Consider the following 56830-nt stretch of genomic DNA (forward strand, 5'->3'; position numbering starts at 1 on the left):
CGCCGAGGCGCTGCGCTGATCCAAGAAGACTTTGGCGCACCCCCTCTTTGGTGTAGCGATTGGGAAAGAGTGTGCTGGACCGTCCAACCTTGGTAACGACTTTAACGGCACCGGCCTTGGGGAATGCCCCAATCCGGCTTTCGCTCAGCCCGCCACCATAAACGTCCGCAGTGTCCCAAAAATTGATACCGGCATTGACCGCGGCATCAAGGATGGCTTTGGCGGTGTCGTCACCAACGGGACCGAAATCGCCCCCCAGCTGCCAGCAGCCGAGACCAATTTCACTCACCTCGTAGCCCGTCCGCCCCAAACGCCGTGTCTTCATGTCCTGCCCCTTATTTTGGGTCAGGCTATCGCCCACCCACAGAAGGGACAAGACAAAGACACGCGCTCAGTTCCCGCAAGAGCGGCCTCTTATTCGAAAAATTCTGGATATTCAGAAATCGTCTGGTCGAGCAGAGCTTCTGCACGACCCAAATGCGCGCGCATCGCTTCTTCGGATGCGGCCGCATCGCCACGCGCTACCGCGTCAACAATGGCCTTATGCTCGGCAATCGCGCGGTCCTTCGAGCTCAGATCGAGCGTCAAATAGCGCACACGGTCGAGCTGCATCTTGTGGTCGTCAACCATCTGCCAGGCGTATTCCACGCCCGCCATACGCGCCAAAGTACGGTGAAACAGCTCGTCGAGAAGGTGGAACTGCAGCGTGTCGTCCTTAGCCGCCGCGGCTTCCTGATCAACGATGATCGCATCAAGAATGGACTTGGCTTCGCCATTGCCTTCCGCCACGACGCGGCGAATGGTTTCGACCTCGATGCTTTCGCGAATGAAGCGGCTCTGACGCACACCATCGGGCGAAATCTTCTTCACCACGGTCGCCCGCTTAGGGCGGATCAGCAGCAAGCCCTGTTGGGACAGTCGGATAAAGGCTTCGCGCACGGGCTGGCGAGAGACGCCATACTTGGTGGCAATATCGCTTTCCGAAATGGCATCGCCGGGCTTGAGAACGAGCGTCACGATTTCATCGCGCAGGGCCTGCACAAGGCGCATGGCCATGGTCTGTTCACTGACGCTGTCTATTTCTACACCCATATCTCTGGCCATCCTTTTGCCAACTGGTATCCCAAATCCCCCCGGAAATGAAAAGCACCCCGCGCAGGTCGGAGTGCTGAGTTTTGAGCGCTGTTGCTCATTTCCATCTAAAGGGAAATGCCCGCGTCTCGTAACATCTGGTCGATGTCTATTCTTGCGCCGCTTTCCGCAATGGAGCGGTTTGCCGCAATGCCCGTCAGAATAGACCAAGCGCCAGCCGTGTGGTCAGACGCTCTGCCATACTTATCTTCCTCCATCCCATTGGGATTAAACAAGTATCCAAGCATGATCGGGTCCGCGCCGCCGTGACTGCCCTTGCCTGTCCAAACGTCAAGCTTTTTGGGGAGTTCCCCGGCAAGATGCAATTCAGTGGTCATTTGCTCCACCTCATCGCCTCCGCGCTCGCGGTGCCCACCGGCGAAAACACCATGCACTTCGATGTGCCGATGGGTTAGTTCGCCCTTCGTGCCGTGGAATTTCACCTCCAGCCCTTCCCAAGGGGAATAGGCCACAAGCGTATAATTGAGCGAGGTACCGTTCTGATACTGCGCTTGCACCTGCATAGTATCTTCAATGGTGATGTCGTCGGCAAAGACGCATTTATCGCGCCAGTAGCCGTCATCATCCTCGGCATCGAGATAGAGTTCCTTCAGCGGTTCATCGGCCTCAAGGTCCATCTTGAACGCACATTTGTCCGCCACCGGGCACGTGTGGCAACGCTCGCCATGATCGGCCAACCCGAGCTTTACAGCCATTTCCGGGGTGTAGAAATCACGCTTGCCGATGGCCGAAACGCTCTTAGGCGTCGACGCCGCCCACCAGTTCAGCAGGTCAAAGTGGTGCGTGCTCTTATGCACAAGCAGGCCACCCGACTTATCCTTATAGCGGTGCCAGCGCCGGAAATAATCGGCGCCATGCACCCGGTCGAGATACCAACGGAAGTCGATGGCGGTAATATCGCCAATCGTGCCACTCATCAAAATTTCTTTGAGCTGCGTCCGCGCTGGCGAGTAACGATAGTTAAAGGTCACCGTGACCTTCTTTCCCGTCTCCCGCTGCGCATCCAGAATCCGCTTCAGGCGCGCCATATCAATGGTCATTGGCTTTTCCGTCATCACATTGCGGCCAGCGCGCAGCGACCGCACGATGTACTCGTCATGCAGATAATCCGGCACGGTCACGACCACCGTATCTGGGTCCTGCTCGCCCAGCATGCGGTCGAAATCTTCTGCTAGATACGTGGCGATACCGTTGCCACCACGGTTGGGAACCTTGGACGCCGATAGCGCTAAACGGCTCTGGTTATTGTCGCACAGCGCCACGAGCTCCGCCGTATCAGCATGTGTTTCGGCAATCGCTTCGCGGAACATCTGGTGTCGGCCACCCGTGCCAACAATTGCATATTTCATCTGAGAACTGTCGATCTTGTAGGAGGGGCCTGAACCAATTGGTTCGCTCTTCCATACAAGATTGAACAAGACCATCGCGCTGTCAACGCCTTACCGCACCAACACTAAAGAAATTGAGGTACGGTTCATCAATTCCCCGCTTTTGCCGCGCATCTCTTGGCCACAATAACAAAAAGCGGGACCACCAGGCCCCGCTTCCCACAAACATAAGTTAACCGAAAGGTTACTTCGCGAACGGCACCGACGCCTTCAACACTTCACCTGAATCGTTGAACTCCACCTCGAAATCGACGGTGATCGTTTCCCCGATCAGATTGATTTTGGAGCCGATGCGCACATCGCTCCCGGCGCGGTCCTTCTGCTTTTCCTGTAGATCGAACGAAATCCGATCCCCGCTTTGGCGGCCGATGGCGAGGCCGGTAAAGCCAGCATTCGAGCTCATCGCGGCTTCATACTGCTTGCCCGCAGCGTTGTAGGCGATGGTACCGCTAATCGAAAGCGTCGCGTTCACCAGCGTGCAACGCCCGGTATAGTTGACTTTCAGCTGTACGCCCTGCGCCACCGACAAGCGGCAACGGAAGGGTTCATTTCTGCCACCTCCGGTCAGCGCCCCCTCGCCGCGCCAATCGCCGAGATAGCTCTGCAGCTTCTCTAATTCCGGCTGCGCCAGCGCAGGAGCCGTAAACGGCGTCAGCATGGTCAGCGCCACAAAGGAAGTCCGCAGCCAAGTCTTAAGCATGAATAGCCTCGTCAAAATCGATCTAAGCGTCGCAGTTAGCTCTTAATTATGTCTGCCAGCCGACGCAAATTCACGCCAGTGGGAAATTTTACGTGTGACTTGCTTTGTTACCGATTGCCAACCTCTCTCGTCTACAAGAGTTCCAAAAGTGTCACAGACACGATTCTGAGTTTATTAGGGGGAAGGCCCGGCATGTCCGAAGCCGCGATCATCAGCGCACAAAATGTTGACTACACTCTCGACGTCGCCGGACGTCCACTCAACATTCTGCGCAAGGTTTCCCTGCAAGTAAAACCGGCTGAAGTGGTCGCCATCGTCGGCCCATCGGGCTCGGGCAAGACCTCCATGCTGATGCTTCTGGCGGGCCTCGAAAAGGCCACCGGCGGCAGTGTCACCGTCAATGGCACCGACCTCGGCAAGCTCAACGAAGACGAGCTGGCCAAATTCCGCCGCAACACCGTCGGCATTGTCTTCCAGAGCTTCCACCTCATCCCTTCGCTGACCGCGCTCGACAATGTCGGCATGGCGCTCGAAATCGCCGATGAAAAGCTCACCATGGCGCAGGTGCGCGAGCAGGCCGCCAAGGCTCTCGCCGCCGTCGGCCTACAAGATCGGCTCGACCACCGTCCCTCGGCCATGTCGGGTGGCGAACAACAACGCGTTGGCCTTGCCCGCGCCACTGTCGCCAACCCGCCGCTTCTTCTCGCCGATGAGCCAACCGGCAATCTCGATCAAAAAACCGGCGCCGTTGTCGTCGATTTGATGTTCGATCTGGCCCGCAAGAACCGCACCGCCGTTGTCCTTATCACCCACGACCCTGCCCTCGCTGCCAAGGCTGACCGCGTCTACACCATGACCGCGGGTGAGCTTATCGAAACCACGGCAGCACGCTGATGGGACGGATTTGGCCGGCCATCCGTATTGGCCTTCTCGACATGCGCGGCGATCTGCGCCGCTTCCTGCTCCTCGTCGTCTGCCTTGCCGTCGGCACCGCACTGATCTCCGGCGTAAACTCTGTCGGCACCAGCATCAGCCACGCCATTGATGAAGGCGCTGCCGAGATCATGGGCGGCGACATCGAGTTGTCCCGCGCCGATCGTCCAGCAACGCCCGATGAAGTGGCGGAAATGGAAAAGCTCGGGCAGGTGGTCTACGTCGTCGACACCAATTTGCGCGCCGAGAGTTTTGACGGCGAAGCCTTCGCCGATGTCACCGCCGTCGATCACGGCTACCCCATGTTCGGCTCTATCGTCAGCCCGCACTTGCCTGCTGGCGAAGACATCAACGAGCTTCTCAAGCGCCAAGACAATGCCTATGGCGCCCTCATCGACCCAGTGCTTCTCGACCAACTCAATCTCGCCCCCGGCGATATTATGGGCATTGGCGGCACCCAGTTTTCGGTGCGCGGCACCCTCACCCGCATCCCCGATGCAGCGGTCCGCGGCTTCCGCTTGGGCATTCCCGTCCTCATCACTGTCGATGGTTTTAACCGCATCTCCGACCGCACCTCGCCCCTCCCGGGCCTTGGCTCGTGGTATCGCTATAAGGTCAAGCTGACCTCGGGCGACATCGACGCCGGTCTTGCCAGTGCCACCGAGCAGTTTTCCGATTTCGGCTGGACCGTTCGCTCTGCCCGCGATGGGTTGGGTCAAATGGTGCGCTACTATGATCTCTTCATGCGCTTCCTCGTCATCGTCGGCCTTGGCTCCCTCCTCATTGGTGGGGTCAGCGTCTGGACCGGCATGCGCTCATACATTTCCGAGCGCTCAAGCGTCATCGCTGTCATGCGCTCTATTGGTGCTGGCCGCTCGCGCGTATTCCTGCACTTTTTCTCTCAGGTCGCAGCGCTTGCCATTGTCGGGGTCCTGATCGGGCTCGTCGTCGGTGGCGGCATTGCTTGGTTGCTATTGCCCTCCATTTCTGGAGCGGTCGGCATATCGCTCACGCCAGCCATCTACCCCCAGCCTCTGCTGGTCGCTGCAGGCGCGGGCCTCGTCACAGCCTTCGCCTTTGCCTATCTGCCGCTGCAGCAAGCCCAGGCGATCCGCCCGGTGCTTCTGTTCCGCTCGAAGGGCCTTGATGCGCCTCCGGTCGATTGGAAAGCCTTGCTGCTCTCGCCCCAGGTCGTGCCACTGCTTCTCGCCATTCTCGCCTTTTTCTTCCTGGCGTGGCTGATGACCAATGACATTGCGCTCGTGCTCGCCTTTGGCGCGGCCAGCGCCATCGCGGCAATCCTCTTCCAGGGCTTTATTCGCCTAGTGCAATGGGGCCTCTCAAAGCTTCCAGAACGCGGGCCGCGCATCATTCGCCATGCCCTGCGGTCGATCTCTGCCGCCGGTCAAAATGCCGCCGCGGTCGCCGTCTCTGCGGGAATGGCGCTCGCCATGCTGATCGTCGTCCTCGTCATGCAGGCGAACCTACAGCGCGAGTTCTTGGGCGCATCGGCCTTCGATGCGCCAACACTTGTAGGCTCAGACCTCTTCCCCGACGAAATCGAAGATCTCGAAGCCCTAGCCGCAGAGCGCGGGATAGGCCGCTTCGTCGCCACGCCAATGCTGCGCGGCGCGCTCACCCAGATCAAGGGAACGCCCGCCGATCAGATCCGCACGCGCGGCCCTGAGGCCAGCTTCCTGCTGTCCGGCGAAGTCCCTCTCACCTATCGCGAGGAGATGCCGTCAAGCTCTCGCCTCGTCGCTGGCAATTGGTGGCCCGAAGACTATGCGGGTGAACCGCTCGTCAGTCTCCACCAAAGCCTGCGCAATGGTCTGGGCGTCGACATTGGCGACACGCTGACTTTCGAAATCTTTGGCGAGCCCGTCACGGCCACCATTGCCAACTTCCGTGACTACTCCTGGCAAGGTGGCATCGACTTCCTCGCCTCCTTCGCACCCGGCGTTTTGGAAGCCTATCCAACCACGCTCTTTGCCTCGGTCACGGCTAACCCCGGCCAAGAGGAAGCCATCACGCGCCTCCTCGCCGCTGAGCTTCCCGACATTCGCTTCATCTCCGTGGGCGATACGCTCAAGCAGGTGACAGACGCGCTCGGTCAGCTGTCCTTTGCCGCGACACTGGTCGGGGGTCTTGCCGTCGGCAATGGCCTGCTGGTTCTCGTCGGCTCGCTCTCCACGGGCCGTCGTCAGCGCGAAGCCGATACGGTCATCACCAAGGTTCTGGGCGCGACGCGCTTTGACCTTCTGGCCACCGCATTCATCCAATACTTCCTGCTGGCGCTCCTTGCGGCAATTCCAGCCGTGGTCTTGGGCTTGCTGGTTGGTCGCGTGGTTTCGGGCCTGATGCTGGAGGTAGAGTTCACCTATCGTCCCGACGTTATTGCCATCGTCATCGGCCTCGCCATTTCGATCACCGCGCTCTTGGGGGCGATGACAATATTGCGTGCCGCCACAGCGCGTCCCGCCCGCCTTCTCCGCGACCTTTAAACAGGTCGCGGGCCCTGCGGTAACATTGCGCGTCTGGGCGAGACGAATCGGACTAGTGATGTGCTAACAGTCACCTCACCTAAGCCGTCACAATGCGTTCGCCCGTTCCGCTGGAGTGCGAGCGCATTCCGCTGGAGAAGCAATGCAGGTCGCAATCGACATGGGACAGGCGCGGGGCCAAGGCTCCGCCGCAATGGATCTGGAAGAGCTGCTCGCCACCCGTTTACTGGTGCAGGGCAATTCTGGCTCGGGCAAATCGCATCTTTTGCGCCGTTTGCTCGAACAATCCGCCCCGTGGGTTCAACAATGCATCATTGATCCGGAAGGGGACTTCGTCACCCTTTCGGACAAATTCGGCCATTTGGTTGTTGATGCCACCCGGACCGAAGCCGAGCTGACCCGCATTGCCAACCGCGTGCGCCAGCACCGCGTCTCCGTCGTGCTCAATCTCGAAGGCCTCGACGCTGAGCAGCAAATGCGCGCTGCCGCTGCTTTCCTTGGCGGCATGTTCGATGCCGACCGTGACTATTGGTATCCTGTGCTCGTCGTTGTTGACGAAGCCCAGCTCTTTGCGCCCGCAGCCGCTGGCGAAGTCTCCGACGAAGCGCGCAAACTCTCCCTTGGCGCCATGACCAACCTTATGTGCCGTGGCCGTAAGCGCGGCCTCGCAGGCGTCATCGCCACCCAGCGTCTGGCTAAGCTGGCCAAGAACGTGGCTGCGGAAGCGTCCAACTTCCTCATGGGCCGTACCTTCCTCGACATCGACATGGCGCGCGCCGCCGACCTTTTGGGCATGGATCGCCGTCAGGCCGAGCAGTTCCGCGATCTTCAGCGCGGCCACTTCGTCGCCCTCGGCCCAGCCATTTCGCGCCGCCCGCTGCCGATCGTTATTGGCGCGGTCGAAACCTCGGCCCGTTCCACATCGCCTAAGCTGACCCCACTCCCAGATGCGCCGGTCGATGCAGCGGACCTGATCTTCACCCACGATCCAGACGAGATCACCCGTCCAATCGTGCGCCGTCCGCCTCCGCCACCACCGCCATCAACCAACGAATTGCTGGCGCAGGTCGCTGAAAAGCGCGCGAAGGCAAAGGCGGAAGCAGAAGCCGATCAACCACCACCAACGCTCTTCCCTGAAATCGATCAGGCCGAGCGAGATGAATTGATCAAGGCCGTCATGGAAGAACTGATGGGCGATCCGGATGCGGGTTTCCGCACCAATGCTCAACTCTATCAGGACTTTTTGGTTCGCTGCCGCATTCGTCGCGTTCCCGGCGAGCCTCCGGCCCTGCCGCAATTCAAGCGCATGCTCAACGTCGCTCGCGTTGCCCCCGAAGAAGATGTGGCCAAGTCCGAGGGCTGGCAGCAAGCTCTTGATCTCTCGGAAACCCTTACCGACGACGTACAGGGCGTTTTCCTCGTACTCGCACAAGCGGCTTTGACCAGCCAACCTTGCCCGTCCGACGCAACGCTCGCGCGCCTATACGGCACACACTCGGCCTCACGCGCGCGCCGTCTGCTCACATGGTTTGAAGAACGCGGATTAATCGTCTTGCGCACCGATTTCCGCAATCAGCGCATTGTCGCCTTCCCAGACCTCGGCGCGGAAACCCTACCCGGCGATCCCGCGGGCCCCGACGCCCTAGCCGACCACCGCCCGGCAGCCGAGTAACCTCAGCTCTTGCCGCCCTCAGGTGAGCCCACGAGAGCTCTATAACGACCACCAAAACGATCGCCCCTGCGCCACACCGCACGTCACCCTCGGGCTTGACCCGAGGGCTCTACAATTTCTGGTCTCTCATAAAGCGAAAGTCCTCAGGCAAGCTTCCGCAAAACAGCGTCCAAAATCACTGTTCATCGCCCCTCCCCCTATCAGGGGGAGGCCGGGTGGGGGTTAACTTACCCCCTGACCTCAGCTTCAAACGCAAAACTCGCGCTGTCCCCCGCTTCGAGCCAATACGTATACGGCCGATCCGCCAACTCGTCGCTCATCCCCTGCGCTGCCGCCGTCCCGTGCCAGGGCTCGAGGCAGATGAACCCAGCGCCGGGCTTGGTCCACAGCGCAAAATTCGGCAGATTGCTCCACGAGAACCGCAAGCTCGGACCTTCGTCAGGACCATAAACTAGAGCCTCTCCCGCCCCTTCCATGAACACCATCGCGTCGTCAACAAACTGGCTATGATCGAGCATCAATTCCCCGTCCACGAATGGAGACGGCAAAACCTCTTCGTTGAACACGCCGCCCGACAAGCGCTTCATCTCCGGCGCGTTCTGGTTCTCCAGACGGATCTTGTGCGCGCCACTTGCGCCCGGCAGCGGCCAGGCAAATGCGGGGTGGAAACCGACACCAAACGGCATGGGCTGATCACCAAGGTTGGCCACCGTGGCCGTCACAATCACCGAGCGCCCCACAAGGCGATGCTCAATATCGAGCTGGAAAGCGAACGGATACATTTGCAGCGTCGCATCTGACGCGCTCAGGCGATAGATGCACCGGCTTGCCTCTTCCAGCACCAGCTCGAACGCGCATCGCCGCGCGAAGCCGTGCTGTCCCATCTGGAAGCGCTCGCCGTTAATCTGCAGACTATCGTTGATCGCCTTGCCGACAATGGGAAACAGAATGGGCGAACGACCCGTCCAGAAATTGGCATCGCCTTGCCACATCCAGTTCCGCCCATCCCGGGTTTGCAGCGACTGCATCTCTGCCCCAAGCGCGGCCACATCGACGGTGAGCTCATCATTGGCGATACGGGTGAGCTGCATAGCGATCTCCGGCAGTTTGTGTCGGACCGGAACTTATCTCTCATGGTTCCGCCCCTGTAGACGCTTCGACCCAAATTCGTTCGATCCGACATAATAATCGGTAAAAATCCGGAGTACTTGCTCCAAAGCCACGGCACAGTTATCCCGTGGGCATGAATTGGCCCCATCTGCCCATCGACGCCATACTTCCGGCCCTCTCTGAGGCCCTTAAATGCCAGCAAGGTGCCATAGTTGTGGCCCAACCCGGCGCGGGTAAAACCACGCGCGTACCACTGGCCCTCCTCGACGCCGATTGGCGCAAAGATGGCAAGATCATCCTCCTCGAACCCCGCCGCCTCGCCGCTCGCGCTGCCGCCCGGCAAATGGCCAAGCTCTTGGGCGAAGACGTTGGCCAAACAGTGGGTTACCGCGTCCGCATGGAATCCAAGGTCTCTGCCAAGACCCGGATTGAAGTGGTCACCGAGGGTGTTTTCACCCGCATGATCTTGGACGATCCAGAACTGTCCGGCGTCGCTGCCGTGCTGTTCGACGAGTTCCACGAACGCAGCCTTGATGCCGACTTAGGCCTTGCCCTCGCCCTCGATGCCCGCGCCCTTCGCGATGATCTCAAAATCATCGTCATGTCCGCGACCATCGACAGCGCCCGCATTTCAGCTCTGCTTGACGATGCGCAAGTCCTTGATAGTCCTGGTCGAACCTTCCCGGTCGAAACATTTTACGCAGAGCCCGATCCGCTGCAACGGCTTGAAGATCAGGTCACCTCCGCCGTCCTCAAAGCCATGCGCGAGCATGAAGGCTCAGCCTTGGTGTTCTTGCCCGGGCAAGGTGAGATCACCCGCACCGCCGAGCGTCTCGCGCAGCGCCTTCCGGCCAATATCGATCTCGCGCCGCTCTATGGCCAGCTCACGCCTGCTGAACAAGATCGCGCCATCCAGCCCGCCCCCGAAGGCCGCCGCAAGATCGTTCTTGCCACCTCTATCGCCGAAACTTCCCTGACAATTGAAGGGATTAGGATTGTCGTCGACAGCGGCTTCCGCCGCGTTCCCGTCTACGAACCCTCGACCGGGCTGACGACACTAGCAACCAAACGCGCCTCTCGCGCTGGCGCTGACCAGCGCCGTGGCCGCGCTGGTCGTACCAGCCCCGGCGTTTGCATCCGTCTTTGGAACGAAGGCCAGACAGCAGCGCTCGAAGCCTTTGATACACCTGAGATTTTGGCGGCAGATCTGTCCAATCTGCTGCTCGACTTGGCCGCTTGGGGTGTTACCGATCCGAAGGCTTTGGCCTTCCTTGATCCGCCCCCTGCCCCCGCATGGGCGGAAGCCAAGGCGCTGCTCACGCGCCTTGAGGCTATCGACCAAACAGGACAATTGACGAGCGCAGGCAAAGCCCTAGCCAAACTTACTCTCCACCCTCGGCTTGCGCATATGATTGTCGCCGGAGCAGAAGCGGGCGACTCCAAAACTGCGGCCGAACTCGCCGTTCTCATTGGTGAGCGTGGCCTTGGTGGCGACGATACCGATCTCGCCCGCCGTCTCGAGCGCTTCCGCTCCGAACGCGGCAAACGTGCTGATGACGCGCGAGCGCTCGCTCAGCGCTGGGCCAAGCAGACTGGCAGTGCCCAATCCGGCGAGCCTCTAGCCGCTGGCTATCACTTAGCCAATGCCTTCCCTGACCGGGTAGCGCAGCCCGCTGGCGCGCGCGGACGCTTTCGGCTCGCCAATGGCCGCCAAGCCCAACTCGACGAAACCCATGCCCTTGCAGGGGCGCCCTTTCTCGTCGTCGCGGACATCACCGGCAGTGCCACCCAAGGCCGCATTCGCTCAGCCGCCGCGCTCAGCGCAGATGAGCTCGACCAACTCTTTGGCGCGCATATAAAATCTGAAACCACTCTGACCTTTGACACGCAAACCGGCTCCGTCCGCGCCCGCCGCCAGCGCCGCCTCGACGCCCTAAAACTTGCCGATGACACCGCGCCAGTCACTGACCATGAAGCCGCCGCGCAGCTTCTGGCCGAAGCGGCGCTGAAGCGCCCAGAAAACCTTCCCTGGTCCAAAGATCAAAAGGCCATCCGCGCCCGCGCAACCTATTTGCATCAAACACTTGGCGGCGACTGGCCAAACCTTTCCAACGAGGCCCTCGCCCAAGATCCGAGCTGGCTCGCACCCCATCTTTTCGGCGAAACCAAACTGGCAGCAATCACTGCCGAACACATGGGCGCTGCCCTCGATGGCTTACTCCCGTGGTCAGCGCGGCAAGACATTGACCGCCTTCTTCCCAGCCACTACTCAGCGCCTTCAGGCAGTCACTTACCGATTGATTATGCTGCCGAAAATGGCCCAGCGCTCGAAGTCCGCGTGCAGGAACTATTTGGGTTGGATCGCCACCCCTCTGTCGCCAATGGCAAAATCCCGCTGTTGTTGATCCTGCTCTCCCCGGCTCATCGCCCGATCCAAACGACGCGCGATCTGCCCGGCTTCTGGCGAGGTTCATGGAAAGACGTGGCAAAAGACTTAAAAGGCCGCTATCCGCGTCACCCTTGGCCCGAAGACCCCATTGCAGCCCCACCAACCAGTCGTGCCAAACCCCGCGGCACTTAGGGCAGAACTGCCCGCACTGAGGTTCATTCTTTCAGGGCAGACGCAAATCAGCTAGCTAAGATGGTCAACGCATTTGGGGGGCAATACATTGGCTTGGCGCGATAAACCAAAAACGCAACGTTTCAGCGATATCGGAGCGATAGTGGGCGTCGTAATTGCCGTGATTGCCACGCAATTCGTGTTCCATATCCCCGAGTTCTGGATGCGTGTGGCCCTCTATGTCGTCGGCCTGGGCCTCGGTCGCTTTATCGGCACGAAGATCGCCGAACGCAGCTAACACCCACTCGTATCAGCTCTAAAGCGTGAGCCGGGGGCATGGCCTGCCCCCGGATAGACTTAGTAATTGAACGAAAAGCGACGTGAAATACCGACGCCCGCAGTAAAGGCAGAGTCGCTGCCCGACTGCACGATTGGCGAGTTTTCGGCGCCGCCCACGATCCGTGAATAGGACCCTTCAAGATTAAGGAAGGTGTCGGCGACGAACTCGTACTTCACTGCAGCTTTTACGCCGACCGACTTGATCCCACCTTGCGGATCGAACGCGGCCAAACGCCCGCCTGTCGCCGCAGATTCTGCAGCGCTGACGCCGTAATATCGGTCCATATAGTTTTCGCTGGCGAAGTTCACTACAGGCCCAGCAACAAGGGTCAGCTCGGGCGTCAGCCGCGCCGTCATATCGAGGCCGACTTCCCCGACAAAGCCTTGCGCGCCGCCAAAAGCATAACGCGCAGCCACATAAGGCTGGACGCTGACAACTTCGTTCAGGCCGATTTCATAGCCAATTCGACCACCGAGCGCGTAGGTCGTGTCGACATTGTTTAGGCCAGCCAATGGTGCGAAATCGGCGCTTTTGCGTTCACGCACGACGCTAATGGACGGAGCGATCTTCAGTCCATCGGTCGCGCCAGCACCACCAATGTCGATCACGCCGGGAATATTGAGGCGTTCGAGATTGATGAGGGGAATGATCGTACCGGTGTAGGTGGAAGCACCCTCATAGGCAGGCATCGCACCCGCACCGAGGCCGAGTTCAACGATAAGATCTGGCCTGGTGTCCGCTTGGGAGTAGCTCAGCTGAGCTTGATCGAGCTGGCCAAAATTCTGGGCAAGGGCGACACTCGGAAGCAGCGTGCTAACAGCAACTGCACCGAGAATATATTTGGGATGACGCAATACAAACTCCGTAACATGACGAAACGCGAAACCGCCCGCGCCTTCGTTCAGAGCAGAGCGTCGAAGTCTGGCCAACGCCTTCCTTCAGCATGTGTTGCCTACACTGCTGTATGACACACCCTGCGCTCATCCCTTGTAGCGATCGAACCTTTCAACTCACTTACGCAAGCTTGTCTGCGATAGATCTCTCGGCAGAGCAAAACTCTGCCGAGAACATGGTCAAAGGGCTTATTCCGCACTCGGCTCGAAGTTCAGCGCGATCCCATTGATGCAGTAGCGCAGGCCCGTTGGAGGCGGTCCATCAGGGAAAACATGCCCGAGATGGCTCCCGCAAGTCGCGCAATGCACCTCGGTACGAACCATGCCATGCGAGCGGTCAACTGTACTCGCCACAGCGCCCGGTAGAGGGTCATTAAAGCTTGGCCAGCCTGTGCCACTTTCAAATTTCAGCGTCGCGCCAAACAGCGGCGTGTCACAGCCTGCACAGGAAAAAACGCCCTGACGCTTCTCATGCAACAAGGCGCAAGAGCCCGGACGCTCGGTACCGTGCTGGCGCATAATATAATATTGCTCGGGTGTCAGGCGCTCCTGCCATTCCTGATCAGTACGCGTCACCTTGTAAGTATGGCCATCCATGGCTTTACTCCTTCAATCACCCTTGTTCGCCTCAAGGATATAGTTAGTCTAAGCGCCTATTCCCACCACCTTGTTCCATCAAGTCTGGCCGAGAACGCGGAGGCGCTATGACTGTGATTTCCTCAATCGCTGAACTCGAGGCGCTCTATCAACCAGCGCCAGCCCCCGCCTCCCTGGTGAAGGTCAGCCCCACAGTCACACAGGAATACGCCCGCCTCATCGAAGCCAGCCCCTTTGTGGCACTCGCGACGTCTGGCCCCGAAGGCCTCGACTGCTCGCCCCGTGGCGACAAACCGGGTTTCATTCGGATTCATGACAGCAGCACGCTGATGATGCCGGATCGCCGGGGCAATAACCGTATCGACAGCCTGCGAAATATCGTGCGGGATCCCCGCTGTGCGCTTCTTTTTCTCATTCCGGGCTCCGGCACCACATTGCGGGTCAATGGCCGGGCGCATCTTTCGGCAGACCCCGCCTTACTCGAAAGCTTCGCCATCGAGGAAAAAGCACCGCGGACCGTCGTCGTGTTGCAGATTGAGGAAATTTACTTCCAGTGCGCCCGCGCCATCATGCGCTCGGAGCTATGGAACCCGGATCATCACGTCGATCCCAAAGATCTTCCCTCTGCGGGACAAATGTTAGCCGCGATCACAGCCAATGCCGTCGGCGGCGAGAGCTATGATAAATCTTGGCCTCAACGGGCCAAAGAGACGCTCTGGTGAAATCAGGCTGCGGGAGCCTCTGTTAGGGTCGCGATCAGCTTCTGCAGCTCGCCTTGTGTAAATGGCTTGGCCAAGCGCGGCAGGTTCATCCGTCGGGCCTGCTCAATATCGGCATAGCCACTGGCTAAAGCGACGGGAAGCTCTGGGTACTGCTTGATAATTTCTTCAGCCAGCGCCACCCCAGTCATGCGCGGCATGGCGTGATCCGTGATAACGAGATCAATGTCTTGGTTCGCTTCGAGCAGGGCCAAAGCCTCCGCACCTGAATGCGCCTCAACGACCTTATGACCAAGTTCCTCGAGCATGAGCGAGGTGTTGAGCAAAACCAGCGCATCATCATCAACCGCTAGGACTTTGAGCTGGGTCTTAGCAATGCGCGGTGTCAGGGCATCAGGCTTGATCACTTCAGCCACCGGCTCAGTCTCGGCGGCGAGTGCCTCAAGCCAAAGCTCGACCCTAGTCCCTTCCCCCTTAACGCTGTAGATCGACATCATGCCGCCGGACTGCTCAGCGATCCCCTGAACCATCGGCAGTCCCAAACCGGTCCCTTTTCCGACCCCTTTAGTGGTAAAGAACGGTTCACGAGCATGCGCTAGCGTCTCTTCGTCCATGCCTTCGCCAGTGTCCTCAACCGACAGGCAAACATACTTGCCGGGTTTGAGTTTCACATGGCCAGGAGCGATGTCGTGCTCCGCTGCGGAAAACCGAAGCGTGCCACCGTTCGGCATGGCATCGCGCGCATTGACGGCCAAGTTCAGCAGCGCGGCATCCAAATGATTGGGATCTGTGCTGACCTTGGGCAGGCTAATCGGAAAGCGCGTTTCCACCATCACCGAGTGCCCAAGCGTACGGCTCAAGAGTTCACCCATTCCCCGCACCACTTCAGCAAGGTCAACAGGACGATTCTCCAAGTCCTGCTTGCGGGCAAAAGCCAACATGCGTTTGGTCAATTGGGCGCCACGTTGGGCGGCTTGATAGGCGTTGTCGATGAGGCGACTATTGCGGTCATCAGCGGGCAATCGCCTTTTCAGCACTTCAAGGCTGCCCATCACCACCATCAAGAGATTGTTGAAGTCGTGCGCGACACCACCCGTCAGTTGACCTATTGCCTCAAGCTTTTGGGTCTGGAACAATTCTTCGCGGGCTTGCTCCAAACTCTCCTGCTGGTTGATCCGATCGGTAATATCACGAACGATTTTGGCGAAACCAACGAGCATTCCATTACTGTCGCGTATTGCGTCAATTGCAATGCTGGCCCAAAAAACCGTCCCATCCTTGCGAACGCGTTGCGCTTCATCGTGGAAATGGCCTTTGGTGGCGGCAATCTCAAGCGCCCTCTGAGGCAGTCCCGCCGCTTGAGCCTCGCTCGGGAAAAACGCAGAAAAATGCGTGCCGATTATCTCTTCGGCGGTATAGCCGTTGATCCGCTCCGCACCCTTGTTCCAGCTTTCAACACGACCCTCCAAGCTCAACATGGAAATCGCATAGTCTGAAACATTCATAACCAGAGTGCGAAATCCGTCTTCGGTCCCGAGCGGATGAACGTCAGCGCTATCGAACTCATCTATCGCACGGATCGTTACGCCATACGCGGCATCGCGCTCATTTTGGCCCACAAGTGCTTCCGCCGTAACGTGCACGGCAACCGGAGACGAGGTTCCACGAACTAAAAATTCCGTGCTCTCAAATCGACCGGCTTCGCCTATCGCCTGCTGAATGCACGTCATTAGGCCTAGCGAGTGAGAACTGCCTTTAAACAAGCTATCGAGATGCTGACCAATGGCGTCGGTCGCCGACAAACCGCTGAGTAACGTAGCGCCACGATTCCACGAGGTTATCCGCCCCTCGTCATCAAGAGCGAAAATCGCATACTCGCTTATCGTGTCGACCAGAAACTTGAAGCGTTCGGTCTCACCCGGGCTTAGCAGCCGAGATGGATCATTGTGCATAGGCGAACGCTCTCCATCAATTCAGCAGATGAACTCATGCTCAGCGACTTGGTTCCGCGTTTGCATCGCTACTTTTGCGCCAGAGACAAGCAACGGTCGGACCGAGATCGACACACGCACTTTAGCCAACGCTTATTAATTAAAAATATGGACTGACAGTTGTATAGAGCGTTTCTATCCTTGCTGAAAGCAAGTGACAAGCACTCCAATTTCATCAAATCAATAAATCACCAAACCAGCAAGCAATTCCGAAGTGTACATCCCATCCCGAGCCTCCTAAAGTTAACTTTCTGCAACAACACCCAACAAAAACAACACCAACTCCGCCCCCCTCAGGGAAAATGCTAAAGGCGAACGATCATCGCCTTCGCGTTTAAGATGAACTTATCGGAGTTATCCCCGGACCGCTGGCTCGGCATAGGCTCTCTACAGCGCAAAAAGAGAGTTGAAATGACAGATCGATATTCCGGCCACGCCAAGAGCTTGAGCTCCCCTGCGGACCACGGCTTCCCCATAAGCCCTTCTGACTCGCTAGACCTAACCGAGCCGACCCGAGCCATTTATGTTGGGACCGGCGGCAATCTTGCTGTGACACTGCTGTCCGGCGCCGAGTTAACATTGGCCAACATCCCCACAGGCAGCATAATGCCAATCCGCATTCGGCGCATCAAAGCGACAAATACCACGGCCACCAATTTGGTGGGCTTGGTTTAGGCGACTTCATTTTTTGATGAAAAAGAGATGGTGGGCGTAACAAGGATCGAACTTGTGACCCCTACGATGTCAACGTAGTGCTCTCCCGCTGAGCTATACGCCCATCTCTCGGGTGAACTGTCTTACAACCTCGTCTATCCGGTTTCCCGCATGAACTGAGCTGAAAGCCTGTTCTGTATCATGGTGGGTGCGACAGGGATTGAACCTGTGACCCCTGCCGTGTGAAGGCAGTGCTCTCCCGCTGAGCTACGCACCCCCTGCGCTGTGCAGAGGAGAAAGAGATGGTGGGCGTAACAAGGATCGAACTTGTGACCCCTACGATGTCAACGTAGTGCTCTCCCGCTGAGCTATACGCCCATCTCTCTCGGGTCAGAAGCGTTGCCGCTTCCGATGTTGGCGATAGACCATATTTCGGTTCCGCCGGTCAAGAGGCCGTTTGCCCCCTGTGGATTACTTTCGCAAATTCTTTTGCAGTTTCCGCAGATTACCGCGAAACGCCTAGCATTTTGCGCGCACGCCCCGCTTATGCGGCGAGTAGGCGTTCCACTTCACTCACCAAATCGCGCAAGTGGAATGGCTTCGACAAAACAGAGGCATCCTTGGGCGCGTCGCTGTCTGGGTTCAATGCGACAGCGGCAAAGCCAGTGATGAACATGACCTTGAGATCTGGATCGAGTTCGGTGGCACGACGTGCCAACTCGATCCCGTCCATTTCGGGCATCACAATATCACTGAGCAGCAGCGAGAAAGGTTCCTCGCGCAGACGCTCATAGGCTGACAGCCCATTGTCGAATGAGACAACGTCATAGCCTGCGTTCTTGAGCGCGCGCGTCAGGAACTGGCGCATATCATTGTCGTCTTCAGCAAGCAGAATTCGCTTCATCAGCATCCCTGATGTCGTCTTTAAGAGTGAGTCGGAGTTCTGGCGATATTTATGCCAGTTCTGCAGTTTCGCAACCACTCTCGACCATAGGCAGTTCTTTCGAGGAACGCCACAAGGCAATTGCGCGACAAACTGGACAAGTCGGCCGCGAAGGGCGAAACTGGTATGAGCAAAATCACGGCGGCGCTCTGAGCGCAATGGGGGAAACGCGTGCGATCCGATTATTGGGATCAACCTGCATTCGAAACCATCCGCCCGCGGCGGCCGGTATCGCCCCTTGTTTTCAATTCACCTCATTCTGGCAAAGTCTATCCAGAACGATTTCTGGCAATGGCACGGCTCGATCATCTGTCGATCCGCCAATCGGAAGACGCTTATGTGGACGAACTCTTCGCCCGAGCACCACATCTTGGCGCCCCCTTACTGAGAGCGCATTTTCCGCGCGCGTATCTGGACGTCAATCGTGAACCGTGGGAGCTGGATCCCACGATGTTCGTCGACTCCTTATCAGATCGCTTTAACACCACCTCGCCGCGCGTTGCCGCTGGCTTGGGCACCATTGCCCGCGTAGTCGCTGAGAATAAGCCTATCTACCGCGAACGCCTGACCATGGACGATGCTCGCATGCGTATTGAGGGGATTTATCACCCCTACCACGCTGCGCTTCAAAAGCTCTTGAGTGAGGCTATTGCCCATTCGGGAATTGCGATCCTCATTGATTGTCATTCTATGCCGCGTATTGGTCGCAACGGTGAACGCGCTACGCCGGACGTCGTATTGGGCGACCGCTACGGCACGACCTGCGCCGCCCCCCTCATCGATCTGGTCGAAACCGCATTCACCACGGCAGGGTTAAAGGTCGCCAGAAACCGCCCCTATGCGGGGGGATTTTGCACGCGGTCCTATGGCCGCCCCCAGCATGGTGTCCACGCGCTCCAGATCGAAATCAGCCGCCACCTCTATATGAACGAGGTCACCCTCGAAAAACACTCGGGCTTCGCCACCATGAAAACGGTGATCGACAGCCTGATCCAGACCCTGATCGGTCTTGACCTCGTCGCCTTAGCGACAAATCGGGTTGGACTGTCTAAGGCGGCAGAATAGAAAACCAATCATCCCCTCTGCTTAGAACCAACATGGCCCGAACTGCGCCGATCAGAAATGCTTTAGGGGTTTAACCCTGCTGCATTGCAAGCTATCTGCTTTGGTCAGAAAACCCGCTGGCATTGGTGAGCGATAATGGCCGACCTCCCCTCAGAAATTGACTTTGCCCGCATTCAGGCGACGCTACTTGCGGCCGCCGACGCAGCGGCGGCAAAAACACTTCCCCTTTTCCGCACACCGATCGCCGTTGACAACAAGCTGGCCAAGGGCTTTGATCCTGTGACGGAAGCGGACAAAGGTGCTGAAACCGCCATCCGCGCCGTGATCGAACAAGCATTCCCGGACCATGCGATCATCGGCGAAGAATGGGGCCGCACAGGGGATAGTCGTTATAGCTGGATCATCGACCCGGTTGACGGCACACGGGCGTTCATTTCCGGTGCACCCGTTTGGGGCACACTCATCGCCTTTGCTGTAGACGGTGTTGCGGTCGCAGGCCTGATGAGCCAACCGTTCATTGGCGAGAATTACCTAGCGGTGCCAGGGGCATCCACCTATCGGCGCGGGGAACTTGCCCAATCGAACAGAACTTCCGGCCTAAGCGAATTGGCGTCAGCGCGGGTATTCACAACCACACCCAAGCTGTTTGACACGGAAGACCTCCAGGCTAAATGGCAAGCAATAGAAGGCGCAACGCGTCTCCAGCGCTTTGGCATGGACTGCTATGGATATGCACTACTCGCCTCTGGCCATGCAGATCTCGTCGTTGAACCATACCTGAACACATACGACATTGCCGCCCTGGTGCCGATCATCCGAGAAGCTGGCGGCGCCATATCTTGTTGGGATGGATCAGAGCCCACAGGTGGCGGAAATGTAGTCGCAGCCGCGAGCGAAGAACTGCTCGAAAAAGCGCTAGAACTCATCACTAAAGCCAAATAATCGCCGAACGTTTTATTAACTGACAACATGTTAGATGCCTCCACGCGCTTTCGCTGGGGGCATCGAAACTTTGCGCAATCTCAAAAAATTTCTCACCGACAATTCGGGTGGGGTCGCCATAATATTTGGCATTCTCCTGCCATCGCTGCTTGGAGTTTCCGCACTCGCCATTGAAGTGGGCTCTTGGTACGCGGATAAGAACCGTCTGCAAATCGCGGCGGACGCAGCGGCCTATAGCGCGCTTGTCGCCTATCAGAAGGACAAGTCACTCACTGATGCCGTCACCATAGGCATCGCTGAGGCACGTGCATCTGGATATTCAGGACCAGACGATCAGATCGTGATTTTGATCCCGTCGCCAGACGGAACTTTGGGCGCTAATTCCTCACGCGCCATCCTCCAAGAACCCTCGCGCCTGTTCCTGTCGCAACTCTTTCTCAAACAGAGCTGGCTCGATATCTCTACCGTTTCGTATGCCACGGCGAACACTGCCGTGCCGAATGCGCCGTGCATGTTGGCGCTAAAGCAGAAGCAGTCTCGCTCGATCCTCATTGCGGCCTCTGTCCAAGTGAACATGAGCTGCACGGTCGCGACCAATTCCAACAGCGCGGACGCTATATGGGGTGAAGGGTCAACCCGACTGGTCGCCGAATGCGCAACCACGCCAGGGAATTACGCCACCAACGGCAGCGCAAAAATCACCTTTAGCAATTGCCCCAATGGCACTTATACGCGTGCCGAAACCAGCAACCATCTCGTTGGCACCCAGTTTTGGGGCACAAGCCAAATTCCAGACACCAACACCTTGGCCGATCAGAATGTTGCCCAAGGCCGGTATGGCGCAGGCATGCCCGGCGGCGCCAGCCTGCATCCGGGAAAATATGGCAAACAGGTTGAAATCGCCGGCATAGTGACGCTGGCTCCGGGCATCTATTATTTTACGGCCGGCTTCCGCGCCACGAATGGCGCCAAAATTATCGGCGAGGGCGTCACGATCTATGTCGATCAAACGCACGTCCTAGACATTGCCCAAGATGTTCAATGGCAGTTGAGTGCGCCAAAAACCGGCCCAACGGCGGGTATGGCTATCATGGGGAACCCCAATCTTGCCGGTAGAGATGTCCGTCTCATCGGCATTTTGGGCAATGTGCAAGGCGCAGTCTATTTCCCCAATGATAGACTGCTCACCGAGGCAGGAACCAACCTCGCCACGGCCCGCTGCACACAGATTGTAGCGTCAATGATCGATATTCGCGGTGCGGGTACCATCAACAATAATTGCTCAGGCGGCACTGGTGCGAGTGCAAATGCCGGCCATATCCGTCTCGCCAAAGGTCCTGCAGCATGATGGCCCTCTTGCGCATTCTTCGTCGGTTTTGGCGCACGGCAGCCGGACATGCGGCAATTGAGTTCGCCCTCATCGTCCCAATCGTTCTCCTTCTGCTTGTCGCGGTTTACGATCTCGGAACCGGGTTCACTGAAAAGATCAAAGTGCAGTCTGCGCTCAACTCTGGAATGCAGCACGTTATGCAGACCGAGGGCACAGACTTGGCCATGACCACCACGGTCATTAATCATCAGCTGAACGATAAAGCCGGGGCAGCCAGCGTTTCCGTCGAGAAAATCTGCCGCTGCAACAGTCAGGCTATCGCCTGCAGCCAGAGTTGCTACAAGGGCGTCGCGCACTACGTTCTGGCAAGCGCCAGCCTGCCTTATGCGAGCCCGCTCATGAGCGTCGACATGTCCGTATCCGCCAATTTTGAACTCTTTGTAGGGTACAAATAATGCGGCGGCGGAGAAATTCTAAAAGCGCACTGCTCGACGACGTCGGTGGTTCAGCCGTGGAATTTGCGCTGATCGCTCCCATCTTTATTCTGACGTTGGTCGGCCTAACAGAAGTGGGCTTCGCCATTCACGCGCACGCCACACTGACCCAGATCGCCGAAGGAGGCGCACGTCACCTTCTGTTCGCCCCAGAGGATAGAAGTGGCGCTACAACCCAGATCTTTGCGGACACCAAGGGCACCACGATCACTGCTGAGGACCTCACAGTCGCGCTGACTGAAAAGAGCGCGCCCTATCCTCACTTGGAGGTCACGCTGAGTTATATCTTCCGACCGGTTGGCCCATTTCCACTTCCGAGTGGCATCCCTATGGTCGCCCGTGCTTCGGTTCCGCTTGGCGGCACCTAAACCGTCTGATTGGTTACAAACGCGTCGAACGCCGCAAACACCTGAGCACGAACGCGGTTGTTTTCCATGAACAACTCGTGCTGGGCACCCGGCACAACAGTGTGGTGTCCTGTGCGCAGTCGCAGGCCCAACTCCTCAATCGCGGGCGTTGAGACGATACGGTCTCCGCCAGCCGCCAGCATCAGGACAGGAATTTGTATCTCGCTAGGGAAGCGATCCCGCTTCGTGGTAATCATCGCCCCCATGGCCGCGGCAAGCCAACGAAATGTCGGCGACCCAATGTATAGGCTCTCGTCGGCGCGGAGCGTCTCAACCATGCGCTGATATCGCCCCGCGTCGGATGTGAGCGGGTTGTTGGGGAACATGGCTTCATCGGGTCGACGATCCCCACGACGCGCCATTGGCAGGCGCCCCAGTCCCAGAAAGCTCAGCGTCTCAGCGACCATCCGCACTTTTGGCAAGCTATCTTCCATGCCATGGAGCCCAACCATAGGCGCCGACAGGAACACACGATCAAAGATCATCCGATCCTGCGTTGCCGCATAAAGGCTGGCCATACCACCCATAGAGTGCCCAACGAGATAGAATGGACCCGGACAATCGGGCAGCAAAATATCGCGATGGAAACAGCGCAGATCGGTCCAGTAATCCTCAAAGCGATCGACATAACCTAGGCTCTTATTGCCGATCAGCCGATCTGAGCCGCCCTGCCCGCGCCAATCAAATGTCGCCACGGCAAATCCACGCTTTTGAAAATCAGCGACTGTCTCAAAATATTTCTCAATATATTCGGTGCGCCCTTGCACAAGGCAGACCGTTCCACGCGCGACATCGCCTTTCCGTGGCCACAGCGCATAGCGCAGGCGCACCCTATCCGAGGTCCGAAAATACCCCACCCGCGCCCCTTCCGGTGCTGGATTATTGGGAATTGAGAGGAGTTTTGCTCCATTCGGATCAACGAGTACTGTCACGACGTCCTCATGCTTACGGCTGTGAACCTTACTGCCTTGAGGGTAAAAGAAAAGCCAGCAACCTGATGGCCACTGGCTTTTCCTTTTGATTGCGGCCCAAGCGGGGTGCGGGGGACTTTGAACCGCCCCCCATAACTACGCACCCAGGTCTGAACCCGATCCGAGAAAGGCATTCATTCTGCGTTCACTGCGCAGAACAAAGGGCGCCGCAGCGCCCTAAATTCTATTCGTCGTCGGTGAAACGCACCTTACCGATATAGCCAAGGTTACGGTTGCGCTGGCCGTAGTCGATGCCATAACCAACCACGAACTCGTCTGGAATATCAAAGCCAATCCACTTGGCGTTCACTTCCGCTTCACGACGCGACGGCTTGTTGAGTAGCGCGCAAATTTCGATCCGGCGCGGGTGACGCGTGTTGAGGATTTCGAGCACATGGGTCAGCGTGTGACCGGTGTCGATAATATCTTCCACCACCAGCACGTCGCGACCACCGATTTCGCCACGCAGATCCTTCAAGATGCGCACTTCACGGCTCGATTCCATGCCGTCGCCATAGGATGAGGCTTCGATGAAATCGACTTCCACTGGCAGATTAATTTCACGCACGAGATCCGCGATGAAAATAAACGAGCCGCGCAGCAGCCCAACAACCACCAGCTTGTCGGTATCCGAGTAGTGAGCCGAAATTTCCTTCGCCAGCGCCTCAACGCGTGCAGCGATGGCTTTGGCGGAGATCAATTCATCAATGACGTAAGGTGTGTGGCTCATGTGAGTCCTCGGCAGCGCAGAGAGTGCGGTCTTAGAGCGGGGCGGGTTTGGGGTCAACAGAAGGCTTACTTACTCCCTAGATTGCACGCCTTCCCCTCTGCTCCCCTATGAACGCGGGAGGAACCGGTTAAAACAAAAAAGCCCCACCGAAGCGGGGCTTTCTATTCACTTCAACCCTAGCCGCTTAGCGCGGCAGTGCAGTCTTGCCCATCAAATCAAGGTCAATCGCACGAGCAGCCTGACGACCTTCACGGATCGCCCAGACCACGAGGGACTGGCCGCGGCGCATATCGCCTGCTGCGTAAACCTTATCGACCGAGGTCTTGTAGGTGAACGTATCAGCGAAGAGATTGCCACGCTTGTCGAGGTCGGCACCCAGTTCGGTCAGCATGCCTTCGGCAACTGGACCAGCAAAGCCGATGGCGAAGAGCACGAGGTCGGCCTTGATGATGAATTCCGAACCCGGAATTGGCTTACGCGAACGATCAACACGCGCGCATTCAACGCCCGTGACATGCCCCTTGGCATTGCTGATGATCTTCATCGTGCCTGCAGAAAACTCGCGGATCGCGCCTTCTGCCTGCGAAGACGAGGTGCGCATCTTAACCGCCCAATTTGGCCAGTTGGTCAGCTTGTCTTCCATTTCTGGTGGCATGGGACGCACGTCGAGCTGGGTCACAGCAATCGCGCCCTGACGGAACGAAGTACCAACGCAGTCAGAGGCAGTGTCACCACCACCGACAACCACGACATGCTTGCCCGCAGCCGACAGCTGGAACTGTTCGGAGACGTCTTCGCCACCGACGCGGCGGTTCTGCTGGACGAGGAACGGCATGGCGAAATGAACGCCGTCAAAGTCCTTGCCTTCAACATCCACATCGCGCGGACGTTCTGCACCCCCGGTCAACAGCACCGCGTCGTAACCAGCCTGAAGCTCAGAGAGCGGACGCGTGACACCGATATTTTCGCCATAGTGGAAAGTGACGCCTTCGGCTTCCATCTGCGAAACGCGGAAGTCGATGTGTTCCTTTTCCATCTTAAAGTCTGGAATGCCGTAGCGCAGCAGACCGCCAGCCTTGGGCTCACGCTCATAGAGGTGAACGTCATGGCCTGCACGCGCCAGCTGCTGGGCCGCAGCCATGCCTGCAGGACCACCGCCAACGATGGCGACCTTCTTGCCGGTCTTGGTTTCCGCGATGACCGGCTTGACCCAACCGCCACGGATCGCCTTGTCAGCAATCGCTTGCTCAACAGTTTTGATCGCGACCGGACTATCTTCCAAATTCAGCGTACACGCTTCCTCGCACGGAGCGGGGCAAATGCGGCCAGTGAACTCGGGGAAGTTATTGGTCGAGTGAAGGTTGCGCGCAGCCTCTTCCCAGTCGTTGTTGTAAACGAGGTCGTTCCAATCCGGGATCTGATTGTGAACCGGGCACCCCGTATCGCCGTGGCAGAAGGGAATGCCGCAGTCCATGCAACGCGCCGCCTGATCGGTGACGCGCGCTTCAGACAGTGGAATGGTGAACTCACCAAAGTGACGAATACGGTCCGAAGCCGGCTGATAGCGGGATTCTTCACGTTCGATTTCGAGAAAGCCAGTAACCTTACCCATTGCTCGCTCTCCCCTTACTCAGCAGCCACATTGACGCCAAAGGCGCGCTTCTTTTCCATCTCAAGGATGGCGCGACGGTATTCGACCGGCATGACCTTAACGAACTTCGGACGCATCTCGGTCCAGTTCTCAAGGATATACTTGGCGCGGGTCGAGCCGGTGTAGTGCAGGTGGTTGGAGATCAGCTGGTGCAGACGTTCATCGTCGTGCTTGGTCATGTCGCCAGAGATGTCGACACGGCCATGCCATTCGAGATCCCCACCGTGGTGGTGGAGTTTCTGCATCAGATCTTCTTCTTCCTGCACCGGTTCGAGATCGACCATGGCCAGGTTACAGCGATCGCGGAAGGTACCTTCCTCATCGAGAACATAAGCCACGCCGCCGGACATCCCTGCAGCAAAGTTTCGACCGGTCTTGCCCATGACGACGACCAGACCACCGGTCATGTATTCGCAACCGTGGTCGCCCGTCCCTTCGACAACTGCAATAGCGCCGGAGTTACGAACGGCGAAACGCTCGCCAGCAACGCCGCGGAAGTAGCATTCACCTGAGGTCGCACCATAAAGAACGGTGTTACCAACGATGATCGACTTTTCCGGAACAATGCCGATCTTGTCGGATGGACGCACCACAATGCGACCACCAGCAAGGCCCTTGCCGACATAGTCATTGGCATCGCCGATCATATCGATGGAAATGCCCTTCGAGAGGAAGGCACCAAATGCCTGACCAGCCGTGCCCCGCAGGGTGATCGAAATGGTGTCTTCCGGCAGACCGTCATTGCCGTACTTCTTGGCGAGAGCGCCCGAGAGCATTGCCCCAGCCGAACGGTCACGGCTGCGGATCGGCAGATCGATCTGCACCGGAGTGCCGTTTTCGAGTGCCGGAGCGGCCAGCTCAACCAGTTGACGGTCAAGCACAGCTTCAAGGTGGTGGTTCTGAACTTCCGAGTGGAAGATCGTGTCTTCACCCAGAGGCTCTGGCTTGTAGATCAGCTTAGCAAGATCAACACCTGCGGTCTTCCAGTGGGTATCTACGCCCTTCTGTGCCAGCAGGTCCGAGCGGCCAATCAGCTCATTGAGCGTGCGTGCGCCCAGCGAAGCCATGATGCCACGCAGCTCTTCTGCCACAAAGAAGAAGTAGTTGATGACGTGTTCTGGCGTGCCCTTGAAGCGCTTGCGCAGCACCGGATCCTGGGTAGCAACGCCAACCGGGCAGGTGTTGAGGTGACACTTACGCATCATGATGCAGCCAGCCGCGATCAATGGCGCAGTCGAGAAGCCGAATTCATCAGCCCCCAGCAGCGCGCCGATCAGCACGTCGCGGCCGGTCTTGAGACCACCGTCAACCTGCAGGCGAACACGCGAGCGCAGGCGGTTGAGCACCAGCGTTTGATGGGTTTCTGCCAGACCGATTTCCCACGGACCACCAGCGTGCTTGAGCGATGTCAGCGGCGAAGCGCCGGTGCCACCGTCAAAGCCGGAGATGGTGATGTGGTCCGCACGTGCCTTGGCAACGCCAGCGGCAACCGTACCAACACCGCCTTCTGACACGAGCTTGACCGAAATGTCGGCCTGTTCATTGACGTTCTTGAGATCGTAAATGAGCTGCGCGAGATCTTCGATCGAGTAGATGTCGTGGTGCGGCGGCGGGGAGATAAGGCCCACGCCTGGGGTCGAGTGACGGGTCTTGGCCACAATCCAGTCGACCTTATGGCCCGGCAGCTGACCGCCTTCACCTGGCTTTGCGCCCTGTGCAACCTTGATCTGGATCTGGTCCGAGTTGACCAGATATTCAGCCGTCACACCAAAGCGACCCGAAGCAACCTGCTTAATGGCCGAACGCAGTGGGTTCTGCGAACCATCTGCCAGTGGCTTATAGCGATCAGGCTCTTCGCCACCTTCACCGGTGTTGGACTTGCCGCCGATCTTGTTCATGGCCTGAGCAAGCGTCGTATGCGCTTCACGGCTGATCGAGCCGAAGCTCATCGCGCCGGTGACGAAACGCTTGACGATGTCTGCTGCTGGCTCAACGTCGTCCAATGCGACAGCCTCGCCAATTGGCTTCACGTCCAAGAGGTGACGAATGGCGAGATAGCCGTTTTCAGCTTCATTCACGCGCTTAGCAAAGCTGTTGTAGCGGTCCTGAGCATTCTCAGGCGCTTCATCAGCCGTACGCACAGCATGCTGCAGGTCAGCGACAACGTCAGGGGACCAAGCGTGCTTTTCGCCGCGGATACGGTAGGCATATTCGCCACCGACTTCGAGCGACTTGCGCAGCACGGTATCATCGCCAAAAGCGAGGTCGTGGCGACGAACGGTTTCTTCCGAAACTTCACCAAGGCCCACGCCCTCGATCGAGGTCGAGGTGCCAAAGAAGTACTTGTTGACGAAATCGGAGTTGAGACCAACCGCATCAAAGATCTGCGCGCCGCAATAGGACTGGTAGGTCGAAATGCCCATCTTGGACATGACTTTGAGCAGGCCCTTACCGACGGACTTGATGTAGCGGTAGACCACTTCATCCGCCGACACTTCCTCAGGGAAGTTGCTTTCAGCATGCAGCGACTGCAGCGCTTCGAAAGCGAGGTATGGGTTGATCGCTTCTGCGCCATAGCCCGCGAGCATAGCGAAGTGGTGGATTTCGCGGGCTTCACCCGTTTCAACCACGAGGCCGGTGGAGGTACGCAGACCCTTGCGGATCAGGTGGTGGTGAACAGCCGCGAGCGCCAGCAGGGTCGGGATATCCAGACGATCTGCGGCAACCAAACGATCGCTCAGGATGATGATGTTGTATTCACCACGCACGGCATCTTCTGCGGCCTGGCAGAGGCGTTCAATCGCCGCTTCCATGCCTTCAGCACCTTCCGACTTAGGATAGGTAATGTCGAGCGTCTTGGTCTTGAACTGGTTGCTGTCGATCTCGCCAATGCCACGGATCTTTTCGAGATCTTCATTGGTCAGGATTGGCTGGCGCACTTCAAGGCGCTTCACCTTGGAAAGACCTTCTAGGTCAAACAGGTTCGGACGCGGACCAATGAACGAGACGAGGCTCATCACCGATTCTTCGCGGATCGGATCGATTGGCGGGTTGGTGACCTGCGCAAAGTTCTGCTTGAAGTAGGTGTACAGCAGCTTGGACTGGTTCGACAGCGCCGACAGCGGTGTGTCCGTCCCCATCGAGCCAACGGCTTCCTGCCCAGTGGTCGCCATTGGCGCCATCAGCAGTTTTACGTCTTCCTGCGTATAGCCAAACGCTTGCAAGCGATCGAGCAGCGCTTCGGTCGACTCCGGAGCTTTTGGTGCAACGGCGGGAAGATCTTCCAGAACGATCTGGGTGCGCGCGAGCCAATCAGCATATGGATTGGAGGTAGCGAGCGTCGACTTGATCTCGTCATCCGAGATAATGCGACCCTGCTCCAGATCGATGAGCAACATACGACCCGGCTGCAAGCGCCAGCGTTCAACAATGTCTTCATCCGGAATATCGAGCACGCCCGATTCCGATGCCAGAATGACGTGATCTTCCTTGGTCACAAGGTAGCGTGCCGGGCGCAGACCGTTACGATCGAGCGTTGCCACAACATAGCGGCCGTCCGAGATCGACATCGCTGCCGGACCGTCCCATGGCTCCATCAAGGAGGCGTGGTACTGGTAAAAAGCGCGACGCTTTTCATCCATCAGCGGGTTACCAGCCCATGCTTCTGGCACGAGCATCATCGCTGCGTGCGGCAGCGGATAGCCACCCCGCACGAGGAATTCGAGCGCGTTGTCAAAGCATGCCGTATCGGACTGACCTTCGTAGGAGATCGGCCAAAGCTTGCCGATATCCTCGGCATAATACTTGGAGTGCACCGAAGCCTGACGGGCAGCCATCCAGTTGACGTTGCCACGGATGGTGTTGATTTCACCATTGTGGGTGGTCATGCGATAGGGGTGCGCCAGCTTCCATGACGGGAAGGTGTTGGTCGAGAAACGCTGGTGCACAAGGGCAATCGCGCTTTCGAAATCTTCGTCGTGAAGATCGGTATAGAATGCGCCCAGCTGGTCCGCGAGGAACATGCCCTTATAGACGAGCGTACGGGCCGACATCGACACGACATAAAAACCGTTGTCCGACTGGCTCTCGGGGATCTCGCCATAAACGGTGTTGGAAATGACTTTGCGCACGATGAGGAGCTTGCGCTCGAACTCATCGAGGGTCAGGCCGTCCGGACGCGCCACAACCATCTGTTCGATGATCGGCTGCGTGGCGACAACGCCTTCGGAAAGCTTGGAGTTATCCCAAGGCACAGTGCGCTCGCCGAGAACGGTGAGGCCTTCTTGGGCGATGCAGCGACGAACCACTTCGGCGCAACGGACTTTGAGCTCTTCCCCATTCGGGTAGAAGATCATTGCGACTGCGTAGTGGTGCTTTTCGGGAAGCGCGAAGGGCAGCACCTTCTTGAAGAAGGCGTGCGGTGTCTGCACGAGAATGCCAGCGCCATCGCCCATCAAAGGGTCTGCGCCAACGGCGCCGCGATGTTCCAGATTCTCGAGGATTTCGAGACCCTTCTGGACCACTTCGTGGCTAGGCTTATTCTTAATGTTCGCGATCATGCCGATGCCACAGGCATCGCGCTCGCGTTTGGGGTCATACAGGCCTTGTGCCGCCGGGCGTCCCTGAACCGCGCCGGCGGCGGACTGGCGTGTTGGCGTCTGGTTCGATCCTGGGCTCATGACCATCAAACTTATCCCTTAACTGAATTGCCCCTTCACAGGGGGACGAATGCACAGGCGGCAAGCCGCAAGTTAATAACAGACACGGCGAAGTTGCGGGTCGTACAGCGTACGGCTCGAACGGCGTATCCGTCGATAATATAGGGTAGCGGCGCTGCATCCAAATGGCCGCTCAACTTCGGGCTTCCTCTCGCCCCGCCTATCCGTTTCCGCTCACGATAAGCGGGCCAGCCGAACCAGCGTGTGCGCTTGACCGCGGAGAGCGGGACGCACGGAGATAGGACAGAGATACTGCCCTAACACTCCCACATTTGCATAATTCCAAACTGGCAGCAAGCAGTTTCGACGCAGCACGAGAAGAAAAAATAGGAGTTCCGTGGAATTACCTATAGGAAATGATAGGAGAATGCCCGTCTAAGGATGACATCTCTCGCAAAACCGCCAGAATTTCAGGCATGGAGTGCGAAACTCCTATTTGATGCAAACACTCTGACTGCACAAGAAAAAGGCGCAGGGAACGAGCCTGCGCCTTTGCCTATCCGATGGACGTCGGAGGGAGATAGGGCCCGCAGGAGGAAGAGCGGGCCCAGAGGAGGTTAGTTAACCGACTTGTCTTCGATGGTGGCAGTCGGGGCTGCCGAGTTGATTGCGATGGTGCGCGGCTTCTTGCTTTCCGGCAGCTCGCGCTTCAACTCGAGATGCAGCAGGCCATTTTCGAGGCTCGCGCCTTGCACTTCAACATAGTCAGCCAGCTGGAAGCGCAGCTCGAAGGAGCGCTCAGCAATGCCGCGATGCAGGAACTCGCGCTTGGTGTCACCAGCTTCAACAGCCTTGGCACCCTTCACCACGAGGCTGTTTTCCTTGGTTTCGACTGCGATGTCGCCATTGGAGAAACCTGCAACTGCGATGGAGATGCGATAAGCATCATCACCGGTGCGCTCAATGTTGTAAGGAGGGTAGCTCTTCGTTTCCTGAGCCGAAAGTGTGTCCAAACGGTTGAACAGGCGATCAAAGCCAACAGTGGAACGGTAGAATGGGGAGAAATCGACGGTCTGCATTTTCACATTCTTTCATTAAGCAACGTGGATGTTTGCTCCGGCCCATAAAAGATGCACCCCCATCTGTGGCGAGCGCTGTATTTCCTGAACCGGCGTTCCCGGATACCGGCGAACGCTTCAGATGTAGGGTTCAAAAATGCCCCTTCAAGACCCCAATTTCATTTTTCGGTTTCTTGGAGATTTTCTGATTTGCACGTCAAAAAAAGCAAAGGGCAGCACCTAAGTGCCGCCCATTCTTTGTCCGGCCAAATGGCAGCGATTACATCACCGCGCCAACTTGCCAAGGCACGAATTCATTGTCGCCATAGCCCAGCGCTTCAGACTTGGTTTCTTCGCCTGAAGCCACGCGCAGCATCAGATCAAAAATCTCCTGCCCCTTGGCCTCGATCGACACGCCCTCAACAATGTCCCCACAGTTGATGTCCATGTCGTCCGTCATGCGCGCATACATGTCCGAATTTGTCGCGAGCTTAATCGACGGTACTGGTTTGCAGCCGTAGGCGGAGCCACGGCCGGTTGTGAACGCCAAAATATTGGCCCCACCCGCCACCTGCCCCGTTGCAGACACCGGATCAAAGCCGGGCGTGTCCATAAACACAAAGCCCTTTTCGGTGATCTTTTCGGCATATTCATAAACAGCGGTAAGCGGCGTCGTGCCGCCCTTGGCCGCGGCACCGAGCGACTTTTCCAAAATCGTCGTCAACCCACCAAGTTTATTGCCCGGCGATGGATTGTTGTTCATCTCCCCGCCATTGCGCGCGGTGTATTCCTCCCACCACTTTATGCGCGCTATGAGCTTTTCACCCACTTCCTGGTTCACTGCGCGGCGCGTAAGCAAGTGCTCCGCACCGTAAATCTCTGGCGTTTCCGAAAGGATGGCCGTGCCGCCCTGCTTCACCAGCAAGTCCGCCGCAACGCCCAGAGCCGGGTTCGCGGTAATGCCCGAATAGCCATCCGACCCACCGCATTGAAGCGCCAGCGACAGATGCGAAGCGTCGACAGTCTCGCGTCGCGCCCGCGCTGCTACCGGCAGCATTTCCTTTATTCGCTCGACACCCCAATCAATGATCTTCTTCGTCCCACCGATCTCTTGGATCGTCATGGTCTGGAAGGTGTCGGTTTCCTTGAGGTTATAGGCTTCCTTCATCTTGTCGATCTGGAAGCCTTCGCAACCGAGGCCGACCAGAAGCGCCGCCCCCAGATTGGGGTTGGACGTATACCCCCACTGGGTCCGGCGGAAGATTTGATACCCCTCCCCCGAGAGGTCCATGGCGCAGCCCGTGCCATGGACAAAGGGGATAACACCATCGATTTCGGGATAATCATCAAGCACGCCGGAGCGGTTAATCGCCTCCGCCATGAATTTCGCGACGGTTGCCGAACAATTCACCGACGTCAAAATACCGATGTAGTTGCGCGTCCCCACCGAGCCATTCGCCCGTTTAAAGCCTTGAAACGTGGCCCGATTTTCGGCGGGCACAAAATCTATCGGCAACGCGCCCTGCGCAAAAGCATAATCATGGCTCAGCGACCCATCGGGCCCGCCCATGCCGCAGTTGTGCTCATGCACCCAGTCGCCCGGCGCGATGTTCTCTTTGGCGAAACCAATGATTTGACCAAATTTGACGACCGCCTCACCGGCCAAAATCGGCTGCGTGGCAAATTTATGCCCGCGCGGCACCCGCCGAATAATCGCCACGCCCTGCGGCGTCTGCGTGCCCACATCCAAGTTTGCCAGTGCCACCGCAATATTATCGGCAGCGTTCAAAACTAGCGTTTTGCCTTCGGGGCGGATCATAGCTTCGGTCATCGTGGGCCTTCACACATTCTAACAATGACTGTGACGCCAGCTCACTTGTGCCATAGGCATTGGAACTCTAAGCACGGCAGCGCATTGTCAAACACTCGAACCCTAACTAACATGTTAGCATGAGGACGCAAACTGGTATGTATGATTTTCTTGGCGCTCCCGGGTCTCTAGCCCGCGGCACTGTCACCGTAGATGTGACGAACGCTCTGCGTCAGGGAATTGTCACGCTCGAACTCGAACCCGGCGTCATGCTCGACAAGAACGCCATTTGCGCCCAACTCGGTGTCTCGCGGTTCCCCGTTAGTGAGGCCATAGCCCGCCTTGCCGAAGAAGGTTTGGTGGATATCGCCCCTCAGCGCGGCTCCACCGTCTCCCTCATTCGCATTGCCGATGTGCGCGAATATATGCTGATCCGCAAAGGCATTGAGAGCGAAGCGTTGCGCGTTCTCATCGGCAAGCACGACGCGAGCGTTATCGCCGCGCTCCATGCCAACATGGCGGCCCAGCGCGATGCAGCGCAGCGCGACGACGAAGAAGCTTTCCATCAGATCGACGTTGAATTTCACGACATCATCTTCACCTCGATGCGCCTTAATAAGGTGAAGTCGGTGATCGATAAGACGCGCGCCAATCTTGACCGCGCGCGCCGCCTGATCATCACCCCGCGGCGCCTCAACGACACCATTGCCGAACATCAGGCCATTTTCGACGGCATTCTCGCCAATAACGAACGCCAGGCCATCACCGCCATTCGCGCTCACATTGATGCTGTGATGATCGAACTTTTCGCTTTCGCCACAGAGCATCCACTCATGTTCGCCGACGGCGCCGAATTTACCGCCAATAAGGACGATTTCCCCTTCGGCTAAACCTTTGTTTCAGGGAGGAAACATTGCTCAAGAATATTCCGGCCATTCTCAGCCCAGACCTGCTTTACGCCTTGCGCGCCATGGGCCACGGCGATGAGATCGCCATTGTCGACGCCAATTTCCCGGCAGAATATCTGGGTCCCGAAGTGATCCGCGCCGATGGCAGCTCCGCCACCGATGTCCTAAACGCCGTGCTGGCGCTGCTTCCGCTCGATGATTTTGTCGATCATGCCGCTATCGCCATGGCTGTCGTCGGCGATCCGAACGCCAAGCCCCCGATTTTTGGCGAATTCGAACAGATCATCGCCAAGCACGAACCCGCCGCAAAATTCTCGACCATTGAACGCTTCGCCTTCTATGACCGTGCGCGTGGCGCGTCCGCCGTGGTGCAGACCGGCGAGGGCCGGCTCTATGGCAACATCCTTCTCAAGAAAGGCGTGATCCGTCAGTCTTAAGTCGAACCGAACGGATTTTCCGTCTAGCGGCCTCGACACGCTAACATGTTAGTTTGTAAGACAGAGCCAAGTTCAAGGGAGACCTCATATGAAACTTCTGCGCGTAGGTGCTAAGGGCGCCGAAAAGCCAGCGATCCTCGCATCTGACGGGTCGATCCGTGATCTATCCTCTGTCGTCGATGACATCGCCGGTGATGTTCTCACGCCTGCCGGTCTGGCCAAGATTGAAAAGGCCGACCTCGCTGCGCTGCCGACGCTTTCGGCGAGTGAACGCATCGGCCCCTGCGTCGGGCGCGTTGGTAAGTTCATCTGCATTGGCCTCAACTACGCCGATCACGCCGCTGAAACGGGCGCACCGATCCCAGCTGAGCCGATCATCTTCATGAAGGCCACCAGCGCCATCATCGGCCCCAATGACGACGTCATCATTCCAAAGAATTCGATCAAGCCGGATTGGGAAGTCGAACTCGGCATCGTCATCGGCACTGAAGCGCGCTATGTCGAGCTTGAAGACGCGATGGATCACGTTGCAGGCTATTGCCTGATCAATGACGTGTCCGAGCGCCACTTCCAGACCGAACGCGGCGGCACTTGGGATAAGGGCAAAGGCTCCGACACCTTCGGCCCGATTGGCCCATGGGTCGTCACCAAGGCCGAAGTCGCAGATCCGCAGAACCTTGGAATGTGGCTCGAGGTTGACGGCAAGCGCTACCAGAACGGCTCCACCAAGACCATGATCTTCGACGTCAAGACCATTGTCTCCTACGTCAGCCAGTTCATGAGCCTACAGCCAGGCGACGTCATTTCCACCGGTACCCCTCCAGGCGTCGGCATGGGCATCAAGCCAGAGCCCGTTTGGCTCAAGCCGGGCAATGTCATGCATTTGGGCATCGACGGTCTTGGCGAGCAACGCCAGAACGTCAAAGCTTACACCGCCTAAGGCCAAAGCTGACATGGCAAATTATAAAGGGCCCCATCGGGCCCTTTTCTTTTCAATGCGCTTTTCAACCTTCCTTTTACGGAGAGGTTAGGTGAAGGGGCCCATCAGCGAGCCCCCAAGACCTAAAGTTCCGACATTACCTGCTCAACTTCGGAACGGGTCGGCGGCTGGCAGCCCTTACGACCGCAATTGATCCCAGCAACTACCGCACCGAATTCCAGCATGTCTTCCAGCTGCTCATCGTTGAGCGACAGCAGACTATGCGCCTTGAGCACGTCGGCTTCGTAGAGCCAGGTCAGAATGCCTGCCATCAAACTATCCCCTGCCCCAACCGTGTCCCCAAAAACCGGCGGCGAATAAATCGGTGCTTTCGCATGACCAGCATGGGAGAAAGCAATTGAGCCCCCCTCGCCCAGCGTCACCACCACCAGTTCGCTATTGGGGCGCGAGAGCAGTTCCTTTGCATGCTCTTCGATGGAGAGCCCCGGCGAGAGCCAATCATGGTCCTCTTCGGAAAGCTTGATAATGTGCGCCAGATCGAGGAAACGCGACAGGCGCTGGCGGTAGCCGGCCTCATCATCGACCAGCTTTTCACGCACATTGATGTCGATAGAAATGGTTGCGCCTCGACCGATTGCCGACTTCACCACCTCGTCCCAAACCACAGCGTCTTCGGCCAAAATGGGGCAGAACCCACCGATCTGGAACAGCTCAAGCGTGCTGGGGAGCGCCTTCAGCAGACTGTCGCGCGTAAAGGCCCGATCTGCCCCACGCTCAAACACATATGAGGCCTGCATCTTTTCATTGAAGGAAACAATCGCCTTGGTCGTCGGTGCAGCAACGCGCTCCTTGACCAAAACCTCCACCCCCGCCGCCGCCAAAGGCTTGAGCAGCATGTCGCCATATTCATCTTGGCTGATGGGGCACATGAAGCCGGACTTATTGCCCAGCTTGGCGATAGCAATCGCACAGTTCATTGGTGACCCGCCGGGTAGAGCCTGCCGGTCTGCATCCGGCGCGTTTGACACCGGCACCAGGTCTACGAGGCTCTCTCCACCCACAACGAACATGCATATCTCCCAAAACACAGTCTCGTTTCGGGAGATACCACTTTGTCTCTTGCCTCACCAGTAAGGGCGACGCTGAATTAGCTGCGCAGACCAGGCGCTTCCTGACCAGTCGCCGTCACATATTCGGTATAGCCACCGCCATAGGTGTGCACGCCTTCTGGCGTCAGCTCCAAAACGCGGTTCGACAGCGCGGCGAGGAAGTGGCGATCGTGGCTGACGAACAGCATCGTGCCTTCAAAATTCGACAGCGCCTCAATCAGCATTTGCTTGGTCTGAATATCCAAATGGTTGGTCGGTTCGTCGAGCACGAGGAAGTTTGGTGGATCAAACAGGATCAGCGCCATAGCCAGACGCGCCTTCTCGCCACCCGACAGCACCCGACACTTCTTTTCTATGTCGTCGCCCGAGAAGCCAAAGCAACCGGCCAGCGCGCGCAGTGGAGCCTGACCAGCCTGCGGGAAATGATACTCCAACGTCTGGAAAATCGTGCTGTCGCCATCGATGGAATCCATCGCATGCTGGGCGAAATAGCCCATCTTAGTGCTTGGCCCACGACCCACCGTGCCCGCATCAGGCTCGGTCGCACCTGCAACCAGCTTGAGTAGGGTCGACTTACCAGCGCCATTGACGCCCAAAATGCACCAGCGTTCCTTGCGGCGCACATGGAAGTCGAGGTTCTCGTAAATTACCTTAGAGCCATAGGCTTTGTTCACGCCCTTCACGAGCACAATGTCTTCGCCCGAACGTGGCGCAGGACGGAACTCGAAGGCGACAACCTGCTGACGCTTTGGCGGCTCGACGCGGTCAATCTTATCGAGTTTTTTCACGCGGCTCTGCACCTGCGCGGCGTGGCTCGCACGGGCCTTAAAACGATCGATAAAAGCGATTTCCTTGGCCAGCATCGCCTGCTGACGCTCAAACTGCGCCTGCTGATTGCGGTTGGCGATCTCGCGCTGGCTTTGGTAAAATTCGTAATCACCTGTGTAGGTGGTCAGAGTACCCGCGTCGATCTCGAGGATCTTGTTGACGATGCGGTTCATGAACTCGCGGTCGTGCGATGTCATGAGTAGCGCGCCAGCATACCCCTTGAGGAAAGTTTCGAGCCAAATCAGGCTTTCAAGGTCCAAGTGGTTGCTCGGTTCGTCGAGGAGCAGCACGTCTGGGCGCATGAGGAGGATACGGGCGAGAGCCACGCGCATCTTCCAACCGCCCGAGAGCTTACCCACATCGCCGTCCATCATCTCTTGGCTAAAGCCAAGACCGTCGAGCACTTCGCGGGCACGACCGTCGAGCGAATAACCATCGAGTTCTTGGAAGCGTCCCTGCACATCGCCATAACGCTCGATGATCGTGTCCATTTCGTCGGCTTTGTCCGGATCAGCCATAGCCGCTTCCAGCTCCGCCATTTCCGCCATCAGCTCACTAACCGGGCCCGCGCCATTCATCACTTCGGCCACCGCCGAACGACCCGACATTTCGCCCACGTCCTGATTGAAGTAACCAATCGAGGTGCCGCGATCGACCGAAACCTGACCTTCGTCAGGGCTTTCTTCGCCGGTAATCATCCGGAAGAGCGTGGTCTTCCCCGCGCCGTTGGGACCGACGAGACCGATCTTTTCGCCCTTCTGCAGCGCCGCCGACGCTTCGATGAAGACAATCTGCTTGCCGTTCTGCTTGCCGATACTTTCGAGGCGGATCATGGGGAGGCCTTAGGGAAGAAAACTGGAACCGCCCCTAAATCATCCGCGTCCTCATCAAGCAAGCCCCCTCAACCAATTGTTGCGCCTCGGCAAGACTATGCCGCATGCGGAACGGATTTTATCTAAACCGTTCACTTATCAAGTTGACCACACACAATCATCAATGCTCAATCAAGTTGAGGAGATTGTCCGCACACTAAATGCGGACAAAATGGTTAGAGGGGGAACGGAATTGCAGGCTTTGGCCGCACTGGTCCGGTTGATCAGTTCTATTAACTGGCTGGTAGGCCAGATTTTATCCTGGCTCGCACTGGCTTGCGTGCTGGTTTGCTTCACCGTGGTAGTTCAGCGCTATTTCTTCCATGTCTCCATCCTATGGATGCAGGATCTTTACGTCTGGCTCGCTGGCGCCATGTTCACCGGTGTCGCTGGTTTCGCGCTTCTGCGCGACGATCACGTCCGCGTTGATATTTTCTATCGCCCGGCGACTTTGCGCAGCAAAGCTTGGCGTGATCTGTTCGGCGTGGTTTTCTTCCTGCTACCCTTCATGTGGATCGTCATCCAGTATTGTTGGCCAGCTGTTCGCCGCTCGTGGAGCTATTATGAGGGCTCCGCCAATATCGGTGGCATGCCCGGCCTTTTCATTCTCAAAAGCTTCATCATCGTCTTCGCCATACTGGTCATCCTGCAAGGCATTGGAATGGCGGCGCGCGCCATTCTCGTCTTACGCGGCAGCGAAGCGCTGCTGCCTGAGAACCTGCGCTACAAGCTTGATGACGTGAAGGAAGCCCACTGATGGATCCCGTACTTCTTGGAGAAATCCTCGCCGGGACGATGTTCCTCGGCGTCATCGGCGTGCTGATGCTCGGCTTTCCCGTAGCGTTCTCGCTCGCTGGAACTGCTCTCATTTTCGGCCTCGTAGGTTGGTGGTTTGGCGTCTACGACCCCTCCAACTATGGCTCTCTGGCTGGGCGCTATATCGGCTTGATGACCAACGAGGTCCTCGTTGCGGTGCCGCTCTTTGTCTTCATGGGTGTGGTGCTGGAAAGATCCGGCATTGCCGAGCAATTGCTGCTCACCATGGGCAAGCTTTTCGGCAACCTTCGCGGCGGCTTAGCCCTGTCGGTGATTTTGGTTGGGGCCTTGCTCGCTGCGTCCACTGGCGTTGTCGGCGCCACCGTCGTCACCATGGGCCTGATTTCGCTGCCCGCTATGACGCGCGCTGGTTATGATCCAAAGCTGGCAACCGGCGTCATCTGCGCCTCCGGCACTTTGGGCCAGATCATTCCACCATCGACCGTGCTGATCTTCATGGGCGATATGCTCTCGGGCATTAACGCGCAGGTGCAAATGTCCAAGGGCAATTTCGCTCCAGAACCCGTATCGGTGGGCGCACTGTTTGCCGGTGCTATTATCCCCGGCCTACTCTTAGTGGCGCTATACGCGCTTTATGTGATCTTCGTTGCCATTACCAATCCGCAAGCCGCTCCGGCAACGCCGGTTCCAGCGAGCGAAAAAGATGGGCTCATGCGTGAAGTTGTGGTGGCACTCGTCCCACCGCTGCTGCTGATCATTGCCGTGCTTGGGTCCATTCTCGCTGGCGTCGCGACGCCCACTGAGGCGGCGTCGGTTGGATCGGTTGGCGCAATGCTCTTAGCGTTGATCCGTCGTCGGCTCGACTTTGGCGTCTTAAAACAGGTTGTCATCTCCACCGCCTCAATCACCTCTATGGTGTTCATTATCCTCTTTGGCGCAGCGGTGTTCTCCATCGTGTTCCGTATGATGGGTGGCGAAAACCTCGTTCATGAATTCCTGTCTTCCATGCCTGGCGGCACGATGGGGGCGATTGTCGTGGTGATGCTCGTGATGTTCCTCTTGGGGTTCATCTTGGACACCTTCGAAATCATCTTTATCGTCATCCCGATCACCGCCCCCGTGCTGCTCACGCTCGGCGTCGATCCTATCTGGCTAGGGGTAATGGTGGGTGTGAATCTGCAAACCAGCTTCCTCACGCCGCCTTTCGGCTTTGCCCTCTTCTATCTGCGCGGCGTAGCCCCGCCGTCCGTCACCACGGGCACGATCTACCGAGGCATCATTCCTTTTGTATGCCTCCAGATTCTTGCCCTTGTGATCCTCTACATGTTCCCAGACATGATCACTTGGTTGCCCAAAATGCTGTACAACTAAGATCTGGCATAAATGGCGGCGTCTCTAGACGCCGCCATATCTCCGCGCGGAGGTTGAATGGTCGACACGTCACTAGACCATTTGGTCAAGCACCTGACCGGTCGAGCCCAGACGCACTCGCAACCCCTCGTTTTGGCCATCGATGGCAGAAGCGGCGTTGGCAAATCAACGCTCGCAACAGGCCTCGCCACTCGCACCAACGCGCTGCTGATCTCAGGAGACGACTTTTACCGCGGCGGCGTCACGCTGCGCCATGACAGTGCCAAAGAGCTCACAGAGGATTGCATTGATTGGCGGGCACAGCGGCGCATCTTAACGACACTGCGAAACCGCGCAAACGCCCACTACTACAGCTTTGATTGGGCTGCTTTCGATGGCTCCCTGGCCGCCACACCAGTGCATCTCTCCCCGCGCCCTCTCATTATTCTCGAAGGCGTTTACTCGGCCCGGCCCGAACTCTCCGACCTCATCGACCTAGCGCTCTTAGTCGAGGCGTCGCCCCCGCTACGGACCAAGCGCCTCATCGCCCGCGAGGGGACTATTGGGCCATGGGAGCGCCAGTGGCATCGCGCCGAGGATTGGTATTTTGGGCAGGCGGCACCAAGCAATCGCTTCGACTGCATCGTCGCGTCACGCCCCAAATCTTGGCTCGTTCTGCGCCCCTTCCCCATCGACGCCGCCTGAGCCCCAACGCAGCGGTCAGAATCTGCGTTTACTTCGCGCCGTGATGACGTCATGCTCCCGTTGTTCAGCAATGCGATCAACGATCATGGCCACGATAATTTCGACCGCCTTCATGTCTCTCGATGGTGTGGTAGAAGCCCCCGGCGGCGAACCTGGCTACCGCAATTCGGGCTGGACCTTCCAAGACATCGACTTTGTCGAAGACGCCTATGCGATGAAAAGCGAAGAGCAATCCGTGTCGGATGCGATGCTGCTCGGCCGCCACAGCTACCAAAGCTTTGCTCCTATTTGGCCGGGCATGACGGAAGAGTTCCCCCGCTACAATGCGCTGCCCAAATTTGTCGTCTCCACGACGCTTGATGAGAGCGATCTGGTCAATAATTGGGGCGCCACGACCATCCTGCGCTCGATCGAGGACGTCGCCACTCTCAGATCCCATTTTAACGGCACGCTGATCATCCACGGCAGCGCCACCCTCACCCGCGCGCTAACTGATGCTGGCCTTATCGACCGCTACCACTTGCTGGTCTTCCCGGTCCTACTGGGTGCGGGCAAGCGCCTGTTCAGCACCACTGACAAGCCCAAGAAAAACCTCAAGCTGCTCAGCGCTGAGACCTATTCCAACGGCATTCAAAAGCTAGTCTACGAGGCCTAGCTTTATCCCCGCACCCGCGTCGGCTTGCGCTGGTTCTTCATCGCATACATCTGGCTGTCCGCCCTGCGGAAGAAGCTCATCAGCTCTTCATTGTCTTCTAGCCGAACCACGCCCATCGACACGCCCACTTCCATGGATTGACCCGCGATGGCCATAGGCGCGGAAACCGCCTCAATAATCTGCTCCAACCGTTCCTCAGACACAGCTTGCGGTGTCACCCGGAACAAAATGGCAAATTCATCGCCGCCAATGCGGAAGACATAGTCTTCGGCTCGCAAGGTCTGCGCGATCCGGTCGGCCACGGTTTGCAACACTTCATCGCCCGCCGCATGGCCGTGGAGATCGTTGATTGCCTTAAAGCCATCAAGGTCGAGAAGCGCCAGCGTCGGCCGCCCATAGTCGCAGCCTCGCTCCACCGCCTCTCGCAGCTTTTCGTCAAACGCCAGCCGATTGGGCAGTTTGGAAATGACGTCAGTTCGCGCCAGCTTCGCCAGCGCCTGCTCATGTGCCCTTTGCTCGGCCATACGCGCCGATATATCGACGATGATCTCGACGTCATATTGCACACCATCGATAATGCTGCGCTGGGCCGAAATCAGCGTCGGCACGATTACCCCGTCCGCCCGGTGGATTTCGACATATTCCCCGACATAGCCACCCTCAGTCGCCAGCCGTCGATGCCGCCGTATCCGCGCCTCATCCTCGCGCACCGCACTCTCGGCCACCTTCACACCCTTAAGGTCTGCCCACTGACGCCCAACCAGCCGCAAATAGGCTTCGTTGACGCGCAGATACTGAGAATCCCTTCCGCTACTCGTCGAGATCGACATCGCGATAGGTGAGATTTCAAACATGCTCGACAACAGCGCATTCAAAATTTCTGAGGGAATATTGTCTTCGCTATTCATTCTGAAAACCCACGTCGAAATTTCAATATTTGTACTCTGCGGGATGAAAGTAAATCTTTGACTGCTCAACACTTGCCCACCCCCGGGAGTGTTTGCGCGGCAAGAGTGGTTTCCAAGATCAACCGACAGGACAAAAAACATCGGGGCCCTCACGAGCCCCGATGCTACCGGTCAAAAATCCGCCCGACTTACGCGTCGAACTTGATGTATTTTTCGCGTGCCGCCAGATACGGCATGTCGGTGCCTTCGGTACGTTCGCGTAGCAAGTTGAACGCCGAAACAAAGCTTTCCGCTGTTTCCTTGGTGAGTGCATCACCACCGGAACGGATTTCCGCGATCAGTTCCATCGACGCCTTAGCGCCAGCTTCAATGATCTCTTCTGGGAAGCGCTTGACCTGCACGCCATGCTCCTCGACGAGCGCACGCAGCGCGCGCGGATCGTTGGCATACATGTCGGAAGACACGTCGTCATAAGCCGCCTGAATACAGGCCTTGACGATTTCCTGAATGTCTTCTGGCAGGGCCATGAATTTGGCCTTATCCACCGCCACCTCGGTGGCCAAGCCCGGCTCGACGAAGCTTGGGAAGTAGTAGTTCTTGGCGATCTGATAAAAGCCCAGCGCCAGATCGTTATACGGACCAACGAACTCAGCCGCGTCCAATGTTCCCGACTGGAGCGCCGCAAAGATTTCGCCGGCGGCAAGATTGGTCACCGACGCACCAAGCTTACCCCACACCTGACCACCAAGGCCCGGCGTGCGGAAGCGCAGCCCCTGCAGATCGGCAACGCCGGTCAGCTCATTGCGGAACCAGCCACCGGCTTGGGTCCCGGTATCGCCCGAGAGAAAGCCGACGAGACCGAACTGATCATAGACCTTGTCCCAGATTTGCTGCCCGCCGAGATAACGCACCCAAGCGGTCAGTTCGCGGTTGGTCATGCCGAACGGCACGCCGGTAAAGAAGCTCAGAGCCTGGCTCTTGTTCTGCCAATAATATGGTGTGCCATGGCTCATTTCGGCCGAACCATCGATCACCGCATCGAGCGACTGCAGACCGGGCACCAATTCGCCCGCCGAGAATACTTGCACGGTCAGACGACCACCGGTTGCTTTGGTAATACGGTCAGCAACGTTCTGCGCACCAATGCCCAGGCCGGGGAAATTCTTCGGCCAAGTGGTTGTCATGCGCCAAGTAATATTGCCCTGAGCAATCGCCGGAGCGGCCAGAGTGGTCGCTGCTGCAGCGCCGATGGTTGCAACAGAAGCTGATTTGAAAAACTCACGTCTCTTCATAAATATTCTCCCTGCAAATATTCTGCTGACGAGTTTCCCGTCATGCAGATATCAATCACTAGAAAATCAATAGTCTTGAATTCTGTCCAGCGACTTGTGCGCAGCGAGTAATTTTTTAGAGAGAGAGAGCAACTTACTGTTTTTGTTAATTTCTTTGACGCTTTTTCGCACGATCAACGTTGTCCTCCCGCAGGCAGAGAGCCTGTTCACGCGGAGGACTGACCTATGCGTATGCCTAAAACTCTCGTTCTTGCTTCAATTCTGGCGCTTATCGCCGCTCCCAGCTTCGCCACGGACTATCTCGGTGGCGCGGTCAAATCCGTCGATATCGGCGGCAAATCCGTGCTGACTGGCGCGGGTGGGCTCACGCTCTATACCTTCGATAAGGATACTTCGGGCGTGTCCAATTGTTACGATGACTGTGTGGAAAAATGGCCACCGCTTTTCGCCAATGATGGCGACGCCGCCGAGGGCGATTTCACCATAGTCGACCGCAACGACGGCACCAAAATCTGGGCCTATAAAGGTGCGCCGCTCTATTACTGGGTTGATGACAAAGCCGCAGGCGACATCACCGGCGACGGCGTCGGCGGCGTTTGGCATCTTGCCATCGAATAAAGAAAACTGCGTAGCGACCCGGTGGCCGCTACGCTTCCTACCTTAGCTCTGGCCGGGTAGCCGACGCGGCGGCAGATCGACCGAATAGAGATTATGCGCGCCGATATTGCGCACATCCCGCTCGCCACACAGCGCCATGGTAATATCCATTTCGCGACGGAGAATTTCGAGCGCGCGGGTCACCCCGGCCTCACCGCCGGCCCCAAGTCCATAAAGGAAGGCACGACCAATGAAAGTGCCCTTGGCGCCCAGCGCCATCGCCTTGAGAACATCTTGCCCAGAGCGTATGCCACTATCGAGATAGACCTCTGTGTCTTTGCCCACTGCATCGACGATTTCTGGCAAAACCCGGATCGAGCTTGGCGCACCATCGAGCTGACGACCGCCATGATTGGAGACGATAACCCCATCTGCGCCATGCGCCACCGCCGCCTTGGCGTCTTCCGGGTCCAAAACGCCCTTAACAATCACCTCGCCGCCAAAGCGCTCTTTCACCCAAGCCACTTCCTTCCAGCTCAACGACGGATCAAACTGGCTTGCTGTCCATTGCGACAGGCTTGAAAGGTCGCCCCCGCCCTCGACATGCCCCACAATATTGCGGAATGAGTGGCGCTTGGTGCCCAGCATCTGCATGGCCCAACGCGGCTTGCGGGCCATTTCAAAGATAAACTTTGGCGTGAACTTTGGCGGAGCCGACATACCATTGCGCAAATCCTTGTGGCGCTGCCCCAGAATTTGCAGATCCATGGTCAACACCAACTTCGAGCACTTCGCGGCCTTCGCCCGATCAATCAACCGCTCAATGAAGGCACGGTCGCGCATCATATAGAGCTGAAACCAGAACGGCTTAGAAGTGTTTTCGGCCACGTCTTCAATCGAGCAAATGCTCATGGTCGAGAGCGTAAACGGCACGCCGAACTTTTCCGCTGCACGCGCCGCTTTGATCTCGCCGTCAGCACATTGCATGCCGGTCAGCCCCGTTGGGGCCAGTGCCACCGGCATCGCCGCAGCCTGACCGCCAAACGTCGTGGCCAGCGAGCGGCCCTCCATGTTCACGGCGACCTTCTGCTTGAGGAAGATCTTTTTGAAATCCTCTGTGTTCTGGCGATAGGTGCTTTCCGTCCAAGCACCGCTGTCGGCATAGTCGAAAAACTGCTTAGGCACACGACGGCGCGCTTCCGCCATCAGTTCATCAATGGTGAGCAGTTTATCGAGCTTGGTCATAAAATTTCTCCGGCCGAGACATTCGCCTAGCAACTAACATGTTAGTCGTCAATGTCTGTTCGCACAAAGCAAAACTCAGCACTCGCCTCGTGTCGGCACAGGCCCCGCACCGGCGCGTTTGGCCTTAGGAATTGGCGGAAAAACCACGAGAAAAACGCAAGGTCGCCATCACCACTATAAAGCCGAACACGACCATGCCCCCAGCCAGAATATGGGCTTTATCCCATTCTAATCGCTCAACGAAATCATAGAGGGCGATGGAAAGAACCTTGGTCTGACCCGGAATATTGCCCCCGATCATCAGCACCACACCAAATTCACCAATCGTATGAGCAAAGCTCATAATCGCACCGACCACATAGCCCGGCTTGGCCAGGGGCACTGCCACCCGCCAGAACCTCTGCATCCGCCGCGCGCCTAACGTATCCGCCGCCTCAAGCACCTCTTGTTCAATCGCTGCAAAACTATTGCGCAGCGGCTGCACCATAAACGGCAGCGAGCCAAGCGCCGCGCCGATGACAAGGCCTTGGAATGAAAAGGCTAAAGTCCTCGCCCCCCAAAGCCCGGCTAGTGCGCCCCCTGGTCCATATGGCCCCAGCGCCAATAGCAAATAAAATCCCAGAACTGTGGGCGGCAACACCAGCGGCAGCGTCACAATCGCCCCAACGACCTCTCGCCCCCGCCCGTTCCCATGCGCCAGCCACCACGCCAAAGGTGTCGACACCACGAGCAAGATCAACGTGACACACAGCGCCAGCGTCAGCGTTAAAACGATTGGCGAAATCAGCTCACCCATTCATTTGCCATTCTATATCTGCGCCTCAGCACATCGCTTTCTTTACCTCGCCCCTACGGGGAGAGGTCGGCGCGCAGCGCCGGGTAAGGGGGCCTTTCTTCAGGGTTAAGGCAAGCACAAAAAACTACTCCACCGAATAGCCCGCTGCCTCAATCACTGCCACCGCTTCCGCCCCGCGCAAATAGGCGAGAAATGCCTCTGCCGCATCCTTATCCTTAGCCCCACTTAGCAAGACTGCCCCCTGCGCAATCGGGCTATAGAGCTCGGACGGCACCACCCAAACATCGTCTTTGCCGATCACTTGGCTCAAGGCAACGAACCCGAGTTCTGCGCTTCCAGTTTCAACAAACTGCAAAGTTTGTGTGATGTTTTCGCCCTGCACCAATCGGTCCGCCACAACCTCGTATAATTCCAGTGCTTCAAGAGCTTCGACTGCGGCCGCCCCATAGGGAGCCGCTTTCGGATCGGCAATGGCAAGTTTTTGGAAGTCGCCTTTAAGCGGCCCTTCACCCGTTTCGAGACCGGGCGCATAGAGTGCCAATCGACCTAAGGCATAGACAAACTCCGTGCCCGCCACGCCATGACCCTCTGCAATCGCCTTCTCGACCCGTGCAGTATCGGCCGACAGGAACACATCAAACGGAGCCGCTTGGCTAATCTGCGCATAAAGCTGTCCGGTCGCCCCAAAGCTCAGCATCACCTCGTGGCCCGAATTTTTGGCAAAATCGTCGGCCAATTGCTCAGCCACTTTCGTGAAATTGGCAGCAACGGCCACATGCACTTGGTCCGCAGCGCAGGGCAAAACACCGACCAAAAGCGCCGCAACCGCAACCATCAGTTTGAACATTTCACCCTCGATATGTTTCTTCAAACATATCGATTACCGAACACCATCCCACTGGCAAGCGGATTTTCAGGCTGTTGGCTTTGCCATGGCCTCGCGCAGCGCCGTCACCTCATGGGCAATACTGCGCTGCGCACTGGCTTCCATCCGGCGATAGGCCGCCAACACCTCGCTTCCAAAGGGAGTAAGTGTGGCCCCACCCTGAGTAGGCCCACCGCGGTTGGACACCACCAAGGGCTGCCCAAAACCATCATTGAGGTCCTGCACCAGGCTCCACGCCCGTTTATAGCTCATGCCCATCGCCTTACCGGCGGCTGCAATTGAGCCCGTCAGCTCGATATTTTCGAGGAGATCGGCTCTCCCGGGGCCGACATAGGCGGTTTCCGAGAGAACAATGCGCAAATGGCCAAGCCCGTGGTCCGGAACAGGTTTTGCCGATCCGGCCACGCGACGAGGTCCTTAGCCCTTGAGCGCGCTAGCTTCGCGCGCCAGCGCTTCAATTTTGGCAAAATCGCCCGATGCCAATGCATCCGCAGGCATGATCCAGCTGCCACCAACGCAGATGACGTTGGGCAGCGACAAATAGGTCTTGGCCTTGACGATATCAATGCCACCGGTCGGGCAGAAGGTGATGTCTGGCAGTGGCGAGGCAAAAGCCTTGAGCACTGGCGCACCGCCAAGAGCTTCCGCCGGGAAGAATTTAAGGAAGGAATAGCCCCGCTCAGCGGCGGCCATAGCCTCGGTCGGGGTGCCAATACCCGGCAGGAGCGGGATGGACACGTCTTCTGCCGCATCAAGCAGGCGCGGCGACGCCCCTGGCGAGACCATGAAGCGGCAACCTGCGTCGACCGAACTCTTCATGTGCGAGGCATTGCGGACCGTGCCAGAGCCAACGATCGCGCCTGACACCTTGGCCATTTCTTCCATGACCTTGAGCGCGTTTGGCGTGCGCAGGGTCACTTCCAATATAGGCAGACCACCGGCGACCAGCGCCTCGGCCAGCGGACGGGCCTGCGCCACATCATCAAGAATAATCACAGGCACCACCGGTGCCAGCGACAGAATGGAACGAATGGCGTTTGCGTCCTGCGGCATGAACTCTCTCGCGAATGTCAGCGGTTATTCGACTAAAGTCGTTAGGCCCTGCAACACCCGAGCGCAAGGCGATTTATGCAGAACGAGGACGCTTGGCGACAAGATCAATCTCAACCAACGCGCCGACCGCCAGCGCCGTTACGCCCACAGTTGTACGTGCAGGCAGCTTGCCTACTTCGAAAAAGCTCGGCCAGAGAGCATTTAGGCCAGCATAGTCCCGTTCAAATTCGGTGAGATAGATCCGCGCCATAGTGACGTGCTCTAGCCCCAGACCAATCCCAGAAAGAACAATTTTGAGGTTTTCGACGACACGGCGCGTCTGCGCCTCAATCCCTTCGGGCAGCGGCGCGTCGGGATTGTTCGGATCAGTCGGCATCTGCCCGGTAATAAAAACCCAGCCATCCGTTTCCACCGCATGACTAAATGGGGCGACAGGACGGGGCCCGCTCGAAACCATGTGATGCAGAAGCTCGTTCATCGAAATTCCCTAAATACTGTGCAGGGGCTTTACCGCTTAGCGTCCGGCCCCCACATTAGATACCTAATCATGGAGACGATGATGGCCGACACTGAATACAATATCCAGCGCGAAACCGGCCCAACTCGTGGCCGCTACGTCATTTTTCTGGCACCCGGCGCTGAGGCAGAAATGACTTACTCCAAGACCGGTGATGGCCCTATGGTGATCGACCACACCGGGGTCCCGCGTGATTATGAAGGCCGGGGCATTGCTGCCCAACTGGTCAAGGCCGCCATCACCGATGCCCGCGAACACGGTTTTAAGATCCACCCTGTCTGTCCCTATGTGGTGGCGCAGTTCCGGCGCCACCCAGAGTGGTCCGATCTTCTCGCTTAGTGGATCGGATTGCCTTCTTTCAGTAGCGGCGCCAAATCTTCCCAAAGCAGAAAGACGCTTGGCGCACCGTAGGCATATGCGGCAACCTCATAGGGCTGGAACTGAACTTGCAGTCCCAGCTCATTGGACAAATTCCAGCGCTCAACATCGCCGACTATGTCTTCAAGCCCTTCAGATGTTGAGGATTCTGGAAACAGAATGTCACTCAGCTGCGCCTCGAGCGCTGCGGCCGTGATTTTAGCTAAATCGAGCGTCCAATTCTTGCCCTCGAACACATCATCCGCCGAAAGAAAACGGCCTTCAGAGGGTAAATAATGTCGGTAGCTTGTGCTGTACCCGCCGTGGGCGGCACCATGCGGATACCATTGCGAACTCACCTCAAACGAGATGCGGTCGTTCCAGTGCAATTGCTGCAGGCCAATCGTTACCGTAGCGTCTTCGCCACCTGGCGCATCATCGCCTTCAAGGTCCGTCTCGCCAACCGATGAAAGCTCTTCCCCCAAGTCCCTAAGAGCTTTGTTCAGCCCCGGCACAAACTCTGCATCGCTATCAAACTGAACAATGGTCAATTCATGCTGCCCCACAGGCCAGCGGAAATCAGGCTCCTCTTCGATGTAGCTATCGATGTAGCTGGCATAGGTCGACACCGGATAGAGACGATGGCCATTTACAATCCGGCTCATTTCCAGCGCCCGAAGGCGGGAGGAATAAATCTGATTGAGGCACCAGACCATGCGCTCATCAAACGTGCCGTTGGTCACGGTTTCATTGTCACCCGAGCAAGCGCGCTGCGCATAGGAGAGCCAATCCTGCTGGCTCTTTTTCACCGCCGCTTCGGCACTGGGCGACAGCCCCGCTAGGGAGAAAGCATAGGCTTTCGCTAGCCGCTCATCCGCAGCGCTGATTTCTGGATTGTCGCAAATCGCCTTTTCGAATGGCGTGCTGGCCTTGCTGCAATCAAAGCTCGCCGCCCATGTCGGCCCTGTGGTGAGAGAGGGAAGAACTAGAAGCGACAGGGCAGGCAATAAGCGGATCATCAGCTACTCCTCAATAAGTGAGGTGAAGCCTAACCGCGCTTTGCCTGCCCGTCACCCTCTCGCCTAGGCCAAGAACTGCTGAGTAACGATCAACTCTTCCTGCCGCACCTCGTGCCCGCCCTCATGGAAGACAAGTTTGGTCGCTGCGCCATTGGCCTCAAAATACTGTGCCAAGCCCTCAGTCACCGATGCCGACGCCATGGGATCGCGTCGCCCAGCCGTGATCAACACCTCGGCCTTGGTCAGATCGGCCGGAGCCGGCGTAAACGGGATGAGCGGGTGCATGAGCACACTGGTATCAAACAGGTCAGGGTGATTAAATTGCGCATTGGCCAAAATATTGGCGCCGTTAGAATAGCCAAGGCCGATCACTTTGCTCGGGCGGTTTGCACCAATCTGCTCGCGTATGAAGGCGGCCATAGCGTCCGTGCGCAGGGCCAAATCGGCCATGTCGTAAACGCCCTCACCCGTGCGCTTGAAATAGCGCAGGGCTCCATGTTCACTGACATCACCACGTGGCGCCACGCGGCGTGCGCCCGGAAGCAATTGTCCGGCCAAGTCAAAGAACTGGTTTTCGTCGCCCCCGGTCCCATGGAACAAAAAGATCAGCGGCGCATCAGCGCTCGCCCCATCCGCTGAGCGAAAATGATACTGTGACATAGCGATACTCCTGAGCTGTGCTCAGAATATCGGGCAAAGGTCCGTTCTCACAATGGGCGAACACCGTCACGCACTGTTGCCGATTAGCGAACAGGCACCATTTGACCGGGTCGGTAGCCTGCCAAAATCGCAGCACGTAACGAGTCAGCAGTGCTCGCAGCAGCCAATTCCTGCGTGCCCTTAGCGGATTCCTGCTCGTTCACCGTCAGTTTGCCGCTTTGGAACGCCGTACCCGTCACGCGTGTGGTCTGGAACAGCACAGTCTCGCCCTGCGTAATCGTCACTGAGCCAGTAACCTCAAGGTTCGATAGCCGCGCGATCGCAAAGGCAGTGGACATCGAGTTTTGCTGCCCCCCCTGACCTGCTGACACCTTCAAAATTGGATCGTTCACGCTCGCGGGACCAGGGAAGGCCACTTTGAGGCGGTTGACGATGATCTGTTCCATACGGTTGGTCGGCTCAGCGAACTGGAAGCTCGCGCTGCTCATCCCGCCAGCAGCATTGGTGCCATAAACCGGCGCGAAACCCGAGCATGCGCTCAGCGCCACACTGATCATAACCGGGGCCAGAACAGTCAGAAATCGCTTCATCATCGTTCCGGTCTCCTTACTGCGCCACACCCGGCAGCTGCACATTGCCCGAATAGCCGAGATTGAACCCAGCGGGCGACCGCAGACGGAAAGTTGCAACAGCACGCATATCGTTGGCTGTGGAGTGAGTTGGGCCAGTACGCGTAATCTGCCCACCAATCAGCACATAGCCGTCGTCGTATTGCAGTCCGCCGCCCACCTGCAAGAAGCTATTGGCACTCAAATCCCAATAGGCATTACTGGTAACCGACCAGTAATCGGCGATCGGCACGCGCACTTCCGCGCCCACTTCATGCATGTCACGGATATTGCCAGTGAGCGGGGTCGCTTCTGCATAACGATAGTTGAGCGCACCACTCCAACCGTCTTGAGCGTAGCTCAGACCAAGGCCCGCACGAGCGATTGAAAGGTCCGCATTGTCGACCTGCACCTTCCCGCCGAATTTCAATTGATTGGCCAGTGCCCCATAAACGCCGAGGACGCCGTAGGACGCATCAGTCTCAAGCCCTGTCCCCACGCCAACTTGCTGACGATTGGCAGCTGCGAAAGCATTTTCGCCCGCCAATTGATAGGACTGGCCACCGATCACTTCGAGGTAGCTGCCGTCATTAAGGCTCGCCATATAGCGCCCGCCGACGTTCAACCGTAGCCCACGCTCCTGTTTATCGATCCCAGTGAAGCGATTGTAGGAGAACAGTGTGCTGTCATCAAACATCACACTCTGAGAGTCTTCGTTGGTAATCCCCGGCTGGCTGTTCGCAGCGCCGCGATAGACGAGCTGAGCAATCGGCTCAACGAGATGTGTTACGCCGGTGTTATACGACACGAGTGGATATCGCACATCCACGGCGGCAATTGGGGTCAGGCCGAACAATGTCTGCTCGTCTGGCGCATGGATCGACGGCGATTTGCCATCATAATTGGCCGCGTCAGCGCGCACGCCCAAGAATGGCGTCACCGCCGCACCACCGAAAATATACTGGTTCTGCCAATTGGCCTCGACCATGCCGTGGAAACGCGTCCCCGCATAACCATAGTCATATGGCACACCATTGGCCGACGTGGAGTAGTCACGCTCACGGTAGATATTGAGCATACGCCCATCGACTTCAACGCGCCCTGCCCCCGGCGGCAGGTCAAACGTGCGTTCAAGGCGTAGATTTGGCAGCGCCATGCCCTGTTGCTGCCGTTCCTGCTCTAGGTTGTCGCCGAGCACGTTGAACTGCTGCACGCGCGCGTCGACATAGGTGTCTTCGGTCAAATGCGTGGCATAAACTTCGTTGATGCTGGCACGGCGAACTTCGACGTCATAATCTTTGTAAAACGCGTTGTCGGTGGCCGCCGCATAGGCAAATCCCACAACCCACTTTTCGACCGGCACAAATTCACCCGCCGTCTGCAGCGCCCCACGCCATTCGCGTTTCGCATCAGCGAACGCAAAGGCACTATCATCGCCCTGACGCAGACCCGTTGCCTTGACCGAAATTCGGCCATTGTCAAAACGCTGGATCCATTCCGCCCCAAGCATAAAGCCCTGACGGCTCATCAAGCGGGGCGACAGAAGAATATCGGTAGAGGCGGTCGAATAAGCCTTAAACGGCGCATCGATGCGCACGCCATGGCTATCGGTAAAGGTCACTGTTGGCTGCGGCAGCCAATCCATATCGAGATTTGGGAGCCACAAATAGGGCAACCAGGCAATCGGCACCCCCAGAACGGCTAGGCTTGGCTGCTCGAAAGCATGCGAGCCATCAATTTCATCCTTGGTGACCTTATTGGCGTGCATGGACCAGCCAATGCGGCGCCCCTTGTCATCCACACACTCACCGCAAGGCGTGTACTTGGCATTATCCAGAACAGTCTTGAGTGCCTGGTCGTAATCGGCGTGGTCAGCCGTAATCTGGGAACCATCATAATTGGTGATGGTCAGCGAATCGAGAACGGCCTTTTTGAACTTGTCGGTCAGCTTCAGGGTCGGGCTACGCGACACGTTCCCAAAAGGGTCAGTCAGCGAAACATTGCCACGAACATCCATCTCACCGTTGGCACGATCATAAACCAGTTGATCGCCCGTCAGCACATAACCATCAGCGCGCACGACAACGTCGCCGCGCGCTTCAATAATATTAGTCGTGTTGTTGAAGGTGAGTTGCTGCGCTTCCACAGCGGTTGGCGCATTAGGATCAACCGGGCTGTTGAAGAAATTGGTCGGCACCAATCCCTGAGCATAAACAGGCGCAACACCCGCCAGCGCGATGCCAGCGAGCAAGACCAGCGCAGTCCGCTCTAAGATTTTGCCCCGTGCCTGCTTCAACAGATACAGCCTTTCTCACCAGGCATTGCCTGCTTGGGAGGGAAGGCTCCCTCACTTTAACGCACACTTCCGAAGTGCTGAATGACTCAGAAAAATCGGATCTTGTTAAAGTACCTTCCATTGCCTAGAGGGGCAATCCGCATTCTACAGATCCCCCCTGCCTATGGATAACAGATCGTTTCCAAATGCAGGTTTTGCGCGAGTTTGAACAACTCTCCGCCTCGCCGTCGCGGAATTTTATCGAGACCTGTGGCCAATTTGCCAGAAGATATCAGCTTTCACGCGCCTTCACCGCGCCACCGCGTTCGCGCTTAGCCCCGTATAGACCAACATCAGCTTCCATAAGTGCAGTGGCAAAATCCAGATATTGACGCGTCGGCGTGACGCCCACGCTCACTGACGCACGCTCCTCATCCACTTTCGATATGCGGCGGAACTCCAGCGCGACCTGCTTGTCGATTTCCACCTGCCAACGCAGCGCCTGTTCGCGACTGGCATTGGGCACGTAAGCGCAAAACTCATCGCCACCGATCCGCGCCACAAGACTCTCCTGGGGCAAGACTGCAGAGAGCGCCTGCGCCACCGCCATAATCACATGATCACCGACAGCATGCCCGAATTGGTCGTTCACCTGCTTGAGCAAGTCGACATCGGCGACCAAAAACACCCCGTTCACATTATGCCCCGTGGCGAGCTCAAATTGCGGAATGAAAGCACGCCGGTTGAGCAGACCCGTCATCGGATCAGCCATAGCCTGACGCGACAGCTCAGCACTTTTGCGCAAAAGCGCACCATAGGACTGCTCCAAGGCGTCGAGAGTGTTGAAATACACCAGCGCGATAGGAAAGGCCGTCACAAACGGCATGACCAGCCGAATAGCCACCGTAACATCGTCAGCTTCGACACCCATATAGGCGCGAATTGCGACAGAAATCGACATTGTAAATGCGGTCGTCAGCGCTGCGACTTTGGCAGCCTGAAACAGGACACGCCGGGACGGCAAATGCATATTCGCTAGCTACTCAAGTTTTCCTGCGCTGAGCAGTCAGGTTCAAAGCTCAAAGGACCCCCAACTCCTTATTGAGCAGATCGCAGTGTCATGCAATTGCGCTCAATGACGCGACGCCCACTCGCGTGGACACTAATCCTTGATCAGGCAAAACACCGCAGAACGCACCGCCACGACTTGCAACTCAGAACCAACCCGCCAAAACGGAAAACCCCAGTCCTCTTTCGAGAAACTGGGGTTTTGTTTGGTTGCGGGAGCAGGATTTGAACCTGCGACCTTCAGGTTATGAGCCTGACGAGCTACCGGGCTGCTCCATCCCGCGTCAATCACTGTGCCTTGCGGCGTCGTGTGAGCTTCATATAGGGAACCAAATGCGCCGCCGCAACCCCACCCAAAAGTTGCCCACAGGCTATCTTCGCACCAAAGTAATGCATGAACCCAAAAGGGAAAACCCCAGCTTCTCTTTCGAGAAACTGGGGTTTTATTTGGTTGCGGGAGCAGGATTTGAACCTGCGACCTTCAGGTTATGAGCCTGACGAGCTACCGGGCTGCTCCATCCCGCGTCAACCACAGTGCCTTGCGGCGCGGTGTGAGGGGGTTATAGGCGGCATAATTGCAGACCACAACCCTCCAATTTCAAAATCACGACGGATTTAATCGCGTCTGTGGACAAACATGGACGCCAAGGCGCCTTTGTGCGCTTTTCCCTAGGCCAAAGCTGGTTTAGCTTTCGCGCAATTCGAGCGACTTGGAATTTCATATGCGTTTAAAACAGCTTGGCCATACTGACATTACCGTCACCGACATTTGCCTCGGCACAATGACATGGGGCAGCCAGAACACCGAAGCCGAAGGCCATGCCCAGATCGCCATGGCCAAGGACGCCGGCATCACTTTTATGGACACGGCCGAGATGTATGCCGTTCCCGCCAGCCCCGCGACGAGTTTTAAAACCGAAGAGATAATCGGTAATTGGTTCGCCCAAAATGGCGACCGCGAGCATTGGGTCCTCGCCAGCAAGATCGGCGGCCCAGGCCATCGCCATATTCGTGACGGCTCCGCCCCTTCCAGCATCAGTTTTGCCCAAGCACTCGAGGGCAGCCTTGAGCGTCTCCAAACCGACTACCTCGACCTTTACCAAATCCACTGGCCAAGCCGCCCGCACTACCACTTCGAAAACTATTGGAAGTTTGCGCCGGAAAAACACGATCCCAAGCAAACTCTCGACCACATGGCAGACGTGCTCGGCGCGATCAACGCAGCTTTGGCGGCGGGCAAAATCCGCTCCTGGGGGCTCTCCAATGAGAGCGCTTGGGGCCTGACCAAATGGGCACAGCTTGCCGATCAGATGGGTGTCGACCGCCCCGTCACCGTGCAGAACGAGTACAATCTTCTGCGTCGCAATTATGATCATGACCTGGCGGAAGTGACCCATCACGAAAACATTGGGCTCTTGGCCTATTCGCCTCTCGCCGCGGGCGTTCTGACCGGCAAATATTTTGACGGCGCGACCCCCAAGGGGAGCCGCAAAGAGTATCAAAAGGGCCTTTGGCGCTTGAACGACTACTCAGAGGCCGCGACCAAACGCTATCACGCCCTCGCCCAACAGCACGGCCTTGATCCCGTTGCCATGGCGATTGCCTTCTGCACCACCCGTCCCTTCGCCACTTCGACCATCATCGGCGCGACCTCCACCGAGCAACTCGCCCAGTGTCTTTCGGCCAAGGATCTGGT

52 protein-coding genes and 5 tRNA genes (2 of these 57 running past the window's edge) are annotated in these 56830 nt (G+C 57.5%); 22 read left to right on the top strand and 35 right to left on the bottom strand.

Annotated features, from left to right (window positions below; genetic code table 11):
* The 4 genes from H4N61_RS14960 to H4N61_RS14975 all read right to left on the bottom strand — a co-directional run.
* Positions 1-325, bottom strand: the 5' portion of a protein-coding gene (locus H4N61_RS14960) for an aldo/keto reductase (protein ID WP_182394392.1). The gene continues 650 nt to the left of window position 1, outside the view; 325 of the gene's 975 nt are visible here — the first part of the coding sequence; its start codon is at positions 323-325; its stop codon lies beyond the left edge, outside the window.
* An 89-nt stretch (positions 326-414) separates the two neighbouring features.
* A complete protein-coding gene (locus tag H4N61_RS14965; RefSeq protein ID WP_169195283.1) occupies positions 415-1092 on the bottom strand; it encodes a GntR family transcriptional regulator in 678 nt (225 codons plus the stop codon).
* Positions 1093-1199: 107 nt separating this feature from the next.
* Positions 1200-2501: a Gfo/Idh/MocA family oxidoreductase gene (locus tag H4N61_RS14970; protein ID WP_169195282.1), complete on the bottom strand. Its 1302-nt coding sequence runs from the start codon at positions 2499-2501 to the stop codon at positions 1200-1202.
* A gap of 223 nt (positions 2502-2724) precedes the next feature.
* The gene (locus H4N61_RS14975; RefSeq protein ID WP_182394393.1) at positions 2725-3240 is read right to left on the bottom strand and encodes a heme-binding beta-barrel domain-containing protein; all 516 of its coding nucleotides are present in this window, start codon (positions 3238-3240) and stop codon (positions 2725-2727) included.
* A 192-nt stretch (positions 3241-3432) separates the two neighbouring features.
* On the opposite strand from H4N61_RS14975, the gene H4N61_RS14980 reads away from it, so the two are divergent.
* The 3 genes from H4N61_RS14980 to H4N61_RS14990 all read left to right on the top strand — a co-directional run bounded on the left by H4N61_RS14980 (position 3433) and on the right by H4N61_RS14990 (position 8349).
* Positions 3433-4134 (top strand): ABC transporter ATP-binding protein, encoded by a 702-nt coding sequence (locus tag H4N61_RS14980; protein ID WP_182394394.1) that lies wholly within the window; start codon positions 3433-3435, stop codon positions 4132-4134.
* Positions 4134-6677, top strand: a complete 2544-nt coding sequence (locus tag H4N61_RS14985; protein ID WP_182394395.1) for an FtsX-like permease family protein — start codon at positions 4134-4136, stop codon at positions 6675-6677. Before H4N61_RS14980 ends, H4N61_RS14985 begins: the two co-directional genes overlap by 1 nt.
* A gap of 142 nt (positions 6678-6819) precedes the next feature.
* A complete protein-coding gene (locus H4N61_RS14990; RefSeq protein WP_182394396.1) occupies positions 6820-8349 on the top strand; it encodes an ATP-binding protein in 1530 nt (509 codons plus the stop codon).
* A 227-nt stretch (positions 8350-8576) separates the two neighbouring features.
* On the opposite strand, the gene H4N61_RS14995 is transcribed toward H4N61_RS14990, so the two are convergent.
* Positions 8577-9440 carry an aldose 1-epimerase family protein gene (locus H4N61_RS14995; RefSeq protein ID WP_182394397.1) on the bottom strand — a complete coding sequence of 288 codons (864 nt, stop codon included), beginning with the start codon at positions 9438-9440 and terminating at the stop codon, positions 8577-8579.
* Between the two features lie 152 nt (positions 9441-9592).
* Here H4N61_RS14995 and hrpB point away from each other — a divergent pair, with 152 nt between their 5' ends.
* A complete protein-coding gene (hrpB, locus tag H4N61_RS15000; RefSeq protein WP_182396045.1) occupies positions 9593-12040 on the top strand; it encodes an ATP-dependent helicase HrpB in 2448 nt (815 codons plus the stop codon).
* Between the two features lie 142 nt (positions 12041-12182).
* Entirely contained in the window at positions 12183-12317 is a 135-nt protein-coding gene (locus H4N61_RS18470) for a hypothetical protein (RefSeq protein ID WP_282567601.1), read from the top strand.
* 59 nt (positions 12318-12376) lie between these two features.
* Here H4N61_RS18470 and H4N61_RS15005 read toward each other — a convergent pair whose 3' ends face one another.
* Together H4N61_RS15005 and msrB are read right to left on the bottom strand one after the other, a co-directional pair.
* Positions 12377-13213, bottom strand: a complete 837-nt coding sequence (locus tag H4N61_RS15005; RefSeq protein ID WP_182394398.1) for a MipA/OmpV family protein — start codon at positions 13211-13213, stop codon at positions 12377-12379.
* 228 nt (positions 13214-13441) lie between these two features.
* Positions 13442-13849 (bottom strand): peptide-methionine (R)-S-oxide reductase MsrB, encoded by a 408-nt coding sequence (gene msrB, locus H4N61_RS15010; protein WP_169196783.1) that lies wholly within the window; start codon positions 13847-13849, stop codon positions 13442-13444.
* A gap of 107 nt (positions 13850-13956) precedes the next feature.
* On the opposite strand from msrB, the gene H4N61_RS15015 reads away from it, so the two are divergent.
* Positions 13957-14571: a pyridoxamine 5'-phosphate oxidase family protein gene (locus H4N61_RS15015; RefSeq protein WP_169196784.1), complete on the top strand. Its 615-nt coding sequence runs from the start codon at positions 13957-13959 to the stop codon at positions 14569-14571.
* 2 nt (positions 14572-14573) lie between these two features.
* Here the strand turns inward: H4N61_RS15015 and H4N61_RS15020 are convergent, their stop codons facing one another.
* Entirely contained in the window at positions 14574-16520 is a 1947-nt protein-coding gene (locus tag H4N61_RS15020) for a PAS domain-containing sensor histidine kinase (protein ID WP_169196785.1), read from the bottom strand.
* Positions 16521-16970: 450 nt separating this feature from the next.
* On the opposite strand from H4N61_RS15020, the gene H4N61_RS15025 reads away from it, so the two are divergent.
* Positions 16971-17234 (top strand): hypothetical protein, encoded by a 264-nt coding sequence (locus tag H4N61_RS15025; protein ID WP_169196786.1) that lies wholly within the window; start codon positions 16971-16973, stop codon positions 17232-17234.
* A gap of 28 nt (positions 17235-17262) precedes the next feature.
* Here H4N61_RS15025 and H4N61_RS15030 read toward each other — a convergent pair.
* The 4 genes from H4N61_RS15030 to H4N61_RS15045 all read right to left on the bottom strand — a co-directional run bounded on the left by H4N61_RS15030 (position 17263) and on the right by H4N61_RS15045 (position 18117).
* Positions 17263-17337 (bottom strand) — tRNA-Val (locus tag H4N61_RS15030).
* 78 nt (positions 17338-17415) lie between these two features.
* Positions 17416-17490, bottom strand: a tRNA-Val gene (locus H4N61_RS15035).
* Positions 17491-17516: 26 nt separating this feature from the next.
* A tRNA-Val gene (locus tag H4N61_RS15040) sits at positions 17517-17591 on the bottom strand.
* Positions 17592-17757: 166 nt separating this feature from the next.
* On the bottom strand, positions 17758-18117 hold the full coding sequence (locus tag H4N61_RS15045; protein WP_169196787.1) for a cell cycle two-component system response regulator CpdR: 360 nt from the start codon (positions 18115-18117) through the stop codon (positions 17758-17760).
* A 210-nt stretch (positions 18118-18327) separates the two neighbouring features.
* On the opposite strand from H4N61_RS15045, the gene H4N61_RS15050 reads away from it, so the two are divergent.
* From H4N61_RS15050 to H4N61_RS15070, 5 genes are all read left to right on the top strand, one after another.
* Positions 18328-19221 (top strand): N-formylglutamate amidohydrolase, encoded by an 894-nt coding sequence (locus H4N61_RS15050; protein WP_169196788.1) that lies wholly within the window; start codon positions 18328-18330, stop codon positions 19219-19221.
* A 135-nt stretch (positions 19222-19356) separates the two neighbouring features.
* Entirely contained in the window at positions 19357-20163 is an 807-nt protein-coding gene (hisN, locus tag H4N61_RS15055; RefSeq protein ID WP_169196789.1) for a histidinol-phosphatase, read from the top strand.
* 34 nt (positions 20164-20197) lie between these two features.
* Complete coding sequence (locus tag H4N61_RS15060; RefSeq protein WP_182394399.1) at positions 20198-21511, top strand: pilus assembly protein TadG-related protein; 1314 nt, start codon at positions 20198-20200, stop codon at positions 21509-21511.
* Complete coding sequence (locus H4N61_RS15065; RefSeq protein ID WP_182394400.1) at positions 21508-21948, top strand: TadE/TadG family type IV pilus assembly protein; 441 nt, start codon at positions 21508-21510, stop codon at positions 21946-21948. The genes H4N61_RS15060 and H4N61_RS15065 overlap by 4 nt, the downstream gene beginning before the upstream one ends.
* Complete coding sequence (locus H4N61_RS15070) at positions 21948-22355, top strand: TadE family protein (RefSeq protein ID WP_182394401.1); 408 nt, start codon at positions 21948-21950, stop codon at positions 22353-22355. Before H4N61_RS15065 ends, H4N61_RS15070 begins: the two co-directional genes overlap by 1 nt.
* Here the strand turns inward: H4N61_RS15070 and H4N61_RS15075 are convergent.
* The 6 genes from H4N61_RS15075 to H4N61_RS15100 all read right to left on the bottom strand — a co-directional run bounded on the left by H4N61_RS15075 (position 22352) and on the right by H4N61_RS15100 (position 33293).
* Positions 22352-23326 (bottom strand): alpha/beta hydrolase, encoded by a 975-nt coding sequence (locus H4N61_RS15075; protein ID WP_169196793.1) that lies wholly within the window; start codon positions 23324-23326, stop codon positions 22352-22354. The two genes, H4N61_RS15070 and H4N61_RS15075, sit on opposite strands and share 4 nt — an antisense overlap.
* Before the next feature lie 223 nt (positions 23327-23549).
* Positions 23550-24095 carry a hypoxanthine phosphoribosyltransferase gene (hpt, locus tag H4N61_RS15080; RefSeq protein ID WP_169196794.1) on the bottom strand — a complete coding sequence of 182 codons (546 nt, stop codon included), beginning with the start codon at positions 24093-24095 and terminating at the stop codon, positions 23550-23552.
* A 184-nt stretch (positions 24096-24279) separates the two neighbouring features.
* Positions 24280-25707: a glutamate synthase subunit beta gene (locus H4N61_RS15085; protein WP_169196795.1), complete on the bottom strand. Its 1428-nt coding sequence runs from the start codon at positions 25705-25707 to the stop codon at positions 24280-24282.
* A gap of 14 nt (positions 25708-25721) precedes the next feature.
* Complete coding sequence (gene gltB / locus H4N61_RS15090; RefSeq protein WP_248306111.1) at positions 25722-30425, bottom strand: glutamate synthase large subunit; 4704 nt, start codon at positions 30423-30425, stop codon at positions 25722-25724.
* Between the two features lie 596 nt (positions 30426-31021).
* A complete protein-coding gene (locus tag H4N61_RS15095; RefSeq protein WP_169196797.1) occupies positions 31022-31483 on the bottom strand; it encodes an Hsp20 family protein in 462 nt (153 codons plus the stop codon).
* A 259-nt stretch (positions 31484-31742) separates the two neighbouring features.
* Complete coding sequence (locus H4N61_RS15100; RefSeq protein ID WP_248306106.1) at positions 31743-33293, bottom strand: altronate dehydratase family protein; 1551 nt, start codon at positions 33291-33293, stop codon at positions 31743-31745.
* A gap of 137 nt (positions 33294-33430) precedes the next feature.
* On the opposite strand from H4N61_RS15100, the gene H4N61_RS15105 reads away from it, so the two are divergent.
* The 3 genes from H4N61_RS15105 (at position 33431) to H4N61_RS15115 (ending at position 35557) form a co-directional block, all read left to right on the top strand.
* Complete coding sequence (locus H4N61_RS15105) at positions 33431-34162, top strand: GntR family transcriptional regulator (protein WP_169196798.1); 732 nt, start codon at positions 33431-33433, stop codon at positions 34160-34162.
* 23 nt (positions 34163-34185) lie between these two features.
* Positions 34186-34617 carry an RbsD/FucU domain-containing protein gene (locus H4N61_RS15110; protein WP_169196799.1) on the top strand — a complete coding sequence of 144 codons (432 nt, stop codon included), beginning with the start codon at positions 34186-34188 and terminating at the stop codon, positions 34615-34617.
* 88 nt (positions 34618-34705) lie between these two features.
* A complete protein-coding gene (locus tag H4N61_RS15115) occupies positions 34706-35557 on the top strand; it encodes a fumarylacetoacetate hydrolase family protein (protein ID WP_182394402.1) in 852 nt (283 codons plus the stop codon).
* Positions 35558-35679: 122 nt separating this feature from the next.
* Here the strand turns inward: H4N61_RS15115 and H4N61_RS15120 are convergent, their stop codons facing one another.
* Both H4N61_RS15120 and H4N61_RS15125 read right to left on the bottom strand, forming a co-directional pair.
* Positions 35680-36627, bottom strand: coding sequence for a carbohydrate kinase (locus tag H4N61_RS15120; RefSeq protein ID WP_182394403.1), 948 nt, complete (start codon positions 36625-36627; stop codon positions 35680-35682).
* 77 nt (positions 36628-36704) lie between these two features.
* Positions 36705-38327 (bottom strand): ABC-F family ATP-binding cassette domain-containing protein, encoded by a 1623-nt coding sequence (locus tag H4N61_RS15125; RefSeq protein ID WP_169196802.1) that lies wholly within the window; start codon positions 38325-38327, stop codon positions 36705-36707.
* A gap of 259 nt (positions 38328-38586) precedes the next feature.
* Between H4N61_RS15125 and H4N61_RS15130 the strand changes: the two genes are divergently transcribed.
* The 4 genes from H4N61_RS15130 to H4N61_RS15145 all read left to right on the top strand — a co-directional run bounded on the left by H4N61_RS15130 (position 38587) and on the right by H4N61_RS15145 (position 41853).
* Positions 38587-39123 (top strand): TRAP transporter small permease subunit, encoded by a 537-nt coding sequence (locus tag H4N61_RS15130; protein ID WP_248306107.1) that lies wholly within the window; start codon positions 38587-38589, stop codon positions 39121-39123.
* Positions 39123-40514 (top strand): TRAP transporter large permease subunit, encoded by a 1392-nt coding sequence (locus tag H4N61_RS15135; protein ID WP_182394404.1) that lies wholly within the window; start codon positions 39123-39125, stop codon positions 40512-40514. The genes H4N61_RS15130 and H4N61_RS15135 overlap by 1 nt, the downstream gene beginning before the upstream one ends.
* A 57-nt stretch (positions 40515-40571) precedes the next feature.
* Positions 40572-41198, top strand: coding sequence for a (d)CMP kinase (locus tag H4N61_RS15140; RefSeq protein WP_182394405.1), 627 nt, complete (start codon positions 40572-40574; stop codon positions 41196-41198).
* A gap of 85 nt (positions 41199-41283) precedes the next feature.
* Positions 41284-41853: a dihydrofolate reductase family protein gene (locus H4N61_RS15145; RefSeq protein WP_169196806.1), complete on the top strand. Its 570-nt coding sequence runs from the start codon at positions 41284-41286 to the stop codon at positions 41851-41853.
* Between the two features lie 2 nt (positions 41854-41855).
* Here the strand turns inward: H4N61_RS15145 and H4N61_RS15150 are convergent, their stop codons facing one another.
* Both H4N61_RS15150 and H4N61_RS15155 read right to left on the bottom strand, forming a co-directional pair.
* Positions 41856-42761 carry a sensor domain-containing diguanylate cyclase gene (locus H4N61_RS15150; RefSeq protein WP_182394406.1) on the bottom strand — a complete coding sequence of 302 codons (906 nt, stop codon included), beginning with the start codon at positions 42759-42761 and terminating at the stop codon, positions 41856-41858.
* A 188-nt stretch (positions 42762-42949) separates the two neighbouring features.
* The gene (locus H4N61_RS15155) at positions 42950-44053 is read right to left on the bottom strand and encodes a TRAP transporter substrate-binding protein (RefSeq protein WP_169196808.1); all 1104 of its coding nucleotides are present in this window, start codon (positions 44051-44053) and stop codon (positions 42950-42952) included.
* Between the two features lie 225 nt (positions 44054-44278).
* On the opposite strand from H4N61_RS15155, the gene H4N61_RS15160 reads away from it, so the two are divergent.
* Complete coding sequence (locus H4N61_RS15160; protein WP_182394407.1) at positions 44279-44671, top strand: hypothetical protein; 393 nt, start codon at positions 44279-44281, stop codon at positions 44669-44671.
* A gap of 42 nt (positions 44672-44713) precedes the next feature.
* Here H4N61_RS15160 and H4N61_RS15165 read toward each other — a convergent pair whose 3' ends face one another.
* The 6 genes from H4N61_RS15165 to H4N61_RS15190 all read right to left on the bottom strand — a co-directional run bounded on the left by H4N61_RS15165 (position 44714) and on the right by H4N61_RS15190 (position 49087).
* Complete coding sequence (locus tag H4N61_RS15165) at positions 44714-45895, bottom strand: alpha-hydroxy acid oxidase (protein WP_169196810.1); 1182 nt, start codon at positions 45893-45895, stop codon at positions 44714-44716.
* Between the two features lie 124 nt (positions 45896-46019).
* Positions 46020-46691, bottom strand: coding sequence for a molybdate ABC transporter permease subunit (gene modB, locus H4N61_RS15170; RefSeq protein ID WP_169196811.1), 672 nt, complete (start codon positions 46689-46691; stop codon positions 46020-46022).
* Between the two features lie 124 nt (positions 46692-46815).
* Positions 46816-47538 (bottom strand): molybdate ABC transporter substrate-binding protein, encoded by a 723-nt coding sequence (gene modA / locus H4N61_RS15175; RefSeq protein ID WP_169196812.1) that lies wholly within the window; start codon positions 47536-47538, stop codon positions 46816-46818.
* A 66-nt stretch (positions 47539-47604) separates the two neighbouring features.
* Positions 47605-47982, bottom strand: coding sequence for a winged helix-turn-helix domain-containing protein (locus tag H4N61_RS15180; RefSeq protein ID WP_169196813.1), 378 nt, complete (start codon positions 47980-47982; stop codon positions 47605-47607).
* Between the two features lie 12 nt (positions 47983-47994).
* Positions 47995-48630, bottom strand: coding sequence for a bifunctional 4-hydroxy-2-oxoglutarate aldolase/2-dehydro-3-deoxy-phosphogluconate aldolase (gene eda, locus H4N61_RS15185; protein ID WP_169196814.1), 636 nt, complete (start codon positions 48628-48630; stop codon positions 47995-47997).
* 73 nt (positions 48631-48703) lie between these two features.
* Positions 48704-49087 (bottom strand): RidA family protein, encoded by a 384-nt coding sequence (locus tag H4N61_RS15190; protein WP_169196831.1) that lies wholly within the window; start codon positions 49085-49087, stop codon positions 48704-48706.
* Positions 49088-49189: 102 nt separating this feature from the next.
* On the opposite strand from H4N61_RS15190, the gene H4N61_RS15195 reads away from it, so the two are divergent.
* A complete protein-coding gene (locus H4N61_RS15195) occupies positions 49190-49486 on the top strand; it encodes a GNAT family N-acetyltransferase (protein WP_169196815.1) in 297 nt (98 codons plus the stop codon).
* Here H4N61_RS15195 and H4N61_RS15200 read toward each other — a convergent pair.
* The 7 genes from H4N61_RS15200 to H4N61_RS15230 form a co-directional block, all read right to left on the bottom strand.
* Positions 49483-50523 (bottom strand): DUF3298 domain-containing protein, encoded by a 1041-nt coding sequence (locus tag H4N61_RS15200; RefSeq protein ID WP_182394408.1) that lies wholly within the window; start codon positions 50521-50523, stop codon positions 49483-49485. The genes H4N61_RS15195 and H4N61_RS15200 overlap by 4 nt on opposite strands.
* 63 nt (positions 50524-50586) lie before the next feature.
* Complete coding sequence (locus tag H4N61_RS15205) at positions 50587-51183, bottom strand: alpha/beta hydrolase (protein WP_169196817.1); 597 nt, start codon at positions 51181-51183, stop codon at positions 50587-50589.
* An 83-nt stretch (positions 51184-51266) separates the two neighbouring features.
* Positions 51267-51776, bottom strand: coding sequence for a hypothetical protein (locus H4N61_RS15210; protein ID WP_182394409.1), 510 nt, complete (start codon positions 51774-51776; stop codon positions 51267-51269).
* A 13-nt stretch (positions 51777-51789) separates the two neighbouring features.
* The gene (gene lptD, locus H4N61_RS15215) at positions 51790-54087 is read right to left on the bottom strand and encodes an LPS assembly protein LptD (protein WP_182394410.1); all 2298 of its coding nucleotides are present in this window, start codon (positions 54085-54087) and stop codon (positions 51790-51792) included.
* 271 nt (positions 54088-54358) lie between these two features.
* Complete coding sequence (locus H4N61_RS15220) at positions 54359-55027, bottom strand: GGDEF domain-containing protein (protein ID WP_169196820.1); 669 nt, start codon at positions 55025-55027, stop codon at positions 54359-54361.
* A 314-nt stretch (positions 55028-55341) separates the two neighbouring features.
* Positions 55342-55418 (bottom strand) — tRNA-Met (locus H4N61_RS15225).
* 164 nt (positions 55419-55582) lie between these two features.
* Positions 55583-55659: transfer RNA gene (locus H4N61_RS15230), tRNA-Met, on the bottom strand.
* Between the two features lie 197 nt (positions 55660-55856).
* Here H4N61_RS15230 and H4N61_RS15235 point away from each other — a divergent pair.
* A protein-coding gene (locus tag H4N61_RS15235; RefSeq protein WP_169196821.1) for an aldo/keto reductase crosses the window boundary here: on the top strand, positions 55857-56830 show its 5' portion. The gene runs 64 nt beyond the window's last position; the window shows 974 of its 1038 coding nt (coding positions 1-974); it begins with the start codon at positions 55857-55859; its stop codon lies beyond the right edge, outside the window.

The organism is Devosia sp. MC521 (assembly GCF_014127105.1).
Lineage (GTDB): Bacteria > Pseudomonadota > Alphaproteobacteria > Rhizobiales > Devosiaceae > Devosia.

Bases quoted from the DNA above. Each gene is read 5' to 3' on its own strand.
- H4N61_RS15060 (WP_182394399.1), top strand. From the start codon at position 20,198: ATGCCTCCACGCGCTTTCGCTGGGGGCATCGAAACTTTGCGCAATCTC.
- H4N61_RS15015 (WP_169196784.1), top strand. From the start codon at position 13,957: ATGACTGTGATTTCCTCAATCGCTGAACTCGAGGCGCTCTATCAACCA.
- H4N61_RS14990 (WP_182394396.1), top strand. From the start codon at position 6,820: ATGCAGGTCGCAATCGACATGGGACAGGCGCGGGGCCAAGGCTCCGCC.
- H4N61_RS15120 (WP_182394403.1), bottom strand. From the start codon at position 36,627: ATGTTCGTTGTGGGTGGAGAGAGCCTCGTAGACCTGGTGCCGGTGTCA.
- H4N61_RS14980 (WP_182394394.1), top strand. From the start codon at position 3,433: ATGTCCGAAGCCGCGATCATCAGCGCACAAAATGTTGACTACACTCTC.
- eda (WP_169196814.1), bottom strand. From the start codon at position 48,630: ATGCCGCAGGACGCAAACGCCATTCGTTCCATTCTGTCGCTGGCACCG.
- H4N61_RS14985 (WP_182394395.1), top strand. From the start codon at position 4,134: ATGGGACGGATTTGGCCGGCCATCCGTATTGGCCTTCTCGACATGCGC.
- H4N61_RS15160 (WP_182394407.1), top strand. From the start codon at position 44,279: ATGCGTATGCCTAAAACTCTCGTTCTTGCTTCAATTCTGGCGCTTATC.
- H4N61_RS15135 (WP_182394404.1), top strand. From the start codon at position 39,123: ATGGATCCCGTACTTCTTGGAGAAATCCTCGCCGGGACGATGTTCCTC.
- H4N61_RS15070 (WP_182394401.1), top strand. From the start codon at position 21,948: ATGCGGCGGCGGAGAAATTCTAAAAGCGCACTGCTCGACGACGTCGGT.
- H4N61_RS15100 (WP_248306106.1), bottom strand. From the start codon at position 33,293: ATGACCGAAGCTATGATCCGCCCCGAAGGCAAAACGCTAGTTTTGAAC.
- H4N61_RS15205 (WP_169196817.1), bottom strand. From the start codon at position 51,183: ATGTCACAGTATCATTTTCGCTCAGCGGATGGGGCGAGCGCTGATGCG.
- H4N61_RS15085 (WP_169196795.1), bottom strand. From the start codon at position 25,707: ATGGGTAAGGTTACTGGCTTTCTCGAAATCGAACGTGAAGAATCCCGC.
- H4N61_RS15155 (WP_169196808.1), bottom strand. From the start codon at position 44,053: ATGAAGAGACGTGAGTTTTTCAAATCAGCTTCTGTTGCAACCATCGGC.
- H4N61_RS15195 (WP_169196815.1), top strand. From the start codon at position 49,190: ATGGCCGACACTGAATACAATATCCAGCGCGAAACCGGCCCAACTCGT.
- H4N61_RS15190 (WP_169196831.1), bottom strand. From the start codon at position 49,087: ATGGTTTCGAGCGGGCCCCGTCCTGTCGCCCCATTTAGTCATGCGGTG.
- H4N61_RS15165 (WP_169196810.1), bottom strand. From the start codon at position 45,895: ATGACCAAGCTCGATAAACTGCTCACCATTGATGAACTGATGGCGGAA.
- H4N61_RS15105 (WP_169196798.1), top strand. From the start codon at position 33,431: ATGTATGATTTTCTTGGCGCTCCCGGGTCTCTAGCCCGCGGCACTGTC.
- msrB (WP_169196783.1), bottom strand. From the start codon at position 13,849: ATGGATGGCCATACTTACAAGGTGACGCGTACTGATCAGGAATGGCAG.
- H4N61_RS15150 (WP_182394406.1), bottom strand. From the start codon at position 42,761: ATGAATAGCGAAGACAATATTCCCTCAGAAATTTTGAATGCGCTGTTG.
- hrpB (WP_182396045.1), top strand. From the start codon at position 9,593: ATGAATTGGCCCCATCTGCCCATCGACGCCATACTTCCGGCCCTCTCT.
- gltB (WP_248306111.1), bottom strand. From the start codon at position 30,425: ATGAGCCCAGGATCGAACCAGACGCCAACACGCCAGTCCGCCGCCGGC.
- H4N61_RS15125 (WP_169196802.1), bottom strand. From the start codon at position 38,327: ATGATCCGCCTCGAAAGTATCGGCAAGCAGAACGGCAAGCAGATTGTC.
- H4N61_RS15115 (WP_182394402.1), top strand. From the start codon at position 34,706: ATGAAACTTCTGCGCGTAGGTGCTAAGGGCGCCGAAAAGCCAGCGATC.
- H4N61_RS14995 (WP_182394397.1), bottom strand. From the start codon at position 9,440: ATGCAGCTCACCCGTATCGCCAATGATGAGCTCACCGTCGATGTGGCC.
- H4N61_RS15065 (WP_182394400.1), top strand. From the start codon at position 21,508: ATGATGGCCCTCTTGCGCATTCTTCGTCGGTTTTGGCGCACGGCAGCC.
- H4N61_RS15025 (WP_169196786.1), top strand. From the start codon at position 16,971: ATGACAGATCGATATTCCGGCCACGCCAAGAGCTTGAGCTCCCCTGCG.
- hpt (WP_169196794.1), bottom strand. From the start codon at position 24,095: ATGAGCCACACACCTTACGTCATTGATGAATTGATCTCCGCCAAAGCC.
- H4N61_RS15095 (WP_169196797.1), bottom strand. From the start codon at position 31,483: ATGCAGACCGTCGATTTCTCCCCATTCTACCGTTCCACTGTTGGCTTT.
- H4N61_RS15020 (WP_169196785.1), bottom strand. From the start codon at position 16,520: ATGCACAATGATCCATCTCGGCTGCTAAGCCCGGGTGAGACCGAACGC.
- H4N61_RS15210 (WP_182394409.1), bottom strand. From the start codon at position 51,776: ATGATGAAGCGATTTCTGACTGTTCTGGCCCCGGTTATGATCAGTGTG.
- H4N61_RS14965 (WP_169195283.1), bottom strand. From the start codon at position 1,092: ATGGGTGTAGAAATAGACAGCGTCAGTGAACAGACCATGGCCATGCGC.
- H4N61_RS15200 (WP_182394408.1), bottom strand. From the start codon at position 50,523: ATGATCCGCTTATTGCCTGCCCTGTCGCTTCTAGTTCTTCCCTCTCTC.
- H4N61_RS15045 (WP_169196787.1), bottom strand. From the start codon at position 18,117: ATGAAGCGAATTCTGCTTGCTGAAGACGACAATGATATGCGCCAGTTC.
- H4N61_RS15145 (WP_169196806.1), top strand. From the start codon at position 41,284: ATGGCCACGATAATTTCGACCGCCTTCATGTCTCTCGATGGTGTGGTA.
- H4N61_RS15140 (WP_182394405.1), top strand. From the start codon at position 40,572: ATGGTCGACACGTCACTAGACCATTTGGTCAAGCACCTGACCGGTCGA.
- H4N61_RS14975 (WP_182394393.1), bottom strand. From the start codon at position 3,240: ATGCTTAAGACTTGGCTGCGGACTTCCTTTGTGGCGCTGACCATGCTG.
- modA (WP_169196812.1), bottom strand. From the start codon at position 47,538: ATGTTCAAACTGATGGTTGCGGTTGCGGCGCTTTTGGTCGGTGTTTTG.
- hisN (WP_169196789.1), top strand. From the start codon at position 19,357: ATGGCCGACCTCCCCTCAGAAATTGACTTTGCCCGCATTCAGGCGACG.
- modB (WP_169196811.1), bottom strand. From the start codon at position 46,691: ATGGGTGAGCTGATTTCGCCAATCGTTTTAACGCTGACGCTGGCGCTG.
- H4N61_RS14970 (WP_169195282.1), bottom strand. From the start codon at position 2,501: ATGAAATATGCAATTGTTGGCACGGGTGGCCGACACCAGATGTTCCGC.
- H4N61_RS15220 (WP_169196820.1), bottom strand. From the start codon at position 55,027: ATGTCGATTTCTGTCGCAATTCGCGCCTATATGGGTGTCGAAGCTGAC.